This is a genomic window from Pseudomonas sp. E45-MNA-CIBAN-0222, from assembly GCF_040310405.1.
Classification (GTDB): domain Bacteria; phylum Pseudomonadota; class Gammaproteobacteria; order Pseudomonadales; family Pseudomonadaceae; genus Stutzerimonas; species Stutzerimonas stutzeri_AC.
The window spans coordinates 284,756-342,426 of the sequence record NZ_JBEOPU010000004.1 but is presented as its reverse complement, the minus strand read 5'-3'; the positions used below and the strand labels follow the sequence as shown (position 1 = coordinate 342,426).

The following is a 57,671-nucleotide window of genomic DNA, read 5'->3' as shown; positions in this document are numbered from 1 at the left end:
GTTCTGCTCCACAAGCAAGACCGCAATGCCCAGCTCATCCCGTGCTCGGATAAGGACCTCGCCCATGCGGTCGACCATCGCAGGCTGCAACCCTTCACTGACTTCGTCAATAAGCATCAACTTTGGCTGGGCGATTAGGCCACGCGACATCAACAGCATCTTTTGCTCGCCCCCAGACAACGTTCCGGCCCGCTGTTTTAGGCGCTCGAGCATTCGGGGGAAAAGGGTTTCGAGAGAAGGCAGGCGCTCGTGGAAAAGCCGGTTCGAAGCTACGCCCAGCCGGAGATTCTCTTCGACCGTCAGATCGGGAAAAAGCGTGTGCTCTTGGGGGGTATGAGCCACACCGGAGCGTGCCATCATGTGCGGTCGGATGTTCGTAACATCATCCCCGTCCAGCGAGACAGTACCGCTGAACGGACTTACGAAGCCCATGATTGTTTTCAGCAGGGTGGACTTACCCATACCGTTCTTTCCTAGCACAACGACTATCTCGCCCTTGGAAACGCTCAGTGAAATGTTTCGCAGTACAGCAGCTGTGCCGTAACCACTGGTGAGCCCCTCGACGCTCAGAAGCTCTTGGTTCATGCTACCGCCTCCTTTTGTAGGCCTGTATAGGCAGCTTTAACCAAGTCCGACGCCACTACCTCTTCAACAGTCCCTTCCATCAAGATCGCACCTTGATGCAAAACGACCACTCGATTGCAGATAGCACGCACGAAGTCGAGATCATGCTCTATAAGCATAATGCACAAGCCGAATTCCTGCGTCAGGCGCGTGAGCACCGCGCCGATGGCCATGCGTTCAGGCCGGGTCAAGCCTGCAGTCGGCTCGTCAAGTAGGAGTACTGACGGCTCAGTTGCCAGCACCATCGCCAATTCCAGTCCCCGCTTCATTCCGTGCGATAAGTTGCGCGTCTCCTCCGCTAGCATCTTATCGAGGCCCGTGGTCTTCAGAATGTCTAGCGCTGGCTGGGGAAGCGAAACGGTTTCGCGCCTGTCGAACAACTTTGCACCATCGATTCGATAACGAGCCAACTGGAGGCATTCACCGACGGTTAGAGTGTCGAATAGATTTGTATTCTGGAAACTGCGTCCCACCCCAAGTCCAACGATATCTTGGGGCGATCCCCGCGCTATTTCGACGTTGTTGACTCGAACAGCACCGCCGGTGCGCTCGTTGCCATCACTAATGCAACGCATCAATGTCGTCTTACCAGCCCCGTTGGGTCCAATAATTCCTAGCAGCTCAGTGCCGTGCGCATCCAAGTTCACATCACGCAGGACCTGTAAGCTCCCATAACGACGAGATACTTGGCTCAGGCATAGGGGCGGCGCATCTCCGAAAGATGCTTGCAGCATCCGGCCCGCTGGCGCCGGGTTAAGCCTGATAGCGTGAGTTTTCGGGACATGCTTGGGCCTTAGCTTACGCCATAATGCGCCTATCAACGGCGCCAGCCCTCGGGGCAGGAGCACAATGACCAAAACAAAAGCGACGCCTGTCAAAAGCTTCCAGACAAAAGGCATAGCGCCGGATAGCCATGAGGAGATTGTATCGATCCCGATCGCCGCGAAGACCGGCCCCAGTAACGTGGCCCTCCCGCCAAGTGCGGTCCAAATAAGTAGCTCCGTGCCCAGCTGAAATCCTGCCATTTCGGGAGCAACAACATTGGAGAAAGCCGCATAGCCGAAGCCCGCTACAGACGCCACCATGCCGGCGAATACCATCAACATAGTCTTGATGCGAGAGACGGGGATACCCAGATAGGCGCTACGCTCTTCGTTCTCACGTATGGCTATGAGGACCCTACCAAAATCGCTACGCACCAAAAGCCAGCCGGCCGTAGTCGTGAGCACCAAAAAGCCCCCTGCAATCCAGAACCAAACTTTCAAGTCCCAGTAATATGTTGGGAATCCTGAAAGCCCGCTCGATGATCCCGTAAAGCTGCCTCCTGAATATATTATCTGGGTCAGCACAATGGGCAATGCTAGCGTTATTATGGAAGAATACAGAGGCGATGAACCATGAAAGAAAGCCAGCCATCCAACAGCAGCAGCAACGATTGCAGCCGTGCCAAGCGCAACAGCTAGCGCGGCAAGTGCCCATCCAGGGCCGAATCCGTAATGGGTGAAGATCAGCCCGCAGGCATAAGCTCCAATGCCAAAAAAGGCCGACTGACCGAATGTTAGAACACCCGTATACCCCCAAAGTATGTCGACAGTCATCACCACTGCCGCAACAAACAATGTACGGATCAAAATATTTGTTAGATAGACATCGAGGAAGAGCGGCGCTACAGCGATAATGGCCAAGCCTGAAAGGCACCCAATCAATGCAGCACGATGTGTGTAAGACATAGAAAGGCGATTATCAGGCACGGCTAAACCCCTTCGGCTTTAAACGCAGAATCAGTGCAGCAAGAACAACGATAGTCATGCCGCCGAGAATGGGACTGATGTAAGTGCTGACAAGGACCTGCGACCCTCCAAGTAGCAGCGAAGCGACCAACAAGCTCGGAAACGAAACGCCCGAAATCATCACTAGCATAAAGCTATTCACCAACCAAGGCAGTCCCATGTTTGGATCGACCGAGAGCAATGGGGTGATTAACGCTCCGGCTGCGCACGCTAGTCCTGCACCCAAGCCGAAAGTTATGGATCGAACATTCGCGCTATCTATACCTAAGCCCCTAGCCAGCGGTTCATTGGCAATGACTGCACGTGCATTCAATCCGAAGCGGGTGAAGCTCAACAAAGCACTAAGCGCAACTGCCAACACTATGGCAATAGCTAGCATGGCCAGCCGATATCCAGAGTATTCACTTCCAAAAACATCTATCGTACCTAGAATCGGTGAGGGCGCGAACTGCACGCCCCGCCCGAAAGTCAATGCAAATACTTGCCCGATAACAATGCCTAGTCCCCATGTGGCCAATATCGCATCCAACGGCCGATGATAAAGCGGTCTGATAATAGTTCGTTCAATCACGAGCCCCGCCAAGAGCCCCAAGATGGCCGCCGCCGGGACAGCGAGCCATGGGTTGAGGCCAGCAGCGCCGACAAGATAAGCTATGTATCCGCCAGTGGTCAAAAATGCTCCATGAGCAAAATTGATGAGTTTCATTACACCGAGGATGATCATGAGGCCCGTCGAAACCACGAACAAAATTGCGGCGGTCGTCAAAATGTCAAACGCTAAAGCCTCCACGTTGTGGTCTCCCGTTACTTGTTAGCGAATTGCGGACACTGTTCGCCCGGGTCAACTTTTGGGATCGATTTGACGAGCTGAACTGAACCATCAGCAGCGACGCGGCCCAAATACATATTGAGCGACGCATGACGTTGCTTATTCATGATGACGGAGCCGCGGGGCCCTTCCACTGTCACTTCCCCTAGCGCTTGTATAACAGCAGCAGAATCAGTAGAACCGGCCTTTTCGACAGCCGCCGCGTACGCATATATGGCTTCGTACTGCGGCACCGACAACTCGTTCGGCGTCTCGGTGCTGCTTCCAAACTTCTTCTCGATCGCCTCAAGGAAGGCTTTATTCGCTTCAGTCTCTAGGCTTGAGAGGTAAGATGCGACAATGTATATCCCCTCGGCGTTATCCCCCATGCTTTTGGCTGTGCCTTCATCGAGGGCGTAGTTACCATAGGGGATCGAGATACCTGCAGCGCGCAGCTGCCTGGTGAGCGTCACGTTTGGCGCGCCGCCGGCCGTTGACGTAATCAAGGCGTCCGGATTGGCCGAACGTAGTTGAGAAATGATTGCGGTCCAATCTGATCCATCCATCGGCAAGTACGCCTCGCCCACCACACTGCCTCCCTTACTCTCGACGTACTCTCGAGTGTACTGCAGCATGCCGCGACCAAAGGCATAATCGCTGCCGATCAGGAAAAACTTCTTGGCCTCGTTCTCGCCCATAAAATGGTCGACAACCGGGGCGACCTGCTGCTCTGGCACCCAGGCATTGATGTACATCCAAGGAGAGCATGAACGCCCTTCGTAAAATGATGTATAGATGAGGGGGACCCTGCCGCGATTGACGATTGGTAAGCCAGCATTTCTGGCAGCCGTAGTTTCCATTGCTACGATGCCGTCAACTTTCCGTTGAAAAACGAGACTGTCATAGGCGCGCTGAGCGCCTTGGGCTCCTGATCCATCATCAGCAATTTCAAGCCGCAGCTGACGCCCCAAGATTCCCCCTTGAGTATTTATCTCCTCGACAGCTAACTCCGAGGCTTGGACGACCGAAGGTGCAACGACGCTATTAGCGCCGCTTAGACCTACTGGTATACCTATTTTTATAGGGTCGGCTGCATATGCTGAAGCTCCCACCGATAGACCGATACCAATTAAAAGTGCACGTATCTTCATTGCTCTGCCTCTAACTTTGTCAGGTTAATCTGGATATCTGCGCCTAAATTCTCGCCGTATACATCTGTTCGTCTATCTGTTAGCGGGTGATTGACACTGCTCCAGCTGCGTTCGCGCCTAGGGTCCATATCCACCTCCCCGATGAGGATCTTTTCTTCACTTTCAGAGCACGGCCCGGCTACAGGCCAGCCTGAACGATTGATGATTACACTATTCCCTAAGAATCGTTGCCCACGCTCGATGCCCACCCTGTCAGCGCATGCAATGACTATCGAATTACTGTGAGCCGCGGCCATATGAAGAATGTTTGCCATTATTGGGTGGCCTGCCGGTTGCTCTGGCATGGGCACCCAGTTGGTTGGCACACATACTATCTCTGCACCTTGGCAAGCCGACAGACGAAACATCTCGGGGAACCAACCGTCATAACAAATAACGACACTGATCCGGCCCACTAGAGTATCGAACACGGGTAGACCACGGTCGCCCGGCTCGAAATAGAGCTTTTCATCTGCCCATAAGTGAAGCTTGCGGTAAACCCCTAGCACTCCTGAAGGGTCGATGATAACTGCGCTGTTATAGAGACAATTTCCGTCGCGCTCTACTAGCCCGGCGACGATTGTCACTTCTAGCCGGCGAGCTGCTTCGACCCACGCATTAGTAGTAGGCCCTTCAGGCACGCGCTCGGATAATGTAAGAGTTTCTTTCCGCGACTGAAATATATAGCCGGTGCTGCATAACTCTGGCAAAACTATCAAGCGAGCGCCGTAGCCGGCAGCCTGCTCAATCAGGTCGATGCTGCGTGTGACGTTGTGCTCGACCTCGCCAAACTTTGGCTCAAACTGGATGCAGGCAATTTTCAGCTTTTGTGGGCTCTGGTCGAGACCAGAGTGACCAAGGGGACTAAGCACCAGATCAGCTCCTCCGACCGGTCGCGCGCCGAGATAGGGCACTACAAAACCAAAACACAACCGCTACCGCTACCGCTACCGCCTCATAAGGGATAATTGAATTTCCCAGATGATCACTGAATATTTCGCTACCGATATATCAAACGAATCAAAACGATAGCTGCGCGATCCTGACATAAGCAACGGGCGTGCCACCCAGGTAAGCGAATGAAACATCCCTGATTTCGGGGCCTTAACGACCGAAAGTACGCGAAACGAAAGGCTTTTTCGATTGCGTCTTCCTCGGTGGCCGCTCCGATTTAGGTCAAGCGACGCACCGGAGTGGTACATTGATCGGCAAGGTTGCGCTCAAAAGTTGCATGGCCTGTGTGGTGGTCAACCAATCCCGGAAAGTGGGTTAAGTTTGTCTTCGGCCACCGCAGGCGGCAGCCCGTTGTCGAATTGATGTAGTGGTCTACTGATTCCGGACACCGATTTAGGCGAAAATCCTCGCCATTAAGAGGTGTCCGATGAGCAAGCAACGCCGTACTTTTTCCGCCGAGTTCAAACGCGAGGCAGCTGCCTTAGTGCTGGATCAAGGCTATAGCCATATCGAGGCCTGCCGTTCGTTAGGCATCATGGACTCGGCATTACGCCGCTGGGTTAAGCAACTCCAAGACGAGCGCCAGGGGGTTACCCCAAAGAGCAAAGCGCTGACACCCGAGCAGCAAAAGATTCAGGAGCTGGAAGCCAGTATCAACCGGCTGGAGCGGGAGAAAGCGATATTAAAAAAGGCTACCGCTCTCTTGATGTCGGACGAATTCGATCGTACGCGCTGATAGACCAGTTAAGTGAGCAGGAGCCGGTAGAAGTGGTCAGTTCAGCTTTCGATGTAGCGCGGTCGTGCTATTACACCCATCGCCTTCGCCGCCGCCGCCGCCGCCGTATCGATGTTCGTCGTATTGCGCTGCGTAGTCGGGTCAACGAATTGTTTAGCCAAAGTCGAGGCTCAGCTGGTAGCCGAAGCATCCTGGGCATGCTGCGCGAGGAAGGCATGACGATCGGCCGTTTCCGTGTGCGCCGGTTGATGCGTGAGCTGGGCCTCGTCAGCAAGCAACCGGGCTCGCACGCATATAAGCAGGCAACAGTTGAGCGCCCGGATATCCCGAATTGACTGAACCGCGATTTCGCTGTCCAGCGCCCGAACCAAGTGTGGTGCGGCGACATCACCTACGTTTGGGCGCAAGGTCGTTGGCATTATCTGGCCGCGGCGCTGGATCTGCACACGCGTCGGGTGGTTGGCTGGGCGTTCTCCGCCAAACCGGATGCCGAGCTGGTAATCAAGACCCTCGACATGGCCTACGAACAACGCGGCCAGCCACAACAGGTGCTGTTTCATTCGGATCAGGGCAGCCAGGGCGGATTCAACCGGTCGTCGCAACACCTTTGATCGAGGTGTCTATGGGGCGACCCGCAGGGTGGATGCAAGCTTTGACGGGACAACTCGCCGATGGAGCGCCTGTTCCGCAGCCTGAAGTCAGAATGGATCCCGGCAACAGGTTATCTGACAGCCCTAGAGGCCCAGCGAGACATCAGCCACTACCTAATGCACCGCTACAACTGGATCAGACCGCATCAATTTAACGACGGGCTACCACCTGCGGTGGCCGAGGAAAACTTAACCCACTATCCGGGATGGATTGACCACTACAGACCTAGTAAGGCTCTCGCAAATCGAGACCATTCTTTCCCGCCGAAGCCAGCTCAAGCCAATGCGCTACTCGTCCCCCTTCTAGCCGCGTTGGACGTACCGGGAATTAGGTTCGTTTACAGCAGATGAACCAAAGTCGGCTTTCAACAAAGCAGGCACCACACAAATAAGCTAGATTCAGGCCGTCTCCGCAGGCTGGCTCACTAGAGCCAATGCCAAGGCCTTTGCTCCACCCAAGTCCAAATGCATCGTGGCGTAAGACTGCATGAGTAATGCTGGCGGAAGCACCCAATCCCATTTTTCTTGAGCCATGTTCTGTACGTCCGCCAGAACAGCGGATTCATCAATACCGTCCCACTCGGCGATCTCACGCAGCTTGCTTTCAAGCGACGTCCGATCTCCCTCAACCTCGATGACAAACCCGCTGTTCTCACTGGCTAGTCCGGTGTGCGTCAACAAGATGGCTAGGGCATCGTTTGTCCAATCGCCTCGCCAGCTGAAAAGGTAAGTCTTACCTCCGCTTTCGGTCATGCTCGAATGTGCCAGTCCAAGGTCCGAAAAAGCGCTACGTGCCTGAGCTAGTAGCTCTTGTGCCGTAGTATCAAGATAGGGGTAGACGTCCGCCTCCAACAAGACGCTCCTCATCTCTTGCCGAACCCGATCATGTACACGGGCTCCAAGCCCGTCAAAGGACGGGGGAGCACCACCGGGATCGGATCTCACGACAACGACCTTGGCCTCAGTGTCCACGCTCGTCACCCGCCAGCGGCGCCCAGCAAAGATGATTCGCTGATCGACGGTCAATGGCCTGGAGACGGGCAATGCGCCAAGTGGTTTCCCATCGCATACCAGGCGGAACTCTTCATTACTGACAAATGCACTGTAGAAGTCGTAGTGGTTGATCAGGCGTTCCCCCACTACGCCGGGCAGCAGGAGCCCCGATGTTTCCTGGGTTATCAAATCGCGCTCACCGAGGGCACGAAGCAAACTGAGGAAGCTGCCCTGCTCCACCCCAGTGAACGGACCACTGCGTATCAAGGTGCTCCACAGCTCTGCAGCTGTAGCTCCACCCCGCTGGGCTATCACCGAGAGGCACTGCTGTACCAGCGTCGATAAATGAAGACCATGAACACGAGGAGGCTCGAACCAGCCCTGCATCAACAACCGGATCATCGCGATGCTTTGCAGCAAACCCTGGCGAAGTCGATCCGACAGGGGCGAGCCATCGTCTAGCTGACGCTCCTTACAGTAACTTCGGAGAATGGCTGCCTCTCCCGGACGGCGTCCGGATCGCCCCAAGCGTTGACGCAAGCTAGCTACCGATGGCGGAGCCCCGATCTGCACTACCGTCTTGATGCTGCCGATATCGACCCCAAGCTCCAGCGTGGTAGTGCAGACTGCGGTGGCAGGCCGGTCACCGGCTTTCAGCGCTTTCTCGGTTTCCTCTCGAATGTCCTTCGCCAAACTGCCGTGATGCGGCCAGAACTCGTTCGGTACACCATTCTGCTCGCAACGGCGCCGCAGATTGTCAGCGAACCACTCAACCTGAGTTCGACTGTTGGGGAAGATCAGGTTATTGCTGCCGCGTAGGACCTGAAAGAGATGCTCTGCGATGGCATGGTCCGGAGAAAAAACATCGTCACCTTCAGGCTGTACCGGGAGCGCTTTCTTGGACTCCACATACCCTCTGATCTGAGCCTTAAGTATCTGGCCGCTACCCTTGGATTCGATCACCGACACATGATGAGGGGCATTGGGACGCAAGAAGGCAGCAGCCAGCGTCATGTCGCCCAACGTGGCGGAAAGACCAACCCTGGGCAGGGGGCGATCAATGATTGTTTCAACACGATGCATGAGTGACTGCAGCTGCTTGCCTCGCTCACTGCCGATAAAGGCATGGAGCTCATCCACCACCAGGTACCGCAGGTTGGCAAACAATCCCGCTAGGCTGGTTCCCTTGTTCACGAACAGAGCTTCGAGCGACTCCGGCGTGATCAACAGAATGCCTTCCGGGGACTTGAGGAAGCGATGTTTGCGGCTCGCTGAGATATCCCCATGCCAAGCAATGACAGGAAGCTCAAGCTCATCGCAAAGCCTCGCCAAACGATCCCACTGGTCATTGATGAGAGCCTTCAGCGGGCTGATGTAAAGCACCGCCCCAGGCTTTTCCGTGTCCTGCAGGAGATTGGTAAGGATGGGCAGAAACGCGGCTTCGGTTTTGCCTGCAGCTGTAGCCGCCGCGATGATGACATCCTGGTCGGCCCCCAAGAGCGCAGGGATAGCACGCTCCTGGGCATCGCGTAGGGAGGTCCAGCCCTCGGTCCATATCCAGCGCTGGATTCGCGGTTCAAGGAGTTCGAAGCCAACCGATTCAGAGCTGGAAGGTGGCAAGCTCATCGTCCGCATCCACTTGGATATCGACCTCACCGCCTCGATCCGGTGCAATCTCCACGGCACCCAACAGGGTCCGCCAATCAGCGTCAGGATTCTGCTCCAACACCGCTAGCAGGCTGATGAATGCGGTAATGGTCGTCCGCGGGGTACGGAAGTAGGCCTCACCCATCCGCTGGTTGCAGTGGGCCATAAACAGCGGCAATGCTTCGTCGGGTAGCAAATAGCGCTCGTTCACGCCTGCCGCGTATACATGACGCAGTTTCTGCAGCAGCACGTAGAAATCCTCAGGTGTCAGACTAGTGAGGCGTATGACAGGGCCGGACAGATCTACCAGCCCGGACTTGGCGAAGTTATTTTCAGCCAGACGCGACTGCAGCGCCGGATAGCTGTAGAGGCCGCGGCGAGTATCCATGAGAAATTCGGGTGTACCGCCCAACACAAAACCAAGCCCCTCAGCAGAGCCCTGCAGGGAGTCATTGAGGATACGAAGAATCTGCTCGTAGTTAGCGTTACGAGCTTGGGTGTTGGAAAGTTTGTACAGGTTCACCAGCTCATCGAGACATACCATCAACCCGCTAAAGCCGGCCAACCGAACAAATCGAGCAAGCAGCTTGAGCTGATCGTAGACCGACGCATCGTCGACGATGGTTCGCACCCCCAGTGCGGTGCGGGCATCTGTCTTGGTAGTGAACTCGCCACGCAACCAGCGGATAGCATCGGCCTTGAGCTGCTCGTTACCCTCTTCGAAGCCTTTGCAATAGGCCGCGATTACATCAGCAAAGTCATAGCCGTTGACCATCTCTGTCAGTTGGTCTAGATGCTCGCGAATCACAGCCTCACTGTCTTTGCCGGACGCTTTGGCTTCCGTCTTGGCCTGTGCCACGAATTTCTCGACTATTCCTTGCAGAGCGCCGCCATCAGGCTTAGTTCGGGTGGACATATTCTTGGCCAATTCGGCATACAGCGAGCGAGCCTGGCCACCAGTAGCATGGAGACGACGATCTGGGTTCAGATCGGCATGCATGGTGACGAGCTTGCGCTCCATCGCGATAGAACGAACCAGGTTGAGGAAGAATGTCTTGCCTGCACCATACTCACCGATCACTACGCGGAACGCGGAACCGCTTTCCGCGAGGCGCTCCACATCACGGATGAGTGCTTCCAGCTCCCCGACACGCCCCACTTGAATCAGGTGCTGGCCTGCACGGGGAACGACGCCGGCGCGCAGGGACTGGATGACCGCATCGCGGTCCTTGGCTCTGATGCTGCTCATAGCGGTAATTTGTCCATAATGTCAGGGTTGACTTCGAAGGGGTCTTCCCCCTCGGTGACTGGCATATCGAAATGCTCAAATGCCATGTCGTTGATCTGCTCCAATGCTCCGTCGAGCATGAGCTCCATATCGCTTGCAACGGCCTCCAACTCGTCATGAGACCACTCGGTACGGGATACGAGTACACGCAGGAAGGCTGAGTGATCGGCGTCTAAGCCACAAATGGAGGAAGTATCCTCAACAGTCTCTTCCACAACTACGTCATCTGGCTCAGCAGGCTTGTCGTCAACGAAAACCTGAGCCAGCAGCGCAGATACCTGTTCCGTTTCACGCTGCAGCTGAGCGATGCGCTCCTGGTCCAGAGCAAATCCGCCAACGGGCTTGGACGGACTTGCTCCGGGTATGGAAGGCGTTGTCTGCGATGAGCCAACGGAGCTGCCACTGGAGGCCACATGAAGGTCGCTGTACAGCGATTGCGGATCCAGCTGCAGGGTCTTGTAGACGCGCTCCAGCAACTTCACCTCTGCGGGACTAACCTCGCCGTCGACCTGCGCCAAGTGAGCGAGAAAAGCCGCCACAACCCTCTTCGCCGGCTCGGCCAGGGGCTCCAGTTTCTTCTTCAGGCTCTGCAGGGTTGGTGGCTGGTTAAGCTGCAGGCGCAGGTGGGCCTTCAGGCGCTTCCGATGAGCACCGCTCAGGTGACTCCAAGAGTCTATATGCTGGGATAGCAGCATAATTTCCTGCGGCGACGTGTCACCATCGGCCGCAGCCACAGCACAAGCAAGGTCCAACGTAACAGAGGCGGCGCTATAAGCCGGCGAAGACCGCAGATCACCATCGTCAGCCTGGGTCGCAAAGAGCGCCACATTGTCCTCAGACTTGGGTGTTCGGCTGCCTGTCAGCACATCCGGCTCGATACCGATGTGTAAAGACTCCAGCGCGCGGGCGAGCGTCAGAACCTTTTCTCGCGACAGGCTACCTGCACACTGCAGTCGTCCTGCCAGCTCACCGAAGCTCATGACCACCATGCCGTCGCCGATGCGTTGCTTTAGCTCGGCGAGCGCTGTTCGAGCTGTTGGCGGCCACAGGTTTACAGGCAACTGTAACAGCCCTTCTAGTGCATCAGGAGTGTCGGGGTTGCGGCCGAGATAACGACTGTAGGGCTCCAACTGCACCGTGCATTCGTCAACCAACTGCTGCAGCTTCTTCCGAGCTGCGCTAGTCGCCGTGACGTCAGGAATACCGGATAGGCCATCCAGTTCTTGGGGTGGTAGACCCGCAGAAGCGGTGTTGTATTGGAGTCTCAGACGGGTCTTGTTCTGAGGGAGCACCATACCGGCGCCATAACGTTCCTCGTAGCGCATGCAGAACAACTGGGCGAACGCTTCTTTACAACGGGTTACGGGTGTTCGCTTCCCGACGTTGTGATCAGACAGCACCCAGGCCAACGCCCAGTCAGCCGGCATTGGTTGCTTGTCAGCCGCCAACTGACCCAGGCCAATACGCAGCTCTACAGGCATTTCGTAGCCGTAAGGTAATGGTGCCGGCGGCGCCTTTTGATAGCGCCTGGCGAGTATTTGGCCTTGGCGGAGGAAGTCTACGAAGCGACTGGCGTAGTTATTGAAGGAGTTATTCTTGCCATAGATCGAGAGCAGCCGCTCTACCTCGGCAATTATGATAGGTATGTCGCCCGCCGCAGCCTGATCCGTCTTGGCGTCGACAAAAACCCTACGCTCAAGACCGTAGAAGAATAGGAACACGTAGCCGATGTTGGCATGCGGAGCCTTACGACCACTGGATAGCCATTGCAAATATGCGCGGCGGGCCTCAGGAGAGATGCTGTCGTAACTGGGCCAGTAAGAGGTGAGACGCTCAGATATATCGACGATGCCCCGTGCGACCTTCAGTTTCGGGTTGATCAGTGACGGTTCCGAAGGTCCATTGCGCCTGTTTTTATCTTCGCCGACGTAGATCAGACCAATTGGGATATTTTCGCCCGCCACTTCGATGCTTTCGCCAGCAGAAAGCCACCGCACGTTGGCACTATTCAGGTTCGCCGGCGCGCTCGGAATTCGGTGGGAAGACCGCTCAGTGGCCTCCAAAGTTACGGTAAAAAAGCCAGAGTCGTCTCGCTTTGCCGAAACCTGCCGGGGCGACGCCGAGACTTGCGCAGGAGCAGAGGGCTCATTTAGTGGCGAGACCTCATCCAATGAAAACGTCAGGCCGGTGCTTATGCCGAGGTCCGAGGAACTTGAACGAGTTCCCCCTTGAGGTGGCCGCATAGTTGTTGCCGAAGACATGACTGACGGTTTGCTGAAGGCCTTTATTACTAGCCACCCGCCTATGCCGACAATGAGTGCTCCGCCCAAGAAAACCCAAACACCCTTGGGAACGGAAGCTAGCCCCCCAATCACTAGGGCACACAGAACCATCGCTCCAGATACGCCAGACTTGCTGCTGCGCTTACGCTTCCCTGCCATCGCTTCGACTCCCTATACAAGCATGCTGGCCATTTAGCAGTATCGGCAATTCGGGTGCATCAGCCAATACCTCACGCCAAGCTACATGTTGAATCTCTTTATGATGTTATCCAGATGTGTTCCGTATGCACTGGTGAGATGGCGGCTCGATGCGAGCCGGGCGGCCACGGGGTAGAATTGATGAGCAGGCACAGCGCCGTCCGCCCTACTACGTCGGTTGCCTCGCGCTGAGCAGTAACTGCGCTAACCGTGCCAGATTACGCGCATCGTCGATGGCCCTGTGATGCTCACCCTCCCAGGAAAGGCCTATGTTTTCCACTGCACACTTCAGCCCTAGCGCACGGCAAGCGAAAATCTTCCAAAAGCACTTCTTTAGATTGATATGACGCGCCGGATCCAGCAATACATCTACCCCTGCTCTGAAAGCGTCCTCCTTCAGCTGGTTTCGGTCGTAATCGCCCCAAGAGCACCAGCGCCAGCCTTCTGTATTTCGCGGCCTCAGCCAGTCACCAAGCTGATCTTGTACCTCCGCGAAACGCTTTGCAGTATCGACGTCAGATTGAGATATGCCGGTCAGCCCCGTGCAAAACTCAGTTAGCGTGGGGCGAAGTAGCGGTCGGACAAACTGTCCGAAATGATCGACAATCCTGTACTCCAACTGAACATCCAACAGCGCGATGCCAATTTCGATCGTCTCCATCTCGTCGCGCTGGACCTTCAATACGTGAGCGTTCCGGGCCGCCTCGTTTAGGCCGGCAGGGTATTCATCGCAAGTCGCTTCCAGATCCACGCAAAGTAACCAGCGACTTTCTCCAATTTGTTGACGAAGCGCATCAAGCTGCCCCCAACGCTTTACCTGCATGACACCCCGCCCTTCTTTTCCTCAGAGGATATAAACTTACGAGCATCAGCACGGACCGTGGGCTCAGTTTTATAGTAGTGACACGAGAAACGGATCACTGAATCGTTACCGGGGTTGCGTGTATGCCTTTTGCCCTCTGTGCCAACAGCCAATCCAGTGACAGGCGCCCGTCTTCTTTGAAAGTCACAATAACGTACAAGCTGCCCGTGGCGGTAAACAGCGCCCAAAAACCGCCTTGCTCATGAGCTTTCAGTACATCTGAGGTCCGAACCCGGTGACCGTCCTGGAACCTTCCATACACATCCGCCCGCACGTGACGATGAACCACGCCGATACAACAGCCTGCGATTAAATAAGCGTCCGTGAGATACGCCGTAACTTCCCTACCAAAACACATATCCATTGCTCGCGACAACGCGTCAGATACATCACGTGTTTGGTCGATACTTCGTTTAGTTGAACTCATCACGTCAGCACCCAAATTCGGATCAAAACTCGTTGCCTCCCCCCGACTAACGGCTAGCTGTCCAACCAATAATCGTCTCGAGCAATACGCCCAAACTTGTAGTCTTCATGCTGCGGGGCGTCGCCAAACAAATGATGTATGCGTCGCTCCTGTCGCAGGTACGCCAAGGTCATGAAGAAGCAGGTTTCACACATCCGCACGCGATAACGCTCACCGTCATGTCGCGCGCCGTATCCCCAGTGCGCTTGCAGCACACCGAACTGTTCGCCGTACCCAGGCACTCGCATGGAGGTACCACAGACGTCGCAAGGCACATCGGGGTGTCGGTTGTCTGGTACGTCCATGCCCGCCAATATCTGACTACGCATCAAAAAATCTTCAACACAGTAGTGAGCTCGGCGCTTTTGCGAGCCCCTGGGCCAGCAAGCACATATCGCGTATTGCGCGTTCTGAAAATGCACCCATCGGCAAACTCAATCAGTTGTGTTGTACGCACCCAGTCACCCTCTTGGAAACGGTTCGCACTGTCGTACAACACGCGGCCGGCATACACCATCGCGGGCTGTTGCCCGGACGCCTGTAACGTTTCTCGTATCGCGTCAGGCACGATGAGATCGATCCAGATCCAGTCACGCACAACACAGAAAGGCACCTCGTCATGCAACGCAGCCGCTGAACCACGCGCGCGCGCCTCTGCTAACGACATCTCGATACCAGGCATTACCTCACCCGGGGCGTATAACAAATGAGATACTTTCTTTAAATCGTCCATACCATCTCTCAATCTGAGCCATAGATGTCTAGAGGCAGAATCTGGGCAAAACGTCCCTACCTTGACAAACCTACCAAGCATGAAAAGCTTGTTTCCCAATGAGCGTCAGTTCTGACTATTAATATATGGCCTGAGTCTAAAAGGCGAGCAGCGCAACCCCATCAACCTTCATTATTAAACTAAGTACTTTATTCATCGATGCAAGCCTATGGCACGCCCCACTACGCTCAGTATTGGACAAAAAACAGCAACCTGAAACCAATGCAATAAAATAATCCAGCTCCAACCACTGCTCGTCAAGCACTTTTAGAAAAGAAAAAGCCAACCACTGACCATCGGTATTTGTAATACGTATATATTGACAAGGATTGCCAAAATTCACGCACCAGTAGAGCAAGAAGATAATCCTTATCGGACTTACCCTGGTCGCGGTCAATGACTATTTGAGATCAAGACATATCTCCACGGACGATGCGAGGCTGATCCAACCGGCTCGGAGTCGTCTTTTCGAATTTTGAAATTTCGCACCGTTGGTAATCACCACAAGCGAGGCGCATCTGTGACGCGGAAGGGTACCGCGACTCCTCGCGACTGCTTAAATTGCAAACGAAAGCGGATGATCTGAGTAATTTTTAGCGAGGGGCAGGTTCGAGAAAGTCTGCGTACGCTGAGATCTGCTTACTAACACCTAGCTACCTATCTAGTGCACGCACGAAGCGCGTCACGCGTCGAGCGGTACGGCGGGGCCACAAAATGATGGAAATTATGGCTCAGCAATAATTATGGCTGAGCCATAATTCCATATAACCGCAGCGTCACGGAAAAACCGCAATTATTTACAGCCTGCAATTGACCATGACAGCTGCCCCTCCAACGAGGGGAAAGACTAAGTAGGTTAGCTAACTCGGGGCTGTGGAGATGATCGAGGATCGCGCCAATGAGCTGTTCATCAGCGCCGCTAGCATCTGGGAAATCGGCCAAAACGCGATGGGCAAAGCCAGCTTTCAGTTCGATACAGGAGTACTAAGAAGGTCTCTTCTGGACGGCGACTACAAGGAGCTGTCCATGACCAGCCGACACGCCATTACGGCTGCGGCCTCGCCTCTCCTTCACAGCGCCCATTTGATCGGATGCTCATAGGACAAGCCGCTTCGGAAGGCTTCATCCTAGTAACCAATAATCATGCTATAGCGAAGTATTCGGGGCCAATCAAGCACGTCGGTTGAATGCGCCAGCCTTCGATACCCTGTCGTAACGGGATGTCTAATGACCATACAAGCCGTCTGCCTGCCTGAAAAGTGTCCGGATGGCCGTGGAATCGGTGTCCGGATGCTCGTGGAATGAGTGTCCGGGTCAGCGTGGAATCACTGTCCGGATGTGCGTGGAATGGGTGTCCGAGTCAGCGTGGAATCCGCAATCAAACGCTCCGGCTACGGGCGCGAGCTAATCGGCTTGGGCATCAAGGAATTCGTCAATCACAAGCTGATTAGCGTCATCGATATTGACGCGCCGTTCTAACTTCATCTGCACATCAACGCAAACATCAATACCTGATGCAGCCAGCCTCCATGATGAAAAGCTCAAGGGAGCTGGCTGCATAGGCAACCCTGGCGCGAAGCACGGCGCGTTCCCAGCTGATCCAGAAGTGAGCTGCAAGGGCGTGGAAATATGCACACGTGCCGGAACCAATAGCGTTATATTGACATATATGAATATTGCGAATAGCCTGGACTCGTAACCCGCGCTAGAAACCTCAGGAGGCACCCCCCATGAAAGATTCCAGCGATACCCATCCGAATCACCTTCCCGACAGCAGCTACGGCCTGTTTATTGACAACCAGTGGGTTTCGGACGAATACGGTGAAACCCTCGACATTATCAACCCCGCCAACGGAAAAATTCTCACCAACATCCCAAACGCCACAGCTGCCGACGTCGACCGCGCGGTGCAGGCCGCACAGCGCGCCTTCATGACCTGGCGTACCACCTCACCTGCGGAACGCGCCAATGCGTTGTTGAAGATCGCCGACCTGCTGGAAGCCGATGCCGATCGGTTCGCCGTTCTGGAAACCCTTGATGTAGGTAAACCCATTCGTGAAAGTCGCTCCGTCGACATCCCGCTGGCAATTGATCACTTCCGCTACTTCGCCGGCGTAATCCGCAGCCAATCGGATGAGGCGGTCATGCTGGATGAGCAAACACTCAGCATCGCTCTCAGTGAACCCCTCGGAGTTGTGGGCCAAGTGATTCCGTGGAACTTCCCGCTGCTTATGGCCGCCTGGAAGATCGCTCCGGCCATCGCAGCGGGTAACACCGTAGTCATCAAACCTTCCGAGCTGACCCCGGTAACCATCCTCGAACTGGCGAAGATCTTCGCTAAGGTACTTCCAGCCGGCGTGGTCAACATCGTCACAGGCTTAGGCACCACAGTTGGGCAGGCGTTACTGGATCATCCGGACCTGCGCAAGCTTGCCTTTACCGGCTCGACGCGTGTCGGCGAACTCGTCGCCAATGCGGCAGCGAAGAAAATCATTCCCGCCACCCTTGAACTGGGCGGCAAGTCGGCCAACATCGTTTTCCCCGATGCGAACTGGGACAAGGCCGTGGAAGGCGCAGTCCTCGCCATCCTGTGGAACCAAGGCCAAGTCTGCGAATCCGGCGCACGGCTGTTCGTTCACGAATCCATCTACGAACGATTCCTAGCTGAGCTCAAGTATAAGTTCGAAGCTGTGCGTGTGGGTGACCCACTGAACCCGGACACCATGATGGGTGCACAGGTCAGCAAGTCCCAGATGGAACGGATCCTCGGCTACGTCGATATCGCCAAACAGGAAGGCGCTGAGGTACTGATCGGCGGCGGTCGTCTCACAGGTGCCAATTACGATGCCGGCTTCTTCATCCAGCCAACGATTCTGGTCGGTGTTCGCAACGATATGCGCGTCGCCTACGAGGAAATTTTCGGCCCTGTTCTGTGCGTCATTCCTTTCAAGGATGAAGCGGAGGTCATCGCCATGGCCAACGACTCCGAGTACGGCCTAGCCGGTGCAGTCTGGACCCAAGACATCAACCGGGCGTTACGTGTGGCACGCGCGGTGGAAACCGGACGTATGTGGGTAAATACCTACCATGAGATCCCTGCCCATGCCCCCTTTGGTGGCTATAAGAAATCTGGCCTAGGACGGGAAACTCACAAGTCAATGCTGGAAGCCTACAGCCAGAAGAAGAACATCTACGTCAGCCTCAACGAAGCACCGCTCGGGCTCTTCTGACCTCCTTGAACCATGTTTTTTTGACTTATAACATCGAATATTTTAGATATCCAGGTAAGCGAAATGACACAATCAGAACTTTTCAAAACGACTCAGCTGGGCCCATACACCCTCAAGAACCGTATCGTTCTGCCGCCACTGACGCGTTCGCGCAGCTCCCAACCCGGCAATATTGCGAACGACCTAATGGCCACATATTACCGTCAGCGCAGCGGTGCTGGCTTCATGGTGACCGAGGGCACACAGATCGAACCCCGAGGACAGGGTTATGCCTGGACACCTGGCATTCATAGCCCGGAACAGATACAAGGCTGGCGTAAGGTCACCGACGCTGTTCACGCCGAAGGGGGGGTGATCTTTGCTCAACTTTGGCATGTGGGCCGCGTGTCGCACACATCGCTGCAACCCGGTGGTGAAGCGCCCGTCGCGCCATCAGCCATCCGCGCGGACAACGTCAAGGTGTTCATCGAAACTGGCCCCGGCACGGGTACACTGGCCGACCCTTCGACCCCACGAGCCCTGTCCACCAAGGAGGTAAAGGAACTGGTTGAGCTCTACGCCCAAGCAGCCCGAAATGCTTTGGACGCAGGTTTTGACGGGGTGGAGCTTCACTGCGCGAATGGGTACCTGGTAAACCAGTTCATTTCGGCGCATACCAACCAGCGTGATGATGAATATGGCGGTTCGCTGCAGAACCGTCTTCGCTTCCTGCGCGAAATCACCCTCGCCGTTGCTGGTGTCGTCGGCAAGGAGCGCGTTGGCGTTCGCTTCGCCCCGCTGTTCGCGACCACAGACGAAGACCGCGTCTACCTTGGCCTGGTCGAAGAAGATCCTCACCAAACCTACATCGAGGCAGTGAAGATCCTCGAGGAAGTAGGCATTGCCTACCTGTCGCTCGCCGAAGCCGATTGGGAAAACGCACCCGAGCTGCCTGAGACGTTCCGGGAAGCTGTTCGTAAGACCTTCAGCGGCAAGATTATCTATGCCGGCAAGTACACCGCTGAACGAGGAAATCGCGTGATAAAAGCTGGCTGGGGCGACCTGATCGCTTTTGGCCGCCCCTTCATTGCGAACCCCGACCTGCCCGCTCGTATCGCCAACAACTGGCCGCTTAACCCAGTTGATCCAAGCAGCATGTACGGCGGTACCGATAAGGGCTACACCGACTACCCGACTTACAAATCCTAAACGCTCAGAGCCACGCCCCATAACTCAGGGGCGTGGCTCAGCGATTGTTGACCGAGGAAGTTAAGCATGTACCAACCGAGCACGATCCCCTACCAAGAGCATAGGGGATTCAAACGAACCTTCAGGCAGGGTCATCTAAGCCTTGGGCTGTTCTTTCCCCTGGAGGCTTTCGAAGGTGATACACCGAGCATGCTAGATCAGGTCGCGCTGGCCAAACGTGCAGAGGCACTTGGTTTTTCGGCGCTCTGGTTTCGCGACGTCCCACTCAGGGACCCAAGCTTCGGCGATGTCGGCCAGGTTTTCGACCCTTGGGTGTATCTGGGCTACATGGCAGCCCATACAACAAAAATCGCACTAGGCACCGCCTCCATCGCCCTTACTCTGCGTAATCCCTTGCACACGGCAAAGGCCGCAGCGAGCATTGATCAGTTGAGCGGAGGTCGCTTGCTCCTGGGAGTAGCCTCTGGCGATCGTCCCGTGGAGTTTCCCGCATTCAGCATTGATCCAGAACAGCGTGGCGAGACCTTTCAAGAAAACCTCAATGTGATACGCCAAGCCCATCGAACACACTTCGAGCCCATTCGCTGGAGTCACGGCGAGTTACTGGGGGCCGATCTCGTTCCCAAACCTACGACTCGGGAAATACCGCTATTCGTAACCGGACACAGCCGCCAGCCGCTCGATTGGATCGCGCGTGAAAGCCATGGATGGATCAACTATCCACGTCCGCCAAAAATGCAGCGACTCATCGTGGAAGATTGGCGACAGGAAACGGCTAAACAATGTGGCACTATCTACAAGCCGTTCTTGCAATCGCTGTATATCGACCTGGACGAACACCCATCCACGCCACCCTCGCCTATCCATCTAGGATTCCGACTGGGACGTAACCACCTGCGGGCCTTGCTGGATACACTTCAGGAAATCGGTGTAGATCACGTCATCCTGAACCTCAAGTATGGTAAACGCCCGGCAGCAGAGGTTATCGAGGAACTTGGCAAACATATCGTCCCGCAATTCGGCGCACAGGTGCCCGATAGTCCTACCTGACAGGGCAATAGGATTCCAGTCCAAACCAGCCCGTCATTGCGACGGGCAGGCGCGCAGAGATCATGGCGAAGCCTTCCAATTTGATGCGCGAATCAGGAAGATATCTAGATATCGAAAAAAACAGGTCTCAAAAAATTCATGACTATTGACGTCAACGAAGCCCTGAAAGCATTGGCGAACCCGACGCGCCTTGCCATCCTCAATTGGCTCAAGGATCCCAGGACAGTCTTTCCCGAGCAGGAAGTCGACCCAGAAACGGTAGGCGTGTGCGTCAGTATCATCCAAGAGCGCACGGGCCTCTCGCAGTCAACGACATCGCTTTATCTCGCAGCTCTACAGCGCGCGCAATTGGTGACATCGCAGCGGATCGGCCCCTGGACCTACTACAAACGCCACGATGAGAATATCGATGCCTTCTTCAAGGCGCTGCAAGAAAGAATCTAGGGCTGCACACCCTTGTATTTCTGACTGATTTCAGTCTTTGCCGATGTCAAAAACAGCAATCTGACCAAATAACGATCAGATCATCCGAAGCTTCGAGTGATCGAACAGCATTACCAGTGATGCGGTGCGCGGAAAAAACGCTCCTATAGCAAAACTGCCACTTGACAACGCTGAAACCAGGGGCTGTACACGCAAAAGACAGCACACTCCAGAGAGGGACGCGAAGCCCTTCAAGTGCTCTTCTACGGCCAACCTTCTTTAGGGGGCAGCCGCCACGGCGTCGACATCCCACGCCAGCCCCTGGCGCGTTGGGTGATCCAAAGTGGCGAGCAACTGCAACCGTTGCTCAACCTGATGCGCGACAAGCTGCTGGACTACCCCGTGTTGCACTGCGACGAAACGCGCTTGCAGGTGCTGCATGAACCGGGACGAGACCCCTCGGCACAATCCTGGATGTGGGTGCAAAGCGGTGGGCCGCCGGACAAGCCGGTGATCCTTTTCGACTACACAGCCAGCCGCGCGCAGGAGGTGCCGCTACGCCTGCTCGATGGCTACCGCGGCTACCTGATGACCGACGACTACGCCGGTTACAACGCCGTGGCTGCACGCGACGGCATCGAACGCCTGGGCTGCTGGGCGCATGCGCGACGCAAGTTCGTCGAAGCCCAAAAGGTGCAGCCCAAGGGCAAGACTGGGCGTGCCGACGTGGCGCTGAGCCTGATCAACAAGCTCTACGGCATCGAGCGTGACCTGAAGGACGCTGACCATTCCATTCCAGCGGGTTCCCCATTGACGCTGGAGCCGCATCCCATTTCCCGCTATACCGAAGCGGTTAAAGGCCAAAGGGCCGAAACGGCAAGGGAATGGGGGTGCAAGGGGAAAGGCCCTACCTCGAAAAGGCGAAAAGGCATCCCGGCCGGCCCCCCCCAGAGGACACCCACATGCTCTCCCTGTTCCAGCGAAAACGGCCTCCGGTCACTGCCCCATCACCAGCGCCCGCCACCGACCTCCCCAAAGGGCTGCTACGGCCCGAATCGGCCGCATCGCTGCTGGCGACACCGCGCCGACAGAAGCTGCTGGAACACATCTGGCAGCGCACGCCGCTGGAGCGCTACGCCGAGCTGGTCCAGCAATTCCCCGCTTCCGAGAGCCATCATCACGCTTACCCCGGCGGCATGCTGGATCACGGGTTGGAGATCGTCGCCTATGCGCTCAAGCTGCGGCAGTCCCATCTGTTGCCCATCGGCGCCAGCCCCTAAGACCAGGCGGCGCAGTCGGAAGCCTGGACCGCCGCCGTTGCTTACGCCGCGCTGCTGCACGACATCGGCAAGGTGGCCGTCGATCTGCTGGTCGAGCTGGCAGACGGCTCGCTGTGGCATCCCTGGCACGGCCCGCTGCACCAGTCGTACCGCTTCCGCTACCGCGAAGACCGCGAGTACCGGTTGCACAGCGCCGCAACAGGGCTGCTCTACCGCCAATTGCTCGATGGTCCGCTCCTAGACTGGCTCAGCGGCTATCCGTCTCTGTGGGCACCATTGCTCTACGTCTTGGCCGGGCAGTACGAGCACGCCGGCGTGCTGAGTGAACTGGTCGTGCAGGCTGATCGCGCTTCTGTGGCACAGGAACTGGGCGGCGATCCCGCGCGCGCCATGGCCGCGCCCAGGCACGCGCTGCAACGCAAGCTGCTGGACGGGCTGCGCTTCCTGCTCAAGGAACAGTTGAAGCTGAATCAGCCGGAAGCCTCCGATGGCTGGCTCACTGAGGATGGGCTGTGGCTGGTGAGCAAGACTGTCTCGGACAAGCTGCGCGCGCACCTGCTGTCTCAGGGGATCGACGGCATTCCTGCGAACAACACCGCCGTCTTCAACGTGCTGCAGAACCACGGCATGCTCCAGCCCACCTCAGACGGCAAGGCGGTCTGGCGCGCGACCGTGACCAGTGCGACCGGCTGGTCCTATTCGTTCACCCTGTTGCGCCTCGCGCCCGCGCTGATCTGGGAATCCGGCGAGCGGCCAGCGCTTTTCGCAGGCACGGTGGCGATCGACACGACGCCAGCGGAAACCAACGGCAGTGCACCAGGCACACCGCCCGCGGTCGTGGGGCAGCCAGCACCCGAAGGTCAGGAGACTCCCCCTTGGGAATGCCCTCGCAGCGATACCGCCTTGCCGACTGCGGCCCCGCCCGTGCCCGACGTCATGGAGGACATGCTGCCGATGGTTGGATTGGATGGCACGGCCGACATGGGGAAGGGTGAAGAGCCAGTGGAGAAAGTCCCTGCCCAGCCTGACGTTCCTGCCCCAACCACAGCCGCAGCGTCTCCCTTGCCACTTACCCCTGCGCCTGGACCTGCATCAACTCCAACAGTCGCGATACCATCCGGGGAGCATTTCATGACGTGGCTGCAACAGGGAGTCGCCGCGCGGCGACTCATCATCAACGACGCCAAGGCGCTCGTGCATACGGTGAGCGACACCGCCTACCTGGTCAGTCCCAGCGTGTTCCAGCGCTATGCGTAGGAACATCCCCAGGTGGATGCGCTGGTCAGGCAGGACAAGCAACCGGATTGGCCGTGGGTGCAAAAGCGCTTTTAGAAACTGCAGCTACACCGCAAGCACCCAAATGGCCTGAACATTTGGACCTGTGAAGTCACGGCCCCGAGGAAGTCCCGCCGACTGCATGGCTACCTCCTCGAAAATGGGTCCTTGGTATTCGCCGAAATACCGCCCAACAATCCCTATCTTGCTCTGACTCAGGAAGGATGACGCGACTCGGGCAGCGACCGTCACCACCGTGTGGCGACGATCAATGCCCCGCGAAGCTGGCAACATTTGGCGAACTAAGCTACTCGGCCCGCGCCAACTCCCGTGCAAGGAACGGAGCGGTTCGGCTGCCAGACTTTCGGGCCACCTGCTGAGGGGAACCCGCCACCACGATGCTGCCGCCGGCAGCGCCCGCGCCTGGCCCTACGTCAATCACCCAGTCGGCTTGGGCCACCGCACGCATGTCGTGCTCGATCATCACTACGGTATTGCCGGCATCGACCAGGCGCTGCAACTGCACCAGCAGCCGGTCGGCATCCGACGCGTGCAGCCCGGTGGTCGGCTCGTCGAGCACGTACAGGCTTCGGCCGCGCTGGCTGCGCTGAAGCTCGGTCGCCAGCTTGATGCGCTGCGCCTCGCCACCGGAAAGCTCAGTGGCCGGTTGCCCCAGGCGCAGATAGCCCAGTCCGATGTCGCGCAGCAGTTGCAGGGGCCTTGCCACCGCGTCTTCACCCGCGAAGAATTCGCTGGCATCGTCCACGGTCATCTGCAGCACCTCGGCGATGTTGCGCCCGTTCCACTGCACCTTCAGCGTGGCCTCGTTGTAGCGCGCGCCATGGCAGGTCGGGCACGGCGCGTACACGCTGGGCATGAACAGCAGTTCCACGCTAACGAAACCCTCGCCCTCGCAAGTCTCGCAGCGCCCCTTGGCGACGTTGAACGAGAACCGTCCGGCATCATAGCGGCGGCGTCGAGCATCGGGCGTGGCGGCGAACAGCTTGCGCACATGGTCGAACAGACCCGTGTAGGTAGCCAGGTTCGACCGCGGCGTGCGCCCGATCGGCTTCTGGTCCACCTGCACCAGGCGCTGTATGGCGTCCACGTCGCCCGCCAGATGGCCGCCGGTCGCTTCGACCACTGCCGGCCCTTCGCTGGTGGCGCTTTCGGCGGCATCGTCTTCAGGCTCGTGGCCCAGGTGCAGCAGCACCAATTCCGGCAGGGCCTGCGCGACGAGGCTGGATTTGCCGGAGCCAGAGATGCCGGTAACGGCTGTCAGCACGCCCAGCGGAATGCGCGCATCCACGCCATGCAGGTTATGGCGGTGGATGCCCTGCAGCTCCAACCAGCCGGTCGCTTCGCGTGCTCGGCTTCCGGGTGCGGGAATTTCGTCGAACAGGTAACGTGCAGTACGCGATTCGGCAATCTTGCGCAGGCCATCCGGCTCGCCGCTGTAGAGCACGCGGCCGCCACGCTCCCCGGCATCCGGCCCGACATCCACGAGCCATTGCGCGCGGCGCATCAGGTCCAGGTCGTGCTCCACCACAAACACCGAGTTGCCCGCGTCGCGCAGCCGGTCGAGTGCATCGTACAGGGCCTGGCTGTCGGAGGGATGCAGGCCCGCCGAGGGTTCGTCAAGTACGTACACGACGCCGAACAGCAGGGAACTTAATTGCGTGGCCAACCGCAAGCGTTGCAACTCGCCGGCCGAAAGCGTCGGCGTGGCCCGGTCCAGCGTCAGGTAGCCCAGGCCTAGCTCGCGCAGTTGGCGCAGGCGCGCCATCACGCCTCCAGCCAGGCGCTGTGCGGCGAGGCGCTTTTCTTCCGACAGCGCGGAGGTACGGCGCACGTCGGGCGATACCGCATGGACCGCATGGCCGGTGGCAGCGCGTTCGGCACGCTCGCGCCGGGTCGCTTCCTTGTCCGTAGCCGCACCCGCTGCATGGGCGCGGAAATCGCCCTGTGCGATGGGTTCGAGCAATGCCGCCAAGTGGTCCAGCGGCATCTGCATAAACGCGCCGATGTCCACCCCAGCGAAGGTGACCGACAGCGCTTCGGGCTTGAGCCTCTTGCCGTGGCAGGTGGGGCACGGCTTGCCCTCCATGAACCGGGATACGCGCTTTCTCATCAGCGCGCTCTGGGTATTGGCGAAGGTGTGCAACACATACCGCCGGGCGCCGGTGAAGGTGCCCATGTAGCTCGGCTCCATCTTGCGTTTGAGCGCGGTACGGGTTTCGGCAGGCGTGAAACCGGCGTACACCGGCACCGTTGGTGTTTCCTCGGTGAACAGAATCCAGTCGCGATCCTTTTTCGGCAGGTCCTTCCACGGCCGGTCAACGTCGTAGCCCATGCTGACCAGGATGTCGCGCAGGTTCTGGCCCTGCCAGGCGGGTGGCCAGGAAGCAATCGCCCGCTCACGGATGCTCAGGGAGGGGTCGGGCACCATGATCGCCTCGGACACCTCGTACACATGACCCAAGCCGTGGCAGGTCGGGCACGCCCCCTGCGGCGTGTTCGGCGAAAAATCCTCGGCGTACAGCATCGGCTGATTGGCGGGATAGGCGCCGGCGCGCGAATACATCATCCGCACCAGGCTGGACAGGGTGGTCACACTGCCCACGGAGGAACGCGCATTGCTGGACCCCCGCTGCTGCTGCAGCGCCACCGCTGGTGGCAGGCCGTCGATCGCATCTACGTCCGGCACGCCCGCCTGGTCGATCAGGCGCCGTGCATAGGGGGCCACCGACTCAAAGTAGCGTCGCTGCGCCTCGGCATAGATGGTGCCGAAGGCCAGCGAGGACTTCCCGGAGCCGGAGACACCCGAGAACACCACCAGCGCATTCCGCGGGATAGAGACGTCCACCTCTTTGAGGTTGTTCTCACGCGCGCCACGCACCTGCACGAGGCCGCTGGCCGCAGCGGTACAAGAGGATTCACCGAAAGTATTGTTTGGCATGTTCTTATCCTGTAGTTCGCCCCGCTCAGGACGGGACTTCCTGAGTGGTAGGGAAAACTGATGCTCTGCAGATGCTCGTCACGCTTGATGCGGTGCTTCTTCCTGTTCAGCCCCGCTCAGAAACAATTGGCACTGCTGATTGAAGAAGTCTTCCAGTTCAGCGGCTGTGAAGTGGTCGCTGAAGGCATGCTCGGCGTGACTCATCACGTCGAAATACACCACAGCCAATTCCAACTCTTCCAGCTCAAGCTGCTGGCAGAGCAGCCAGCCGTAGATCTTGACCTGCGCCCAATGCAGCAGCCGGTGGTTGGCCGGAATGCGGCTGATATCGCCACGGTGGGTTTTGATCTCTTCTAGGCGCCGCTCTTGCGGATCGTACCCGTCGGCCCTGCCGCCGACCAGCAGGCCGGGGTAGCTGCCACTTAGAGGTAACTCGGCGATATAGCCGTCTCCCCGCCGATCAACCACTGTCTGGTGCCCAGCCATGCCTTCCTGAGCGGTGGGGGAAGGGGTGAAGCGCAGATCCAGGTCACCTTCCTTGGCGGTGAACTCGCACAGTGCCCGCACCGCTACCCGATAGCTCATGCCTCAGCCCAGCGCACGTAGCAAACTACAACGGCGATACCGTGCTCAGCCGCGAAACTGAGCCAGCGTTTCTGGTTGTCCTGCAGGCGGTCGCCGGGGCCTTTGACCTCAATCATCCGGTAGCGATGTTCCTGCGGATAAAACTGGATCAGATCGGGCATGCCGGCGCGGTTGGCTTTCAGATCTCGCAGCAGGCGGGTAAAACAGGCGTGCAGGTGTGCAGCGGGAATGCACTGCAGGGCTAGTTCCAGGCGCGCCTCATCGAGCATGCCCCAAAAGACGAAGGGTGATTGCAGGCCGAACTTTTCCTGATACCGAGCCTTGATCAATTGCCTGTAGTCGGGTTGTTCAAGTTGCAGTAGACAGCGTTTGAACAGGTGTTGGCGGCGCGCATAAAAGTCCGGGCTGTGCAGGTCCACCGGGCCACTGTGGAACGGGTGAAAAAATGACCCCGGCAGCGGTGCGAAGATCGCCTCCCAGCACAGCAAGCCGAACAGGCTGCAGAGCAGGGTATTTTCCACATAGTGCACCGGAGCATCATCCTGCTGCAGGTGATCACGCACAGCTATCTCCACACTGCCATGTGTCGGCGCCGGCAATACCAAGTCGATGCGGGTTTCGCTCGCAGCCTTGGGCTTTTTCACCATCTGCAGGCCGAGCTTGCGCTGCAGGCGGGTGAGGGCTCGTTCCAGGCGCTGGCTTTCTTCATCGCTGCCTGGGGTTTGGCTAAAGGCCAGGGCCTGATCATAGGCCTCGGCATCGCGCCCCAGTTGTTCCAGTACGCGAATCTGTCGCCAGCGGGCTTCGCCATGCGCGCTTTGCTGATAAAGCAGCAGGGCCTGCTCCAGCTCACCGCTCCTCTCCAGTTGCTGGGCGATCTGAAACAGCAGGCACGATTGGCGGCTGCAAAGGTATGGGTTGCTTGAACTGAACGCCAGCAACGGCGGTACAATGTCCGCCAGGTCTGCGCCTTGCTCAACGCTGACGCGTAACTGGCGCAGGTGCAGGTAATCCTCAAGATCCTGGCGGCACTGAAAACCACGTGACTCCGGGCCTATATCCACCGATTCGTAACGGTAGATGCCCAGATCCGTCAGCACGAACTCGGACCAGTCCTGAGCCAGATTGCCAAAGAACATCAGGCGCAAACGATCACACAACTCGCCCACCATCAGGCTGAGTAACTGATCATCCAACATAGGGCACCAGTCCGTGAAGGTCTGGGCAGGTAGCTCCATTGCGCGCAGTTGTTCGAGCAGCTCGGCCTCTTTCTGCGCCGCGCGGCGGTCTGTGAGCGGCATATGAGTCAGCACCTCATCCTTGCGCAGCAGCTCGGCAATCTCATCGGCTGTGAGCAGCGCCTGCTCGGTGATCCATCCCTGTTCAAGCAGTGGATCGGCAGCAGCCAGGCAGTCGCCGATTTCCGGGTAAACGAGCTTGCTCAGACGAAAATGACAGCCCTTGCGCTAATCATGCGCACCAGCAAGGCCTGCGATGGCCAGGGCAGGGTATTGAAGGTGTCGAGAAAGGCACGTTCTTCATCCGCCAGTAGATCTGCATAGCGCTCAGCCACCCAGGCGAGTGCCGTACGGAAATTGCTGAGGTAGTAAAGCTCAGGGGCTAACGAGACGGACATGGTAGTGATCACTGTATTCTTGTACAGGATTGTCCGTGTTGCGGTGCCGAGGATCAACTGGCGCAGAAGCTGACGGTATCAGCAGGTGAAAGTGGCCAACTCCAGCCCGATGCTACTGGCGACTCCCGGCCGGTATCTGCCTGTCGCGTTAGGCAGGTACCGGCCGAGACTGTGTAAAAACGTTTTCAAGTGCGGCAGGTACTCAAACACAAGCTAGAAATCGTGCATCTGGGAGAAATCCACATTTGCTGACGTGCCGATAAACTCCAGATTTCACGTAGACGCGAGTACTTCAATTTTGAAGAAGCGTTTTTACACACTCTGGGCCAATAGCGGTCAGTCGCGATACCATAGAGATGATTCACCATAAGGCAGCGACTGGAGCTCACGCAGCAATAATCCTTAGATCCATTGCTAACTGACTAATACAAGATGCTGCTGGTTGGCAGATTCGATTCGTTCTCTCATCAGGATCACAAGCCGTCGGTACTCAAGCTTAGGAACAGCATGGCGATTGGCAGATTTCCAAAGTCGCCATGAGTCGCTCAGAACGATGTTTCATGACCGGCGAAACTTGGATCCTGCCTGAGCATCATTGATGCTCGCATGGATTCGAACGATACAGCATCCGAGTAGCCGCCCCGAGCAGGAGACGGCTACTCAAAACACTAAGCCGCAGGCTTCATCACAACCTTCGTCCACCCCTTGTCTCGTGCATCGAAGTGCTTATAAGCACTTGGGCCATCATCCAGCTTCAATCGATGGGAAACGATCTGCGAGGGTGCGGCACGCCCGTGATGAATTAGCTCAGCCAACTGGCGGTTGTACGCCTTGACGTTGGCTTGCCCGGTGCCGATTTTCTGCCCTTTGAACCAGAAGGAACCGAAGTCGAAAGCCATCTTCCCTTCTTTGGCTAACTCGTTCTTGGCACCCGGATCTTGGGGAACGAATAGCCCGACTACTCCGATACCACCGGTTGCCTTGGTCGAGGCGACGAGGTTGTTCATGGTCAGGTGATTCACCTCGTGGCCATGTTTGTCGCAGCACTGGTAGCCCACGCATTCGCACCCACGATCCGTGCCTTTACCATCGGTGTAATTCAGGATTTCATCGACAGCCTTCTGCTCGACGGAATTGATTGGCGTGGCCCCCATCTGGGCAGCCAGTTTCAAGCGGTCTGGTTGATCGTCTATTACGAAGACCTGCGAAGCGCCTTGGATAAGCGCGGAGTGCGCCGCCATCAAGCCGACCGGGCCTGCGCCGTAGATGGCAATGGACTCGCCTGGTTGCAGCCCCGCCAGCCTTGTTGCGTGCCATCCCGTGGGGAAAATGTCGGAGAGCATGACGTAGTCGTCCTCGCGCTCCTTCGCATCCTCAGGCAGCACGAGACAGTTGAAGTCCGCGAAGGGAACTCGCAGCAGCTCGGCCTGGCCACCGTCATAAGTGCCCATCTCTGCAAAGCCGTAGGCGGCACCAGCGCTGCCTGGATTGGCGGTCAAGCAATAGCCGGTAAGTCCTTTCTCGCAGTTTTCACAAAAACCACAGCCGATGTTGAAGGGCAAGCAGACCATGTCTCCAACCTTAACGCGCTCAACTCCTGCACCTACCTCGACCACCTCACCGAGGTTCTCGTGACCGAAGACTCGACCCGTCTCGAAGGTGGTTCTGCCTTCGTACATGTGCAGATCGGAACCACAAATATTCGTGGATGTGACTCGAACGAGAGCATCCGTTGGTCTCTCGATCTTCGCATCTGGGACGTTCTGGACGCTGACGTCACGCGGGCCGTTGTAGACGATTGCTTTCATCTGGGTTCTCCAAGTCAGTTCAAAGGAGCGCCGATTGCGCTTTCGCTCCTACCTTGGTTCGTCTCCCATACAACGCGCGTTGTTCAGGAAAACTGGTCAAAGCCTGACGGGCGGTACCGCGTTCGAGGCTGATGCAACAGCTCTAAAACGACCATTTTCCTCTATTGAAGCGCACGTCGCCGTTGCTCGGCACTGGACTAAACTTTCCGTTTTTGCAGACAAATCGAGATGCCCAATGGAGACCGCTAAGATTCAAGCATTCGCAAACTGCGAGATCCGGATGGCAACAAGATGGCTGAACGAGCCCCCTGAAAGACAGGACACCGTTTCCCCCTTACGATAAGGGATAGGCAAACGGTTATGTTTATGACTAATAGCAACGATAAGAGTGGGGAGCTTTTGGGTCGGGAGCGGCGGCGCCGCTGGAGCCCTGAGCAAAAGCTGACCATGGTTCGAGAGAGCCTTGAGCCCGGGCAGAGCGTTTCGTTGGTGGCTCGGCGTAACGGCATCAATGCCAACCAACTATTCCTGTGGCGCAAGCTTTACCAAGACGGCAGTTTGTCGGCGGTCAGTGCTGGCGAAGCCGTGGTACCTGCCTCCGAGCTGAGCGATGCGCTCAAGCAGATCCGTGAACTGCAACGGATGCTGGGCAAGAAAACGATGGAAGCAGAAATCCTCAAAGAGGCCGTGGAGATCGCCCGGTCGCGAAAATGGATTGCGCACTCACCCTTGTTGCCGGGGGACGACCAGTGAAGCTGGTCAGCGAATGTCTCGGTGTGGCGCGCTCGCAATTAACGGTTCGAATCAAGCAATCGGCATGAGGTCCACTTTTTTTTCGTTGTTTAGAATGGTCGAGTATTAGAACGCGAAGCTTAGAACAGGGCTCAAACCCTCATGGTTGCTGGGTTCTACCCGTTCTAAGCTTCAGAAAAGCAGGCCAAATTCTAAGCTTTGGGGCTGCCCGTTCTAAACAACCCGTTCTAACACTCGCTGGGAAGCTTAGAACGGGCTTAAAACCCGCATGGTTGCTGGGTTCTGCCGTTCTAAGCTTCGCGAAAAACAGGTCTGCGTTCTAAGCTTCGCGCCGCCCGTTCTAAACAACCCGTTCTAACACTCGCCGGGAAGCTTAGAACGGGGCTCAAACCCGCATGGTTGCTAGCTTCTGCCGTTCTAAGCTTCGCGAAAAACAGGTCTGCGTTCTAAGCTTCGCGCCGCCCGCTCTAAACAACCCGTTCTAACACTTGCCGCGATGCATGGAACCGTCTCAAACCCGCATCGCCAATCATCGCGCTCACACGAAGCCGACGATGTCGCCCCAGCGAAAACTCACACCCCCGCCTATCAACCCAGCGTCGGTAACCTCAAAAATCTCCTGGACCGCGCTCGCTCTACGCGCCTGCGCAAAGAACCTGCCATTCGGAAGAATCGTAGCCAGAACTCGCCGGGCCGCATCTCTTTGACTCCCAAGTATCCCCCACCTGGCGAGCGCCCAGACCGCCATTATCGCCGCGTACCGACACCCACGAGCACGCTCGGGAGACAGAGCCGCGATCCCAAACTGCCCAATTCGTCCCTGGCATCGCCAACAACCGCTACGCGACACAGATACCCACACACCTCTCACTCCATCCACTCGTAATAGATTTATACGGCATGAGCCCCTGATTTTCATCGTAGGTGGAAAGTGAAAATGACACGTTTCACGAGGGTGGAAAGTCGCTGGAGGCCCCGCCGTTTCTGGCTTTAACAGTTTCCACACTCGCCGAAACAGGCGCTCACTTTCCACCCTCAGCAATGAATGTGGAAAGTGCGGCTTTCCACTGTGGAAAGTCAGAGTGGAAAGTCGCTGTAAGCCTCGTCGTTGCTGGCTTTCATAGTTTCCAGTCACGTAGAAACTGGTGCTCTCTTTCCACCCTCGGCGATGAATGTGGAAAGTGAGGCTTTCCACCGTGGAGTTGAGAGTGGAAAGTCGCTGTAAGCCGCGTCATTGCTGGCTTTCGTAGTTTCCAGCCACGTAGAAACTAGTGCTTTCTTTCCACCCTCGGAGATGAATGTGAAAGTGAGGCTTTCCATTGTGGAAATTGAGAGTGGAAAGTCGCTGTGAGCCGCGTCGTTGCTGGCTTTCATAGTTTCCAACTCCGTAGAAACTGGTGCTCACTATCCACCCTCGCCCCCGAGCGGTGAAAGTCAGTCCTTTCCACAGTGGAAAGAGAAGTGGAAAGTAGCGTTTTCTACGGTGGAAATTGAAGGTAGCAGTGGCTGCCGTTGCGGGGCTGTTGCCGGTTCGCGTCCACTGCGGCAACAACACCTGTTCTGTTTTTTAGTGGATGGCTTCTGTTGTCGTTAGACATCCGCTATGGCAACGCGGCTATTTTCCACCGCATGGGGTGTTTTGTCGTCGGAATGGCCGCTTCGCTGACCTCAGAGTGGACATGAGGTGGTAGCTAGGGTTTTCCGTATCCGGGGCTATCGTGCAGACATCGAACAACCGAAAAGGATCGAAGCATGGAAACGACTTCAACCTTGCTAAAGGCAATTGCCGTTGTGCTTTTTTGCGTAACGGCCGCGGCTCTAGTTGGCTTGCGGTTGGCGCGATATTTAGACAACAAGCGCCTGTCGTCCCGCCCTAGAAAGAGGAGGGAGTAACTGGCAGCGGAGCCCCACTCCGACCATGCAAAAAAAAAGGGCGCCAAACGTCCTTGGCTGGGTATCAGTTTACGAACCAGCGGCCAAATTTATAGGTCGCCACGACCGACCCGATCACGCCAATCCACTGCACGATCGCTGACCCACCCATATAGCTAGCCAACTCATTGGAAGCACCGAAGAGCAAGGTAAACATGATCAGGGTCAGCGGAATACTCAGCACCTTCATCAGAACGCTGCCACGCAGTGGGCTTGGCTCTACTACTACATCCCAATGTTCTGATAAGCAGAAGGGACAGCAGCTGGAGATTGGCTTTCCCCCGCCAATTCGCCATCCCCAGCCACCGGCAATGCTTCGGCTAAATATTACTCTTGGAACCATCATCCGCTTGCAGCGGTTACACAGAACGCGGGACATAGGCGGGTCTCCTTTTACTTGATGGAGAAATGCTATCAAGCACTGAACCGAACCCAAGTCCCTATGCGGGGTTATCCAACATTGCGTCTAGATAGGCTGCCCATTTGCCTAGGTCCTCGCGCTTTTCTTTCAGATAGCTGTAACGGTCATAGTGCTTTGCTTGAACTCCGCTCCGGCCATGAGAAAGCAGCCATGCCCTTCGCTGCTCATCAACACCAAGCATCGCCAAATGAGTCTCGATGGTCGCTCGCATCGTGCGCCAAGTGAAGGTGCGAGTCAGGCCCTGTGCCGACAACACAGAGCCAAGCTCGGAAAAAATCTTCTGCACTGTATGCACGGATACTTTCCGCACACCGTCAAGCGAAAACGGACCCGCGCCAGTCCGAGGCGTCAGTAACGGCGCTAGTACCTCTTCGACCCTTCCAGATATGGGCAAAAGATGATCCCTAGGAGGCGTTCCTTTGCCTCCCTTGTAATCGACCAAGCGGAGAACCGTGCCGTGCTCAGGATCTTCTGACAAGTCAGCCCAAGTTGCGCGCAATAACATCTGCACACGTTGCCCTGCCAGATAAATCATCGCGTTAGCTATTGGCTGACGGCGCCCTGGCAGCGCAGCGACAGCACGAAGCACTTGTCTCAGTTCGTCGCCGTTCAACGACTCCGTGTTTGCACGCTCCGCACCCTCAATCGTAGGGAGATCGGCAACTGGGTTGTATCTGAGCCCGAATAGGACCGCATCGCCTGCTCTCAAGGGATTCAGATCGTGCTTCAAGCCAAACGAAAACGCAGCACGCAAATAAGCCCGAAGACGATTAGCGGCGGTTAGCTTGCCATTCGTTGCGCTCGCCTGTGTTTTTCGTCGCCCACGCCCTTTGGATGCGGGCTTCCGATTAATGCAATGGCGCAGGATCTGCGAAATATCTTCTGGCTGAATCTCTTTCGCCTTGGTGCCGGCTAGATCCGGGAATGCATTGATTACATCAAGCTCTAGGGCACCCATTACTCCTCGGGCGCTTGTCTTCCCACGTCGCTCCATATCCGCTACGTAAGCCAGCAAAAGCTGCTCAAAAGACCCTTGGCGAGCGGCTTGGCTTTCGATCCGTTGCTGCTCGGCCTTCAACCGCTGAACATGATTCTCGTAGGCATCAAGCGTGGGGAAATCACGAGCTGCGGCAGCAACTCGTTCTGCCTCCTGGCGCCAGTAGGCTAGGCGCTGAATTTGACCGTCAGCAGACAGCTTTCCAAACTGACCGAGTTTCTTGCGCTCCTGCCTGCCACCCCGGCGTACCGCCAGATAAACCTCAATTTCCCCGCTGGGGCGCCGCTCCAGAAGCATCGAACCGGACCCGCGCGCACCGAGCTGTTCGGAGACGGTACGTGTAGGAGTGGCCACCCCATCTTTTAAGATCACACCCGTAGTTGCCCATCTTTTTGTCTGAGCATCGGTTAGTTTGTGCCCCACGAAAGCGCGCTCCTGTTCTATTCAGGTCAACACTTTGCTCAACACTTCGATGCAAATCAATGAAATAATCGGAACGTACCTGAAAGGCAAAAGCGTCCTAACTTATTGATTTATATAGACTGTGAAACTTCATGAAAGCCCCTGAAATTTCAAAATCAAGGACTTGTAATCAGTAGGTCCCGGGTTCGACTCCTGGTGCCGGCACCACGATTTAAAGGCTCGCAGAAATGCGGGCCTTTTTCGTTTGTGTGTCCCATCTGAATAAGATCTTGGAGTGATACGGCGCTGGGCAAGGCGCTTGAGGCCGTGCCATCGCTAATCGCATTGGAGAGGTTCGATGGCCGCTGCCGATGCTCCAGCGGCTAACGGAAGGCTGCTTGCGCCGCTTCTACAAGTACGAAGACTCAGGCGGGCCGCGCATTCTCGGCGCAGAGTTCAGCCCGCCAGAGCCGCTAACGGGTCAGGCCGCGAAGCTGCACGCAGGCAGGCTCCCGTAGCACTAAAGCTCTGCAGCCTCGCCGTGACCACCTCGGTGAACTGCCGGCTAATCCAGAATGCGCAGCAGCGCTTGATCACACGGCATCGCTCACGCACAAATTGAAGCAGCGCCGCGACCACTGCCAGACCAGGCGAGACAGGCGGACGGCTATTTCATCGATCTCTGCTTCGGAGCAGATCAAAGCCGGCAGCAGGCGGATCGTCCTTTCCCGCGAAACGCTGATCAGCAGGGCTTCATCCTTCAATGCGCAGGTCAACAGCTCGGTACATGGACGATCGAGCTCGATGCCTACCATCAGCCCCAGTGCGCGAATCGCTACAACGCCTTCACACCCCGCGAGCCCCTGGCGAAGAGCGCCTTCCAGGCGCTGCCCCATGACTCTCGCACGTTGCGGTATGCGATCTCGCTCCATCACATCGACGACGGTGCAGCCAATTCGACAGGCCATCGGGTTGCCGCCAAAAGTAGAGCCGTGGTGGCCGGGCGAGAAGAGGTCCGCCGCGGTGCCTCTGGCTAGACACGCACCGATTGGATAGCCGTTACCAAGACCCTTGGCCAAGGTGATCACGTCCGGCAACACTCCCGCATGCTGATACCCGAACCATGCCCCGGTGCGACCGAAGCCGGTCTGTACCTCATCGACCATGAACAGCCAGTCGTTCGCCGTGCAAAGGTCGCGCAGCGCCTGCATGTACTCAATCGGCGCAATGCGTACGCCGCTCTCGCCTTGGACTGGCTCGACCAGCACCGCGACGATATTTGAGAACTGCGACGCGAGCGTCCTTACCGCGTCGATGTCGGCGTATGGCACCCGCATGAATCCCGGCATAAGTGGCTCGAAGCCACGCTGCACGCCGGGGTTACCGGTTGCGGCCAGCGTTGCGAGTGTGCGGCCGTGAAAGCTGTTCTCCATTACCACTACAAGCGGATGGGCCACGCCTCGCCGGCTTGCGTGCAAGCGCGCCAGTTTCAGCGCCGTCTCGTTTGCCTCCGCTCCCGAGTTGCAGAAAAACGCTCGACGCATTTCGGATATCGCGCAAAGCCTCGAACCGAGCGAGTCCTGCCACTCGATGCCGAACATATTCGAGGTGTGCATCAAACGGCCCGCCTGATCGGCAATGGCTGCGGTTATTTCAGGGTGAGAGTGGCCGAGATTGGTTACGGCAACTCCCGCAATCGCATCGAGATACTCGCGCCCGTGTGTGTCCCAAAGGCGGGCGCCCTGCCCGCGGGTGAAGTAAACCGGCTGCCTGGCATAGGCATGCATCAGGTGTGAATTCTGATCGTCCATGAACCCTTACTCCACCGGTGCTAGAAGCGCAGAACGCTGTGTGACTGGCCGGAAGCTGTGCTCGGTACCCAGCACTCGGATTCCACTGGGCCCGACCTCCAGGTAGCGGCGCTCGCCATCAGATACCTGCATCTCGATGCAATAGCCCTCGGCTGCAGGCAGACGTTGAGCGATGTCTTGCACCGCTTCCAACGCCCATGGCGTATCGGATTCGAAATGGCCAAGGTGCTTTTGGTCACGGCGAATGTTCAGACGATAGATAGGCATGACGGTCATTCCTTGGCGCAGAGAGAGGATCCGATCGCTGGTAAGCGCAGCTCGGTCGAGTTGCTTTGAAGTGTGAGGGCAAGAGAATCAATAACCTGACGGCAGGCCGCCTCAACGGCATTTGTCAGTTCCGCACCCTTTAACAGGGAGGCGGCCAGAGCTGCACTGAAGAAATCTCCGGTGCCCTTGGGCGATACGTTGACGCGCTCATGCTCGATTACCTGCGCGTATTCCTTCGTCACCACCACCACGTACATGCGCTCGCCTGGCCATTCATGTTGAGCTGCGCTGGTGACGACGACCCATTGAGTCCGCCCGGTGATCAGGCTGCGTGCGGCGTCGATAACCTGCTCGACAGTTTCAACACAGCGGCCGGACAGACGAGCCAGCTCGAATGCGTTTGGCGTGAGCCCGTGGGCGAACCGGAGCAAATGAGCCTGAAAGGCATTCACCATAGCCGGCTCTACATACATACCGCAGTCGTCATCACCCAAGACTGGGTCCAACTGAACGCGTATATTGGGAAATTTCTCCAATACCGTGCCCAACCAACGGGCCAGGACCGCCGCCTGCGTGGTGCTGCCCAGATAACCCACGAGGACAGTTCTCACCGAACGCAAGGCACCGCGCGCCTCCAGATCTTTCAGGTAACCGGCGAACCAGCTGGTCGGAAGCGCACCGCCATGGTGGGTTAGGTAGTGGGGGGTATTGCTGAGTACGACGGTGGGCACGGCGCCGACGCAGAGACCGCTTGCCTGCAGGACAGGCACCGCGATGCTGTTACCAACGCACCCATAGACCACCTGCGATTGAATCGAGATCACGTCCAGTGGAAGCGGCTCAGTACCCGAAACGCCGGCGAAATCGATGCTCACAGCCATCACACATACTCCAATTGCAGCCTGCTGGTGATCCACGGCTGAAGCGGTTCGCAGCTCTAGCTGCGTCGATCCGATTGCCCCTGAGGTAGCAACCGCTTTGGCAAAGTGTAAGATTGTCCTGTGCCCAAGTAAACATTGTCATAGGACAATATGAAAATTATAAGCAAGACCGCAAACGACATCTTCGAAACGATACGAAGCCAGGTACAGGCGCAACAGCTGAGTCCCGGCCAGACATTGCCGCCCGTTCGCCAACTGGCATCGGAGCTGGGGGTCAATCGCAATACCGTCGCCGCTGCATATAAGCGCCTGGTCGCGGCAGGCGTTGCCGAGACCCGAGGTCGCCTGGGCACGGTTATTTGCGAAACAGTCGGGCCCGGTGAGCAGGAAGGCGGTATCGGTCATTCTCGACTGACCGACTTGTCGAGCGGTAACCCGAATCCGATGTGGCTACCCGACCCGGCGCTCGCACTGGCACAGCGGCAACCGCGCCTGCGACTCTATGGCGACGCACCGGTTGATCCGGGCTTTCAGGACGTGGCCTATCAATGGTTGGCCGACGACTGCCCCTCGCCTCCAGAGATCGACCTGGCCCACGGGGCTGTGGACGCTGTCGAGCGTCTGCTGGCCGCCTACCTGGTGCCTGGCGACAAGGTTGTGGTCGAGAGCCCGTGCTTCATCAGTAGCATCAACACGCTGCGCATCGCTGGCTTGCAGGCAGTCGGCGTACCTGTCGACGAGCAAGGGATGCAGGCTGATGTGCTGGAGGCTGCCCTGGCGAAGGGTGCACAGGCCGTACTGATCACACCTCGCGCTCACAACCCAACCGGCGCGAGCGTGAGCGCCGAGCGGGCAACAGAAATACGCGCCGTGCTTGAACGACACCCGCAGGTGCTGGTGCTCGTGGATGATCACTTCGCATTGCTATCCAACGCGGAGTTTCACCAGGTCATCCCCCCCTCCTGCCGACGCTGGGCGCTGATCCGCTCCGTATCCAAAGCGCTGGGTCCGGATCTGCGGCTCGCGGCTATCGGCAGCGATCGGGAAACATCGCTGCGGCTTCGGTTACGGTTGGCTTCAGGTACTTGTTGGGTGAGCCATCTTCTGCAGGACATCGCGCATACCTGCCTGACTTCGTCCCTGGTCACAGAGCAGATCGAACGTGCTCGAACGGATTACACGCATCGCCGAAATCTTCTGATCAACGCGCTGAGCAGTCAGGGAATTCAGCCTCACCAGCCATGTGACGGGCTCAACGTCTGGGTCCCGATTAATGAGGACGTCGAGCCGATCATCCTGCATCTGGCCCAGCGGGGCTGGGTCGTGCGCAGCGGCACGGGCTTCACCGTTCAAGAGCCGGTGCGCGGCATCCGTGTAACCGTTTCGATGATGGACGCGGACCAGGCCGTCCGCTTCGCCGAAGATCTAAGTCTCTGTATCAATTGATTCGGCGCACCGAGCGGTTTCCTGCCCCGCTCAATTCACCGCGCGGCGACGCTGCTTCAAGGCGTGCGCGACATCGCGCGCCAATGCCGGCACGCTAATAGGGTTCAGGTTACCGATGCTGATCCTTACGGCCGCCGGGCTTTCCAGCCTGAACGGCGATCCGGCCTGGATGGCCCAGCCCAGCGATGCCAGCGTCTGGACAACGGAGGTTTCGTCCGAGACAGGCAACCACACGTGCAAGCCCTCCCCCTGAGCAGGCACAGCTATGCCCAAATCGTTGAGCCCCTGAATCAGCGCCGAACGCCGCCCCAAGTACTCGGCTCCCACCGCCGCTAGGCGACTGCTATCGAGCATCCTCTGCCACAGATGCCCTGCAAGCCTTTGCAGCAACAGGCTGACCCAGCGGGGGCCGAGCGTCTGCTGATGGTGCATGCTCTTGAGCACGCTGGGGCTGCCGGTTACCACCGAAACGCGCAGGTCAGGCCCCAGGAACTTGCTGACCGACACGACGTAGAGCCAACTGAGAGGTTCGCGAGTGAAACTCAAGGGGTTGGCAGCACTGAGCGGCCCCCAATGGTCATCGAGGATGAGCAGCGTATCGGGCGCGCCTGCAAGGTTGTCGAGCCATTCTTTCCATCGGCGCTCGCTTATGCAAAACCCGGTGGGGTTGTGAGCACGCGGGGTAAGAATGACTGCAGCGGCCGAGCGGAGGACTTCGGCAGATGGAGCCAACGCGCCTTCCGCATCTACCGGGACAGGAACGGCCTTGAGTCGCAAGCTTGCCAGTAACGCAAGCGCCGGCGGCCAGCAGGGATCTTCCACAATCACTTTGTTGCCTGGTCGGCACCGAAGGCGGAGCGCGCGCTCTACCGCATCGAGCGCTCCCGAGTAAATGCCCAGCTGCTGACACGGAACGCCCTGCTCAGCCAACCACTGGCCTGCAACATCCAGCAGCTGCGGATCATTGCTTTGCACGTCATAACCGGACTGGCTCTCGGTGAGCCAGCCCGCCTCGATGGCGGGCAGCGTAGCCCCATCGATATTTCCCGAGGCCATGTCTCGCAAACCCTCAGGAATAGTGGTTTGCGTTTCGGCCGTGGGCATCTCGCTTGCTACACGCGTTCCGCGCCGTCCGTCGGTAACTATCAGGGCGGCATCACGCAGCAGCTTATAGGCCGCCGCCACAGTGTTTGGGCTGACTTGAAGCTGCTGCGCGAGAGCTCTGACGGCAGGCAGCATGGCGCCATCCGGGTAAAAACCCGAACGAATTTGCTGTTCGATCGACTCAGCGATCTCGACAGCGGTCGATCCGCTAGCTATTGTATTCATACATTCATTATATTGTATTGGTACATAAATGCAAACCGCCCTTGTCGTTCGCTTTCTCGCTTTCGAAGATCTCGGCTCGCTGCAGCAGATTCTTGATGGCCGCGGATACCAGATTGAAACACTGGACGCGAACCTCGACTCGTTTGCCGGCCTCGATCCGTCAGCCCACGATCTGGTCATCGTTCTCGGCGGCCCGATCGGGGCTTTCGACGAAGCGAAGTACCCATTCCTGAAGCCCGTCCTCTCATTCGTCGAACAACGCCTCCAGTGCGGTAAGAAAATACTGGGAGTTTGCCTTGGCGCTCAGCTGATAGCACGGGCACTGGGCAGCAACGTTGGTCCAATGGAAAAGAAAGAGATCGGCTTTGCGCCGATATCGCTCACGGACGAGGGCCTGCAGTCCTGCCTTGAGCCCTTGAGTAGCGGCGTGCCGGTACTGCACTGGCATGGCGATCAGTTCGAAATTCCAGCGGGAGCGACGCGTCTGGCAGCAACCGACACCTGCCCGAACCAGGCGTTTTCGGTAGGCAACTCGGTTCTCGCCCTGCAATTCCACCTTGAGGCCAATCCGCAGCGTATCGAGCACTGGCTGGTCGGCCATGCAGGTGAGCTCGACAGCATCAAGCTCGATCCGCGCGTCATCAGAGATCAAGCCCAGGCATGCGCGGACGAACTGCTCGCGGCCGCGCAGACGGTGTTTGCGTCCTGGCTGGATAGGAACTGACGGAGCCGCATAGATGCTACTCGGGAAGATTCAAACCATCATGACCGGAACAGCTGTGCCATTCACGCGGCCCGAGACCTTCAGTGGAATCGATAAAAGACCGCGCATAGGGTCGGTCAGGGTCGGGTTTGAGGGGCTCGAAGGTGACGAGCAAGGTGATAGGCGTGTGCATGGCGGGCCGGACAAGGCCATCCACCACTACCCGTACGAGCATTATCACCACTGGAGGCAAACGTTCGGCGATCGGCCGCTACTAAGCGCTCCCGGCGCCTTTGGCGAAAACCTATCGACCGTAGGGCTAACCGAAGAAAACATCTGCATGGGCGACATCCTCTCGTGCGGAACCACAGTGCTGGAGGTTTCCCAGACTCGTCAGCCCTGCTGGAAGCTCGATGATCGGCTTGGCACCAAGGGCGCAGCGCTCGAAATGCAGCGTAGCGGCAAAGTTGGCTGGTACTACCGAGTGCTTGAGCCGGGCGTCATCGAAGCCGGCGCGACGCTGAACCTGCTCGAACGCCCACACCCCGAGTGGCAGCTGCGTAGCGTGCTGCAACTCCTCTACATCAACACGATGGACCTGGACGCACTGGTGCGTTTGCAGTCGCTTCGATTGCCACCCTCCTGGCAGAAGATTGTGGCGAATCGCATCAAGACCAGCACTGTTGAATCCTGGGCCAAGCGACTGGGCGGGCCGGAACTCAATGCCGGCGAATCGCATGATGATGCGTTATCGCCCAGAGCGCGCCGGTTCCACCGTTTCACCGGCGAGGACGAGAAGTGAAAAACATTAATGACACGTTCAATTATGAAGTGGTTCGCCAGTTTACGTTGGCAGCGCTTGTCTGGGGCGTTCTGGGCATGGGGATGGGCGCACTCATTGCGGCGCAGCTCGTTTGGCCAGAACTGAACTTTGATTTGCCATGGACAAGTTTCGGCCGGGTCCGCCCAATCCATACAAACCTTGTCATCTTTGCTTTTGGCGGCAGCGTATTGTTCGCCACCTCCTTATTCGTAGTGCAGCGAACATGTAAGACTCCACTTGTATCGCCTTACGCCGCGAGCTTTGTATTCTGGGGATGGCAGTTAGCAATCGTAGCAATGATTGCCAGCTACGCTCTGGGTTATACAACCTCGAAAGAATACGCAGAGATGGAGTGGCCAATCGCCGTTTGGGTCACCGCTGTTTGGGCAGTCTACTGTTACGTCTTCTTCGGAACGATTGCGAAGCGGACCACGCAGCACATCTATGTGGCAAATTGGTTCTTCGGGGCATTCATCATTGTGACCGCAATGGTGCACGTCATTAACCATGTGGCGGTGCCGGTCAGCTTACTTAAGTCGTACTCCATGTACTCGGGAGCGACCGATGCAATGATCCAATGGTGGTATGGGCACAGCGTGGTTGGCTTCATTCTGTCGATCGGCTTTCTTGGCATGATGTACTACTTCGTACCCAAACAAGCTGACCGACCAGTCTACTCATACCGTCTTTCGATAGTGCATTTCTGGGCAATTATCAGCTTATACATCTGGGCTGGGCCTCACCATCTGCATTACACCGCCCTGCCAGACTGGGCTCAAAGCTTGGGCATGGCCATGTCAATTATTCTGCTTGCGCCAAGCTGGGGCGGAATGATCAATGGCATGATGACGCTGTCAGGCGCGTGGCATAAGTTGCGCACTGATCCAATCCTTCGATTCCTGGTGGTCTCTCTCGCGTTCTACGGCATGTCGACTTTTGAAGGCCCGATGATGGCGATAAAGACCGTCAATGCACTCTCCCACTATACCGACTGGACCATCGGCCACGTCCATGCGGGTGCCCTGGGGTGGGTAGCCATGATATCCATCGGCACGCTGTACAACATGATCCCCGAGCTATGGGGAAAGAAACAAATGTACAGCGTCACGCTAATCAACGTGCACTTCTGGCTCGCAACAGCAGGAACCGTTCTTTACATCGCCTCAATGTGGGTTAACGGCATCACACAGGGTTTGATGTGGCGAGCAGTAAATGATGACGGCACCCTGACCTATTCATTCGTTGAAACGCTGGAAGCGAGTCATCCGGGTTATTTAGTTCGCCTTGTGGGCGGGTCCCTTTTCGTGATTGGGATGATATTGATGGCCTACAACGCGTGGCGCACGTTGGCTACCCCCGTGCAGCAGCTGAGCCCTGCTCGATACCCCTCCACAGCAGAGGCAAGTTAATGGGTTTATTAATGCTGCTAACCGGGACTTTAGTCAGCTCCGGGCTCCTTGCCTATTCGATACTGAGGCTGACAGATCAAGATGCTCTGGATGCTTCTCTACTTCCGTTTGTCGACGAGCCCTCCTATAAGCCACAGATACTATTTGAAGCATAGTCGACGCTAACTTAGAAACCACGCAAATGGCGAAGCCTTTAATGCGCCAGTGGCCTCGGCCGCCTCAAAAAAATCATTTAAACGAACACCGACAAACGGCATCAACCCGTAATAGAGCCGAAACAAATAAAGACAACTATTCGACTACATGATCATCAAACGGGAGAAACATCATGCACGCAGCGCAACCAGCAAAACAGCACAACTCCGTGGCAGATATGCTCAACAAACTCTCTGAACTTTGGGAAACAAGGGCAGCCGTAAATAAACCACAGGCCAAATACAACGAACTCGCCTTTGACCCCAGTCGAAATGACTACAGCGAGTCTCTTCTGCCTTTCCGTAACCACGAAGCATGGACAAGCGCGCCAGAGGAAATCAAGTCACGATGCTTGTCGTACGCATGGATCATCTACAACTTAATAACGATCTATATCGAATGCGACATTGTCACTCCAGCATGCGAGGACATAATCAAGACGCCACCTAGCAACACAAACAACCGCGCAGTTCTGCAAAACGTCATGGCAGAGGCGCTTCTCGATGAAGCACTGCACACGAAAATGTCCTTAGGCGCCTGCAACTACATTTACGATCGCCGAAATCTAGAATATTTCAGCTTCACCGATTTCAACTTGATCAAATGGCGCAACGAGGTAATTGGGGATTGCACCGCAGAATGGGAGCGACGCCTTACCCGATTCGGCATTGCATGTGCCAGCGAAACACTGATTACGGATTATCTCAAGACAATGGCCGAAGATGATTCGATCCAGAAAATTTGCCATCAGGTAACAAAGACACACGCAATGGACGAGTGGAGCCACTCTAGCGTGTTCAGCTTCGTGGCAGCCGATATTGTAAATGGTCTGAGCCTGTCGGAGAAAAATCACCTGCAGAACATCATCCGAAAAACCGTATCCATGTTCGCCAACAACGAACTGAACGCATGGGAGCATGCTTTCGTACTTGCTGGCCTCCCCCATTACAAAGAAATTATTCATGATAGCTCGGAGCTCGGCGAGATAAACGTCTACACCGATTCCGTGGAAAATCTTATTGAACGCATAGGCCTTTAGACCTGTCGCTTCATCAGGCGCTATAGACACATAAAAATAATGCAGAATTAACAGCCAATAGAGGCCCCCATGGAAGATCTCATCTTTCTTCGATGCGAACAGGCTTGCGAAGTAGCAAGGAACGTGAAGACATTTAAGCTACGTATTCTAAATATCGATCATAGCGCCAGCTTCAAGGCAGGACAGTACATAACAATCGTGTTCCCCGACGGCAACGGCGTACAACAGCGACGCAACTACACAATTACCGAAAAGCCCGAAGCTAATTTGATAGTCATTGCCGTTCAACGAACGGGGCGCGATGGGGTTTCGGACAGGCTCCACGCCGACCTAACAGAAGGCGCTTTGGTTGGCTCGACGGGAGCCGCGGGTGAAATCACACCTGAAGCCTTGATCGGTGTTCGTGAGCTGGTATTGCTGGCCGGCGGCATCGGAATCACGCTTCCTTACGGGCTTATCCAAGCTCTCTCGGCGCTTCACGAAGTGGGGCTTCCTGTGCCCAAGACCACTCTCTTTCTAAGCGCGCCAGACGTAACTGATATCCCCTTTCTGAGCGAACTGCTCAGGCTGGACATGAGCACCGATTGGTTCAGCGTTCGCTTCTTCATTACTCGCAACCCGCTCCGGCACAGCACGGTTCAATTCCAAAGTGGCCGTATACAGGCCTCATTGCTCGCAGAGTATGGGCAACCGGATATGGTGGTCATTTGTGGGAGCCACAGTTTCGCGCTGTCGCTTCAAGAGCAGTGCAACCAAATCTACCAGCGCGCGCGTTATCTCATTGAGTCGTTCTCTGCTCCAGAAACGAACGGACTCACGAAGGCTAGTCCCGACCCTATCACGCTACATATCGAGGGGATCGACCAGGAGTTCGTTATGAATTCGGGCCAGTCATTGCTCGATGGGCTCGAAGCGCACGCCATTCCGATAAAGAGCCAATGCCGAACTGGAGTCTGTGGTAGCTGCAAGATTCGTGTCACCAGTGGCGACATACATCGCAGCGCAGACTTTGCGTTAAGAGCAACCGAGCGGTTGGCCGGTTATGCGTTGGCATGCTGTTCTTTTCCTCAAGGCAAAGCCGTTTCAATTTCGCTCTGATGATCTATTTCGGGGCTAGCGTTTAGTAGCCGCTAGCCATCGATTTGGCAACACGAGTTCCCGCTCAGATATTCGTTTTTCTCGAGATCCAAATGTCCAATAACAACCAGTCCGCCACCCCACCATCCAAAATGGCGTTCAGCCGAATTGATCGTCTACCTGCATATGTTTTCAACGTAACCGCAGAGCTGAAGCTCGAAGCGAGGCGCAGAGGGGAGGACATCGTCGATCTCAGCATGGGCAATCCAGACGGCGCGACGCCGCCACATATCGTGGCAAAGCTCTGCGAGGTCGCACAGCGGGACGACACCCACGGGTATTCAAGCTCCAAAGGCATTCCCCGGCTGCGCCGAACGATCACCCAGTGGTACCAGAGCAGGTATGACGTCGAGATCGACCCGGAAACCGAGGCGATCGTGACGATTGGCTCGAAGGAAGGGCTGGCGCACTTGATGCTCGCAACGCTGGATGCCGGGGACACGGTGCTCGTGCCCAACCCGAGCTATCCCATTCATATCTACGGCGCGGTGATTGCGGGCGCTCAAGTTCGCTCTGTCCCACTGGTGTCAGGGGTGGATTTTTTCATCGAGCTGGAACGGGCCATTCGTGAGTCCATTCCGACACCCAAGATGATGATCTTTGGCTTTCCATCGAACCCAACCGCGCAGTGCGTCGAGCTCGATTTCTTCGAACGGGTGATCGCGCTCGCCAAGCAATACGGCATATTGGTCGTGCATGATCTTGCTTACGCAGACATCGTGTTCGATGGCTGGAAAGCCCCTTCGATCATGCAGGTGCCTGGCGCCAAGGATGTTGCGGTCGAATTCTTCACGCTGTCGAAAAGCTACAACATGGCCGGATGGCGCGTTGGTTTCATGGTGGGCAATGCCGAACTCGTCAACGCGCTTGCGCGAATCAAGAGCTACCACGACTACGGCATGTTCACCCCGCTTCAGGTTGCCGCAATAGCCGCACTGGAGGGTGACCAGGGCTGCGTGAAAGAGATCGCTGAAACCTACCAAGTCCGCCGAGATGTACTGGTTTCAGGATTGCGAGCCATCGGCTGGATGGTCGAGCAACCCAAGGCAACCATGTACGTCTGGGCAAAAATTCCCGAGCAATACCAGCATCTGGGCTCGCTGGAGTTCGCCAAGAAATTGATGACAGAAGCCAAAGTCGCGGTTTCTCCCGGGATCGGTTTTGGCGAGTATGGCGATGATCACGTCCGCTTCGCGCTGATCGAAAACCAGAGCCGCATCCGCCAGGCGCTGCGCGGAATTCGCTCGATGCTAAGGGCTGATGGCGTTGTGTAATTGGGCCTCAACGTATCATCAGGCGTTTAACGCGGAGGTTGGCAGTCGGGCGGCGCCGTTGGTGTTGCGACCGCCCTCTGGAATATGCTGATGCAGCACCTCACGACGAAACCTTCATCGTGTGCACGCCAAAAAATAACTGGCTGCCGAGCGGCCTCCGGCCTGCTACAGCTTGGTGATCGACACTTCGGTGGATTTGACGAAGGCGATCACCTCGCTGCCGACTTGCAGCTCAAGCTCGCGGACCGAGCGGGTGGTGATCACCGAGGTGACGATGCCGGCGGCGGTCTGCACGTCGATTTCCGAGAGCACATCGCCCTGGACGATCTCCTTGATGGTGCCCTTGAACTGGTTGCGCACGTTGATGGCTTTGATGGTCATGTCGTTGCTCCGTCTGTATGAGATTGTGATTCGGTCATAGCGCCCAGCGCAGCTGGGTAGGCAGGGGGGATAGCGCCTGTGCCTGGGGCGGCGACGCCGGTAAGGCCAGGACACGGTCGAGCACCTGCGCCTCCAGCGCCGCCAGATGCGCATCGCCGCGGTGACGCGGGCGTGGCAGGTCGATGGGCAGGTCCAGGCCGATGCGGCCGTCTTCGATCAGGATCACCCGGTCGGCCACCGCCACCGCTTCGCTGACATCGTGAGTGACCAGCAGCACGGTGAAGCCATGCCGCTGCCACAACCGTTCGATCAGCTGCTGCATCTCGATGCGGGTCAGCGCATCCAGCGCACCGAGTGGCTCGTCGAGCAACAGCAGGTGTGGACGATGGATCAGCGCCCGGGCCAGCGCGACGCGCTGCTTCTGCCCGCCGGACAGCGCCGCCGGCCAGTCATGGGCCCGCTCGCCCAGGCCCACCGCGGCAAGCGCTTCCTCGGCCTGTTGGCGCCAGTTGCCGGACAGGCCCAGGCCGACGTTGTCGATCACGCGCTTCCAGGGCAGCAGGCGGGCGTCCTGGAACATCAGGCGGATGTCGTCACGCACGGCCTCCAGTGGCCCGTGGCCGGCATTCAAGCGGCCGCGACTCGGCTGATCGAGGCCAGCCAGCAGACGCAGCAGCGTGCTCTTGCCGCAGCCGCTGCGGCCGACCACGGCGACGAACTGGCCGGCCGGGATATGCAGATCGATGCCCTTGAGTACCTGACGCTCGCCGAAGGATCTCTCGAGCCTCTCGATTGCCAGCGGAACGCCGCCCGGAGGGATGCCCTGACGGATGTTGTGCAGCGCGGTCATTGCGCACCCGCCTTGGCCTGATAGGCCGGATGCCAGCGCAGCCAGACGCGCTCGAGGCCGCGGGCTGCGAGGTCGGCCAGCTTGCCGAGCAGCGCGTAGAGCAGGATCGCCAGTACCACCACATCGGTCTGCAGAAACTCGCGGGCGTTCATCGCCAGATAGCCGATGCCGGCACTGGCCGAGATCGTCTCGGCGACGATCAGGGTCAGCCACATGAAACCCAGGGCGAAGCGCACACCAACCAAAATCGACGGCAGCGCGCCAGGCAGGATCACCTGGCGGAACAGGGCAAATCCGGAGACTCCATAGCTGCGCGCCATTTCCACCAGCGCCGGGTCGACGTTGCGGATGCCGTGGTAGGTGTTCAGATAGATGGGGAACAGGGTGCCGAGCGCAACGAGAAAGACCTTTGCGCTCTCGTCGATGCCGAACCAGAGGATCACCAGCGGGATCAGCGCCAGGTGCGGCACGTTGCGGATCATCTGCACCGAGCTGTCGAGCAGACGCTCGCCCCAGGTCGACAACCCGGTGATAAAACCGAGCAGCAGGCCAATGCCGCCGCCGATGGCGAAGCCGACGCCGGCGCGCCAGCCGCTGATGGCCAGATGGGTCCAGAGCTCGCCACTGCCGAGCAGGTCCCAGCCGGCCGCAAGCACGGCGCTGGGCGCCGGCAGGATACGGGTGGACAGCAGCCCGAGGACCACCGCGCCCTGCCAGGCCGCCAGCAGCGCGACCGGCAAGGCCCACGGCGCCAGACGCTGACCAAGAGAATTGAAGGTCATGGTTTTGCTCCGTATGTTCGATTTCGCTGACGTATGGTTTGCGGTCGGTCGCTTTCACCAACGGCTCAATGTGCACAGGCCGACCGCAGGGGCGGGGACTTACCCCGTAGGACGGGGTTCAGCCCACCCCGCCCACTCAACTCGCTGCTGCCGCCTTCGGCAGGATGTCGCTGGAGATCATTTCGCCGAACGGGCTGACATAGCCACGACTCGCCGGGCGCTCGGGCTGGGCGATGTCCAGGTGCGGGAACAGCAGTTCGGCGACCCGATAGCTCTCTTCCAGATGCGGGTAGCCGGAAAAGATGAAGGTGTCGATGCCGAGATCGGCGTACTCCCTGACCCGTGCCGCCACGGTCGGGCCGTCGCCCACCAGCGCGGTGCCGGCGCCGCCGCGGACCAGGCCGACACCGGCCCAGAGGTTCGGCGCCACCACCAGGCGGTCGCGCCGCCCGCCATGCAGCGCGGCCATGCGCTGCTGGCCGACCGAATCGAAGCGCGCCAGGGAGGCCTGGGCGCGGGCGATGGTGTCGTCGTCCAGGTGGCTGATCAGCCGGTCGGCGGCGGCCCAGGCTTCTGCATCCGTTTCCCGCACGATCACATGCAGGCGGATGCCGAAGCGCACCGTGCGACCATGCCGGGCCGCCTTCTCGCGGACCTGGGCGATCTTCTCGGCCACGGCTTCCAGCGGCTCGCCCCAGGTCAGGTACAGGTCCACCTGCTCCCCGGCCAGCTCGTGCGCGGCGTCGGATGAACCGCCGAAATACAACGGCGGGCGTGGCTGCTGGATCGGCGGGTAGAGCAGCTTGGCGCCCTTGACCTGCAGGTGCTTGCCGTCATAGTCGACGGTGTCGCCCTCCAGCACACGCCGCCAGATGCGGGTGAATTCCACCGAAGCCTCGTAGCGCTCGGCATGGCTCAGGTGCAGGCCGTCACCGGCCAGCTCATCCGGGTCACCGCCGGTAACCAGGTTGAACAGCGCGCGACCGCCCGAGAGCCGATCCAGCGTTGCCGCCTGGCGCGCCGCCACGGTGGGCGAAATGATCCCCGGGCGCAGTGCGACGAGGAATTTCAGGCGCTGGGTGAGCGGGATCAGCGAGGCAGCCACCAGCCAGGAATCCTCGCAGGAGCGGCCGGTGGGAATCAGCACGCCACCAAAACCGAGGCGGTCGGCGGCCTGGGCGATCTGGCCGAGGTAGCCGTGGTCGACGGCGCGGGCGCCTTCGCTGGTACCGAGGTACTTGCCGTCGCCATGGGTGGGCAGGAACCAGAAGATGTTGAGACTCATGGGTAGAACTCCGTTTTGTTCGTCGGGCGTACCGTGGGCAATGAGGGTTATTCCGGGTACTGGGCGATGCTCTTCGGCGCCGCCCAGACCGCGTCCTGAATGACCAGCTTTCGGGGGATCAGCTTGAGTTCGGCGAAGGTGTCGGCGATGCGCTGCTGGGCACGGACCACCTCTGGCGTGATCAGCCGGGCGCCGTACCCCTGGCGGATCACCGCCTTGCGGGTGATTTCGCGGGACAGGCCGAGCAGCGGCGCCACCTGCTCGGTGGCCTGGTCCGGATTGGCCTCGACCCAGCGGCCGATATCGCGGATTTCGCCGATCAGGGTGCTGATGACCGCGGGATTGCGCTCGGCGAACGGGCGCGCCGCGAGGTAGAACTGATGGTTGCTGACCAGCCCCTGGCCGTCGCGCAGGGTGCGCGCCTGCAGCTGCGCCTCGGCGGCGGCCTGGAACGGATCCCAGATCACCCAGGCATCGACGCTGCCGCGCTCGAAGGCGGCGCGGGCATCGGCTGGCGGCAGGTACACCGGCTGGATGTCGCGGTACTGCAGCCCCGCCGATTCCAGCGCGCGGACCAGCAGGTAGTGCACATTGGAGCCCTTGTTCAGCGCGATCTTCTTGCCCTTGAGCTCGGCCACCGAGCGGATCGGCGAGTCCTTCGGCACCAGGATCGCCTCGCCACTGGGCGCTGGCGGCTCATGGGCGACGTAGAGCAGATCAGCACCGGCGGCCTGGGCGAACACCGGAGGGGTTTCACCGGTCACGCCGAAGTCGATGGAGCCTACGTTGAGCCCTTCCAGCAGCTGCGGGCCACCAGGGAACTCCGTCCACTGAACGTCGAAGCCCTGCCCGGCGAGCCGCTGTTCCAGCGTGCCACGGGCCTTGAGCAGCACCAGCGTGCCGTATTTCTGGTAGCCGATCCGTAGGGTTTCGGCCTGGGCATGGAAAGCGCCGATGAACAGGGTCGCGGCAAGCAGGGCGACCAGTCCTCGACGCAGGTTGCGAGTGCTCATGGGCACGCTCCTCTGCGATCGGATTGGGAAGCAACCTGCTCACCCGTTGGCGGGGGAGTAAGGCGAGGTGTAGCGTCAGGGGGCCGGAGCCCGGGTTTTCAGATACTCCAGCGGGCGTTGGCCAGCCGGTCGTTCAACAGGTGCGGATCGAGTGGCCGCGGACATCGCGCCAGCGCCACGAGCAGCTGCGACGCGGCGGCTTCGAGGCGCTCACGCAGCTCGTCATCCAGTCGCGCCGGCTGGTTGCCCTCGGCATAGGCGATCTGCCGGTCCACGGCATACACGCCCTGCAGGATCTCCTGCGCCTTGAGCGCCGCCAGCACGGGCTTGAGCGCGTAGTCCAGCGCCAGCATGTGCGCTGCGCTGCCACCGCTGGCCAGCGGCAGCACCGCCTTGTTCGCCAGCGCCCGCTCTGGCAGCAGGTCCAGCAGCGTCTTGAGCGCACCGGCGAACGACGCCTTGTACACCGGCGTAGCCACCAGCAGACCATCGGCCTGCTCGACGTGCTCGGCGAAACGCTGCACCACCGGGCTGTCGAAGCGGGCGTGGATCAGGTCGGCCGGCTCGAAATCGCGTACGGCGTAGCGCACCACCTCCACGCCGTGGCGCTGCAGCCAGTCACCCGCCGCATCCAGCAGCACGCCGGAGCGCGAGCGCTGGCTGGGGCTGCCGGCCAGGGAAACGACCATCATCGGTGATCGTCCTCGCTCAGCGGTTAGGTTGCGGCGTCAGGCGCAGGTACGGCTTGACCGCGCGATAGCCCTTGGGAAAGCGCTGCTTGATCTCCTCTTCGTCTTTGAGCGAGGGCACGATCACCACCTCGTCGCCGTCCTGCCAGTTGGCCGGGGTGGCGACCTTGTGGTTGTCAGTGAGCTGCAACGAATCGATCACCCGCAGTATCTCGTGGAAGTTGCGCCCGGTGCTCGCCGGGTAGGTGATGGTCAGACGCACCTTCTTGTTCGGATCGATAACGAACAATGAGCGCACCGTCAGGGTGTCGTTGGCATTGGGATGAATCAGGTCGTACAGCTCGGAGACCTTGCGGTCGGCATCAGCCAGGATCGGGAAGTTGACGCGGGTGTTCTGCGTCTCGTTGATATCGTCGATCCACTTGATGTGCGAATCCACCGGGTCCACGGACAGGGCGATTGCCTTGACGTTGCGCTTGGCGAACTCGTCCTTCAGCTTGGCGGTGAAGCCCAGTTCGGTGGTGCACACCGGGGTGAAGTCGGCCGGGTGCGAGAACAGCACACCCCAGCTGTTACCCAGCCACTCGTGGAAGCGGATGCGGCCTTCGCTGGAATCCTGTTCGAAATCGGGGGCGATGTCGCCGAGGCGGATGCTCATCTTCGTTCTCCTATCTTGCGTGGGTTGCTGCGTTAGTTGATAGCGATTCAGGCGCGCCGTTGCGCCTGTCGCTCGATCCGGCTCTGCAAGCGGTACAGGCTGGCGAAGCCCTGCTCCCAGCGCCGATGCCCGGAGGCCACGTTGATATGCCCGGCGCCGGCCAGGATCGTGGTCTCGCTGCCCCAGGCGTGGCCCATCTCGACGGCACGCGCGGCACTGGCGGCAGTGTCGTTGTCCGAGCCGATCAGCAGGCTGGCGAATGGCAAAGGCTGGCGGGGGATCGGGGCGAAGTTGCGCAAGGGTTGCGGGCAGCCGCTGCGTTCGACATCCGCGGGTGCCACCAGCAGGGCGCCGCGCACCCGTTGCAGCAGCGGCGCAGGCGCCTGCGCCGCCCAGTGCGCAACCGTGATGCAGCCCAGGCTGTGCGCCACCAGAATGATCGGTTCGTCATGAGCGGCAATGCTGCGCTGCAGCTCGGCGACCCAGTCTTCGCGACGCGGAAGGAGCCAGTCCTGCTGCTCCACTCGGGCGCTGCCCGGCAGGGTGCGTTGCCAATGGCTCTGCCAATGCTCATCGGGCGAGCCGTGCCAGCCCGGCACGATCAGATAACGGATGCTGCGCATATCGGCGCCTCCTGTGATTCATGGCGGCCAGTCTAGACAGCAGATCGATTCGCTTAAAAAGAATAAAGAATTCTTTATTTATTCTTTTTAAGAATATGAGGCCGACTGATAAAGAATCTTTTTGTTATTCCATAAAGATCTATAAATGTTCTTAAACAATATTTTTAAGAATATTTCGCCCGCACCTATGATCCGCTCCACGCCTTGCTGGCTACGGCCGTTCCGGTCGTCACGAAAGGCTTTCACGGAGAACAGCAATGACCGCGACCATTCGCAACCTCGAGGGGCAGGACGAAGCCAGCATCCTGCGCGAGATCAACAGTGCCCTGAGCGGCCTCAAGTTCGGCTCGGTTGAAATCACCGTGCACAACGGCCAGGTCGTGCAGATCGAGCGCAAGGAGAAGTTCCGCCTGCAGCCGACCGGCAAGAACGCCTGATCTCCCGACTACCCCATCCATCAGCCCGACTGGACCACCGGAGGGCGTGACCATGAAACGAGCCGAGACCATGAACACGCACCGGTACTGCAGCTGTCGTCCGCGAATGCGGAGCTAATCGAGTCACTGAAGACCGCCTGACACAGCTAGACCAGGTGCAACCCGCCAGGCTGCTTCTGCCTCGCCCTGCCTGTCTTCCAGCGTGATTTCAGCGACCGCCCCTGATGCGCCAACACATACAAATTAGTTTTTTCAGGAGCTGCACCATGTCCATTCGTCGCTTCGCCCTCGCCGCCCTGGCGAGCGCGCTGTTCGCCGGCCCCGCACTGGCCGCCGATACCCTGCTCAACGTGTCCTACGATCCGACGCGCGAGCTCTATGTGGAATTCAACAACGCCTTCAACAAGCACTGGCAGGCCCAGGGCCATGAGCCGATCAAGGTCCAGCAGTCCCATGGCGGCTCCGGTAAGCAGGCCCGTGCCGTCATCGATGGTCTGCGCGCCGATGTGGTGACCCTGGCACTGGCGGGCGATATCGATGAGTTGCATCGCCTCGGCAAGCTGATCCCCGAGGATTGGCAGACCCGCCTGCCGGAAGCCAGCACCCCCTACACCTCGACCATCGTGTTCCTGGTGCGCAAGGGCAACCCGAAAGGCATCAAGGACTGGGACGACCTGGTCAAGCCGGGCGTCGAGGTGATTACGCCAAACCCGAAAACCTCCGGCGGCGCACGCTGGAACTTCCTTGCCGCCTGGGCCTACGCGCAGCAGAAGTTCGGCACTGAGGAACAAGCACAGGAATTCGTCGGGACGCTGTACAAGAACGTGCCCGTACTGGACACCGGCGCCCGCGGCTCTACCGTCACCTTCGTCAACAACGGCATCGGTGACGTGCTGCTGGCCTGGGAGAACGAAGCCTTCCTGGCCCTGAAGGAACAGGGCGGCGAAAACTTCGAGATCATCGCGCCGTCGCTGTCGATCCTCGCCGAGCCGCCGGTGGCCGTGGTGGACAAGAACGTCGAGCGCAAGGGCACGCGGGCGGTAGCCGAGGCCTACCTGAACTACCTGTACAGCGAGGAAGGCCAGCGCATTGCGGCGAAGAACTTCTACCGGCCGCGCAACGAGGCCGTGGCCGCCGAGTTCAAGGACCAGTTCCCGGCGCTGAAGCTGGTCATCATCGACGGGGATTTCGGCGGCTGGAAGACCGCGCAGCCGAAGTTCTTCAATGATGGCGGCCTCTTCGACCAGATCTATCTGACCGAATGAAGCTACTGCGCTTGCTCATACTTCGTTGAAGACCGGCTCGGGCCTGCTCATTTACAGCCCGTAAACTCCGCGGCCCTCGCCGGCCTTCGCCTTGTCTGAGCTGCGCTCGTGACGCTTCAGCCGAAACCTCCTCAATCGGATCGCGATGACCACGGCGGATTCTTGTCCGCCCTGTCGAAGGAATAGTCATGTCCCGCCGAACCTCCCCCGTCATACCCGGCTTCGGGCTGACGCTGGGCTACACCCTGGTGTACCTCAGCCTGTTGGTGCTGATTCCCCTGGGTGCGCTGTTTCTCAAGACCACCGAACTCTCCTGGGCGCAGTTCATCGCCATCGTCAGCGCGCCGCGCGTGCTGGCGGCGCTGAAGCTGAGCTTTGGCACCGCCTTCGCTGCCGCCGTGCTCAATGGCGTGATCGGCACGCTGCTGGCCTGGGTGCTGGTGCGCTATCGCTTCCCCGGCCGCAAGATCATCGAGGCGATGATCGACCTGCCTTTCGCCCTTCCGACCGCGGTGGCAGGCATTGCCCTCACTGCGCTGTACGCGCCGAACGGACCGATCGGCCAGTTCGCCACGCAGATGGGCTTCAAGATCGCCTACAGCCCGCTGGGCATCACCCTGGCACTGACCTTCGTGACCCTGCCCTTCGTGGTGCGCACCCTCCAGCCGGTGCTCGCCGATATCCCTCGGGAAGTCGAAGAAGCCGCGGCCTGCCTTGGCGCGCGTCCACTGCAGGTTGTTCGCCATGTGCTCCTGCCAGCGCTGCTGCCCGCCTGGCTGACCGGCTTCGCCCTGGCCTTTGCCCGCGGCGTCGGCGAGTACGGCTCGGTGATCTTCATTGCCGGCAACATGCCGATGAAGACCGAGATCCTGCCGCTGCTGATCATGGTCAAGCTGGATCAGTACGACTACGCCGGCGCCACGGCCATCGGCGTGCTGATGCTGGTGGTGTCGTTTGTTCTGCTGCTGTTCATCAACCTGCTGCAGCGCCGCATCGCGCATTCCTGAAGAGGCCACCGACATGACTTCCGCCTCCCTATCGGTGACCGCAAACGCCACCGCCAATGCCACGCGCCGCGGCAACGCCCTCGGCCGCCGGCTGCTGATCGTCGCCGCCTGGCTTGTCTTCGCGCTGTTTCTGTTGCTGCCCCTGCTGATCGTCGTCAGCGAAGCACTGAAGCAGGGCTTCGGCACATTTTTCACCGCCATCTTCGAGCCCGACGCCCTGGCGGCGCTCAAGCTCACCCTGCTTGCCGTGGGCATCTCGGTGCCGCTCAATATGGTGTTCGGCGTCGCCGCCGCCTGGTGCGTGAGCAAGTACGAGTTCCGCGGCAAGAGCCTGCTGGTGACCCTGATCGACCTGCCATTTTCGGTATCGCCGGTGATTGCCGGCCTGATCTACGTGCTCTTGTTCGGTGCCCAGGGCTATCTCGGCGAGTGGCTGAGTGATCGTGATATCCAGATCGTCTTCGCCGTGCCGGGCATCGTCCTGGCGACGCTGTTCGTCACTGTGCCCTTTGTCGCCCGCGAGCTGATCCCGCTGATGCAGGAACAGGGCAGCACCGAAGAGGAAGCCGCGCGGCTGCTCGGCGCCAGCGGCTGGCAGATGTTCTGGCACATCACCCTGCCGAACATCAAATGGGGCCTGATCTACGGCGTGGTGCTCTGCACCGCGCGGGCGATGGGTGAGTTCGGCGCGGTGTCGGTGGTCTCCGGGCATATCCGCGGGCTGACCAACACCCTGCCGCTGCACGTCGAGATTCTCTACAACGAATACAACCACGTCGCCGCGTTCAGCGTGGCCAGCCTGCTGCTGGGCCTGGCGGTGGTGATCCTGCTGCTCAAGCAGTGGAGCGAATCGCGTATCGCCCGCCTGCACGCCAACGCCGAGGAATGACCATGTCGATCGAAATCAGCAACATCAACAAGCGCTTCGGCCAGTTCCAGGCGTTGAAGGCAATCAACCTGCACATTCAGAGCGGCGAATTGGTCGCCCTGCTCGGCCCGTCCGGCTGCGGGAAGACCAGCCTGCTGCGCATCATCGCCGGGCTGGAAACGCCGGACAGCGGCAACATCGTATTCCATGGCGAGGACGTTTCCAGCCGCGATGTGCGCGACCGCAACGTCGGTTTCGTCTTCCAGCATTACGCCCTGTTCCGCCATATGACCGTGTTTG

At 58.4% G+C, this 57,671-nt stretch carries 46 protein-coding genes and 6 pseudogenes (2 of these 52 running past the window's edge); 22 read left to right on the top strand and 30 right to left on the bottom strand.

The window, feature by feature from the left end; translation table 11 throughout:
* The 5 genes in view from AAEZ08_RS08700 to AAEZ08_RS08680 are tightly spaced (at most 14 nt apart) and all read right to left on the bottom strand, a layout consistent with a single transcriptional unit that may run on beyond the window.
* On the bottom strand, positions 1-585 hold the 5' portion of the coding sequence (locus AAEZ08_RS08700; RefSeq protein ID WP_023092986.1) for an ABC transporter ATP-binding protein. 123 nt of this gene lie to the left of the window's left edge; 585 of the gene's 708 nt are visible here — the first part of the coding sequence; the start codon lies at positions 583-585; its stop codon lies beyond the left edge, outside the window.
* On the bottom strand, positions 582-2,375 hold the full coding sequence (locus tag AAEZ08_RS08695) for a branched-chain amino acid ABC transporter ATP-binding protein/permease (protein WP_023092987.1): 1,794 nt from the start codon (positions 2,373-2,375) through the stop codon (positions 582-584). The genes AAEZ08_RS08700 and AAEZ08_RS08695 overlap by 4 nt, the downstream gene beginning before the upstream one ends.
* Positions 2,368-3,204 (bottom strand): branched-chain amino acid ABC transporter permease, encoded by an 837-nt coding sequence (locus AAEZ08_RS08690; protein WP_057380859.1) that lies wholly within the window; start codon positions 3,202-3,204, stop codon positions 2,368-2,370. The genes AAEZ08_RS08695 and AAEZ08_RS08690 overlap by 8 nt, the downstream gene beginning before the upstream one ends.
* 14 nt (positions 3,205-3,218) lie before the next feature.
* Entirely contained in the window at positions 3,219-4,373 is a 1,155-nt protein-coding gene (locus tag AAEZ08_RS08685; RefSeq protein ID WP_057380858.1) for a substrate-binding protein, read from the bottom strand.
* Entirely contained in the window at positions 4,370-5,284 is a 915-nt protein-coding gene (locus tag AAEZ08_RS08680) for a nitrilase family protein (protein ID WP_079742370.1), read from the bottom strand. Before AAEZ08_RS08680 ends, AAEZ08_RS08685 begins: the two co-directional genes overlap by 4 nt.
* Before the next feature lie 509 nt (positions 5,285-5,793).
* Here AAEZ08_RS08680 and AAEZ08_RS08675 point away from each other — a divergent pair.
* Positions 5,794-6,962, top strand: a pseudogene (locus tag AAEZ08_RS08675) (IS3 family transposase); the annotation flags it as partial.
* A gap of 189 nt (positions 6,963-7,151) precedes the next feature.
* Here the strand turns inward: AAEZ08_RS08675 and AAEZ08_RS08670 are convergent.
* From AAEZ08_RS08670 to AAEZ08_RS08640, 7 genes are all read right to left on the bottom strand, one after another.
* Positions 7,152-9,371 (bottom strand): DEAD/DEAH box helicase, encoded by a 2,220-nt coding sequence (locus AAEZ08_RS08670; RefSeq protein ID WP_015275831.1) that lies wholly within the window; start codon positions 9,369-9,371, stop codon positions 7,152-7,154.
* Positions 9,346-10,641 carry an ATP-binding protein gene (locus AAEZ08_RS08665; protein WP_057380856.1) on the bottom strand — a complete coding sequence of 432 codons (1,296 nt, stop codon included), beginning with the start codon at positions 10,639-10,641 and terminating at the stop codon, positions 9,346-9,348. Before AAEZ08_RS08665 ends, AAEZ08_RS08670 begins: the two co-directional genes overlap by 26 nt.
* Complete coding sequence (locus AAEZ08_RS08660; RefSeq protein ID WP_015275830.1) at positions 10,638-13,121, bottom strand: tellurite resistance TerB family protein; 2,484 nt, start codon at positions 13,119-13,121, stop codon at positions 10,638-10,640. The genes AAEZ08_RS08665 and AAEZ08_RS08660 overlap by 4 nt, the downstream gene beginning before the upstream one ends.
* 208 nt (positions 13,122-13,329) lie before the next feature.
* A complete protein-coding gene (locus AAEZ08_RS08655; protein WP_015275829.1) occupies positions 13,330-13,983 on the bottom strand; it encodes a 3'-5' exonuclease in 654 nt (217 codons plus the stop codon).
* A 94-nt stretch (positions 13,984-14,077) separates the two neighbouring features.
* Entirely contained in the window at positions 14,078-14,449 is a 372-nt protein-coding gene (locus AAEZ08_RS08650; protein ID WP_015275828.1) for a hypothetical protein, read from the bottom strand.
* A 53-nt stretch (positions 14,450-14,502) separates the two neighbouring features.
* Positions 14,503-14,817, bottom strand: coding sequence for a hypothetical protein (locus AAEZ08_RS08645; RefSeq protein ID WP_057380855.1), 315 nt, complete (start codon positions 14,815-14,817; stop codon positions 14,503-14,505).
* Entirely contained in the window at positions 14,817-15,221 is a 405-nt protein-coding gene (locus tag AAEZ08_RS08640; RefSeq protein WP_057380854.1) for a DUF6957 family protein, read from the bottom strand. Before AAEZ08_RS08640 ends, AAEZ08_RS08645 begins: the two co-directional genes overlap by 1 nt.
* Before the next feature lie 918 nt (positions 15,222-16,139).
* Here AAEZ08_RS08640 and AAEZ08_RS08635 point away from each other — a divergent pair.
* The 8 genes and pseudogenes from AAEZ08_RS08635 to mobH all read left to right on the top strand — a co-directional run bounded on the left by AAEZ08_RS08635 (position 16,140) and on the right by mobH (position 23,934).
* Complete coding sequence (locus AAEZ08_RS08635; protein WP_057380913.1) at positions 16,140-16,361, top strand: PIN domain-containing protein; 222 nt, start codon at positions 16,140-16,142, stop codon at positions 16,359-16,361.
* A 246-nt stretch (positions 16,362-16,607) separates the two neighbouring features.
* The gene (locus AAEZ08_RS08630) at positions 16,608-16,739 is read left to right on the top strand and encodes a hypothetical protein (RefSeq protein ID WP_003291465.1); all 132 of its coding nucleotides are present in this window, start codon (positions 16,608-16,610) and stop codon (positions 16,737-16,739) included.
* 251 nt (positions 16,740-16,990) lie between these two features.
* Positions 16,991-18,490, top strand: a complete 1,500-nt coding sequence (locus AAEZ08_RS08625) for an aldehyde dehydrogenase family protein (protein ID WP_057380853.1) — start codon at positions 16,991-16,993, stop codon at positions 18,488-18,490.
* A 63-nt stretch (positions 18,491-18,553) separates the two neighbouring features.
* On the top strand, positions 18,554-19,678 hold the full coding sequence (locus AAEZ08_RS08620) for an alkene reductase (protein WP_057380852.1): 1,125 nt from the start codon (positions 18,554-18,556) through the stop codon (positions 19,676-19,678).
* A gap of 66 nt (positions 19,679-19,744) precedes the next feature.
* Positions 19,745-20,728, top strand: coding sequence for an LLM class oxidoreductase (locus AAEZ08_RS08615; RefSeq protein WP_003291626.1), 984 nt, complete (start codon positions 19,745-19,747; stop codon positions 20,726-20,728).
* A 138-nt stretch (positions 20,729-20,866) separates the two neighbouring features.
* Positions 20,867-21,172, top strand: a complete 306-nt coding sequence (locus AAEZ08_RS08610) for an ArsR/SmtB family transcription factor (RefSeq protein WP_012464920.1) — start codon at positions 20,867-20,869, stop codon at positions 21,170-21,172.
* A 267-nt stretch (positions 21,173-21,439) separates the two neighbouring features.
* Positions 21,440-21,934 (top strand): annotated as a pseudogene (locus AAEZ08_RS08605) (IS66 family transposase); the annotation flags it as partial.
* A 179-nt stretch (positions 21,935-22,113) separates the two neighbouring features.
* A pseudogene (gene mobH, locus AAEZ08_RS08600) lies at positions 22,114-23,934 on the top strand (MobH family relaxase).
* Positions 23,935-24,013: 79 nt separating this feature from the next.
* Here mobH and AAEZ08_RS08595 read toward each other — a convergent pair.
* The 4 genes and pseudogenes from AAEZ08_RS08595 to AAEZ08_RS08580 form a co-directional block, all read right to left on the bottom strand.
* Positions 24,014-26,665, bottom strand: a complete 2,652-nt coding sequence (locus AAEZ08_RS08595) for an excinuclease ABC subunit UvrA (protein WP_057380850.1) — start codon at positions 26,663-26,665, stop codon at positions 24,014-24,016.
* Positions 26,666-26,673: 8 nt separating this feature from the next.
* A pseudogene (locus tag AAEZ08_RS08590) lies at positions 26,674-27,250 on the bottom strand (ATP-dependent DNA helicase); the annotation flags it as partial.
* Positions 27,247-28,886, bottom strand: a pseudogene (locus AAEZ08_RS08585) (VRR-NUC domain-containing protein). The pseudogenes AAEZ08_RS08585 and AAEZ08_RS08590, both read right to left, overlap by 4 nt.
* Positions 28,887-29,554: 668 nt before the next feature.
* Positions 29,555-30,694, bottom strand: coding sequence for a glutathione-independent formaldehyde dehydrogenase (locus tag AAEZ08_RS08580; RefSeq protein WP_015275821.1), 1,140 nt, complete (start codon positions 30,692-30,694; stop codon positions 29,555-29,557).
* Positions 30,695-31,060: 366 nt separating this feature from the next.
* Here AAEZ08_RS08580 and AAEZ08_RS08575 point away from each other — a divergent pair.
* Positions 31,061-31,512, top strand: a pseudogene (locus AAEZ08_RS08575) (transposase); the annotation flags it as partial.
* A 1,892-nt stretch (positions 31,513-33,404) separates the two neighbouring features.
* On the opposite strand, the gene AAEZ08_RS08570 reads toward AAEZ08_RS08575, so the two are convergent.
* From AAEZ08_RS08570 to pdxK, 5 genes are all read right to left on the bottom strand, one after another.
* Positions 33,405-33,758, bottom strand: a complete 354-nt coding sequence (locus AAEZ08_RS08570) for a hypothetical protein (RefSeq protein ID WP_128709940.1) — start codon at positions 33,756-33,758, stop codon at positions 33,405-33,407.
* 61 nt (positions 33,759-33,819) lie between these two features.
* Positions 33,820-35,220 carry a tyrosine-type recombinase/integrase gene (locus AAEZ08_RS08565; protein ID WP_153899611.1) on the bottom strand — a complete coding sequence of 467 codons (1,401 nt, stop codon included), beginning with the start codon at positions 35,218-35,220 and terminating at the stop codon, positions 33,820-33,822.
* Between the two features lie 572 nt (positions 35,221-35,792).
* Positions 35,793-37,010, bottom strand: coding sequence for an aspartate aminotransferase family protein (locus AAEZ08_RS08560; RefSeq protein WP_500124095.1), 1,218 nt, complete (start codon positions 37,008-37,010; stop codon positions 35,793-35,795).
* Positions 37,011-37,016: 6 nt separating this feature from the next.
* The gene (locus tag AAEZ08_RS08555; protein ID WP_058063472.1) at positions 37,017-37,277 is read right to left on the bottom strand and encodes a hypothetical protein; all 261 of its coding nucleotides are present in this window, start codon (positions 37,275-37,277) and stop codon (positions 37,017-37,019) included.
* A gap of 5 nt (positions 37,278-37,282) precedes the next feature.
* Positions 37,283-38,158 (bottom strand): pyridoxine/pyridoxal/pyridoxamine kinase, encoded by an 876-nt coding sequence (gene pdxK, locus AAEZ08_RS08550; protein WP_181067707.1) that lies wholly within the window; start codon positions 38,156-38,158, stop codon positions 37,283-37,285.
* A 150-nt stretch (positions 38,159-38,308) separates the two neighbouring features.
* On the opposite strand from pdxK, the gene ptsJ reads away from it, so the two are divergent.
* Entirely contained in the window at positions 38,309-39,604 is a 1,296-nt protein-coding gene (gene ptsJ, locus AAEZ08_RS08545; protein WP_500124094.1) for a MocR-like B6 salvage transcription factor PtsJ, read from the top strand.
* 30 nt (positions 39,605-39,634) lie between these two features.
* Here the strand turns inward: ptsJ and AAEZ08_RS08540 are convergent, their stop codons facing one another.
* Positions 39,635-40,933, bottom strand: a complete 1,299-nt coding sequence (locus AAEZ08_RS08540) for an aminotransferase class I/II-fold pyridoxal phosphate-dependent enzyme (RefSeq protein WP_500124093.1) — start codon at positions 40,931-40,933, stop codon at positions 39,635-39,637.
* A gap of 28 nt (positions 40,934-40,961) precedes the next feature.
* Between AAEZ08_RS08540 and AAEZ08_RS08535 the strand changes: the two genes are divergently transcribed.
* The 6 genes from AAEZ08_RS08535 to alaC all read left to right on the top strand — a co-directional run bounded on the left by AAEZ08_RS08535 (position 40,962) and on the right by alaC (position 47,513).
* Positions 40,962-41,657 carry a glutamine amidotransferase gene (locus tag AAEZ08_RS08535; protein WP_500124092.1) on the top strand — a complete coding sequence of 232 codons (696 nt, stop codon included), beginning with the start codon at positions 40,962-40,964 and terminating at the stop codon, positions 41,655-41,657.
* Positions 41,658-41,670: 13 nt separating this feature from the next.
* Positions 41,671-42,438, top strand: coding sequence for an MOSC domain-containing protein (locus tag AAEZ08_RS08530; RefSeq protein ID WP_241491457.1), 768 nt, complete (start codon positions 41,671-41,673; stop codon positions 42,436-42,438).
* Complete coding sequence (gene ccoN / locus AAEZ08_RS08525; RefSeq protein ID WP_102820298.1) at positions 42,435-43,868, top strand: cytochrome-c oxidase, cbb3-type subunit I; 1,434 nt, start codon at positions 42,435-42,437, stop codon at positions 43,866-43,868. The genes AAEZ08_RS08530 and ccoN overlap by 4 nt, the downstream gene beginning before the upstream one ends.
* 328 nt (positions 43,869-44,196) lie before the next feature.
* A complete protein-coding gene (locus AAEZ08_RS08520) occupies positions 44,197-45,102 on the top strand; it encodes a diiron oxygenase (protein ID WP_500124090.1) in 906 nt (301 codons plus the stop codon).
* Between the two features lie 69 nt (positions 45,103-45,171).
* Positions 45,172-46,200 carry a 2Fe-2S iron-sulfur cluster-binding protein gene (locus tag AAEZ08_RS08515; RefSeq protein ID WP_427703117.1) on the top strand — a complete coding sequence of 343 codons (1,029 nt, stop codon included), beginning with the start codon at positions 45,172-45,174 and terminating at the stop codon, positions 46,198-46,200.
* A 131-nt stretch (positions 46,201-46,331) separates the two neighbouring features.
* Positions 46,332-47,513 carry an alanine transaminase gene (alaC, locus tag AAEZ08_RS08510; protein WP_102820437.1) on the top strand — a complete coding sequence of 394 codons (1,182 nt, stop codon included), beginning with the start codon at positions 46,332-46,334 and terminating at the stop codon, positions 47,511-47,513.
* 165 nt (positions 47,514-47,678) lie between these two features.
* Here the strand turns inward: alaC and AAEZ08_RS08505 are convergent, their stop codons facing one another.
* The 8 genes from AAEZ08_RS08505 to AAEZ08_RS08470 all read right to left on the bottom strand — a co-directional run bounded on the left by AAEZ08_RS08505 (position 47,679) and on the right by AAEZ08_RS08470 (position 53,794).
* A complete protein-coding gene (locus tag AAEZ08_RS08505; RefSeq protein ID WP_500124089.1) occupies positions 47,679-47,894 on the bottom strand; it encodes a TOBE domain-containing protein in 216 nt (71 codons plus the stop codon).
* A gap of 34 nt (positions 47,895-47,928) precedes the next feature.
* Positions 47,929-48,744 (bottom strand): aliphatic sulfonates ABC transporter ATP-binding protein, encoded by an 816-nt coding sequence (gene ssuB, locus AAEZ08_RS08500; RefSeq protein WP_500124088.1) that lies wholly within the window; start codon positions 48,742-48,744, stop codon positions 47,929-47,931.
* Entirely contained in the window at positions 48,741-49,526 is a 786-nt protein-coding gene (gene ssuC / locus AAEZ08_RS08495; RefSeq protein ID WP_181067428.1) for an aliphatic sulfonate ABC transporter permease SsuC, read from the bottom strand. The genes ssuB and ssuC overlap by 4 nt, the downstream gene beginning before the upstream one ends.
* 136 nt (positions 49,527-49,662) lie before the next feature.
* Positions 49,663-50,811: an FMNH2-dependent alkanesulfonate monooxygenase gene (ssuD, locus tag AAEZ08_RS08490; protein WP_500124087.1), complete on the bottom strand. Its 1,149-nt coding sequence runs from the start codon at positions 50,809-50,811 to the stop codon at positions 49,663-49,665.
* A 47-nt stretch (positions 50,812-50,858) separates the two neighbouring features.
* Entirely contained in the window at positions 50,859-51,824 is a 966-nt protein-coding gene (locus AAEZ08_RS08485; protein WP_500124086.1) for a sulfonate ABC transporter substrate-binding protein, read from the bottom strand.
* 98 nt (positions 51,825-51,922) lie between these two features.
* Positions 51,923-52,516 carry an NADPH-dependent FMN reductase gene (ssuE, locus tag AAEZ08_RS08480; protein ID WP_102820305.1) on the bottom strand — a complete coding sequence of 198 codons (594 nt, stop codon included), beginning with the start codon at positions 52,514-52,516 and terminating at the stop codon, positions 51,923-51,925.
* A gap of 16 nt (positions 52,517-52,532) precedes the next feature.
* A complete protein-coding gene (locus AAEZ08_RS08475) occupies positions 52,533-53,171 on the bottom strand; it encodes a peroxiredoxin (RefSeq protein WP_102820306.1) in 639 nt (212 codons plus the stop codon).
* Positions 53,172-53,218: 47 nt separating this feature from the next.
* Entirely contained in the window at positions 53,219-53,794 is a 576-nt protein-coding gene (locus AAEZ08_RS08470) for an RBBP9/YdeN family alpha/beta hydrolase (protein WP_394389437.1), read from the bottom strand.
* Positions 53,795-54,051: 257 nt separating this feature from the next.
* On the opposite strand from AAEZ08_RS08470, the gene oscA reads away from it, so the two are divergent.
* From oscA to AAEZ08_RS08445, 5 genes are all read left to right on the top strand, one after another.
* Entirely contained in the window at positions 54,052-54,231 is a 180-nt protein-coding gene (gene oscA / locus AAEZ08_RS08465; protein WP_003284024.1) for a sulfur starvation response protein OscA, read from the top strand.
* 266 nt (positions 54,232-54,497) lie between these two features.
* Positions 54,498-55,496: a sulfate ABC transporter substrate-binding protein gene (locus AAEZ08_RS08460; protein WP_500124085.1), complete on the top strand. Its 999-nt coding sequence runs from the start codon at positions 54,498-54,500 to the stop codon at positions 55,494-55,496.
* Between the two features lie 188 nt (positions 55,497-55,684).
* Positions 55,685-56,503, top strand: a complete 819-nt coding sequence (gene cysT / locus AAEZ08_RS08455; protein WP_394389431.1) for a sulfate ABC transporter permease subunit CysT — start codon at positions 55,685-55,687, stop codon at positions 56,501-56,503.
* Between the two features lie 13 nt (positions 56,504-56,516).
* Positions 56,517-57,392 carry a sulfate ABC transporter permease subunit CysW gene (cysW, locus tag AAEZ08_RS08450; RefSeq protein ID WP_003284027.1) on the top strand — a complete coding sequence of 292 codons (876 nt, stop codon included), beginning with the start codon at positions 56,517-56,519 and terminating at the stop codon, positions 57,390-57,392.
* A gap of 2 nt (positions 57,393-57,394) precedes the next feature.
* A protein-coding gene (locus tag AAEZ08_RS08445) for a sulfate/molybdate ABC transporter ATP-binding protein (protein WP_003284028.1) crosses the window boundary here: on the top strand, positions 57,395-57,671 show its start. It continues 728 nt past the right edge of the window; 277 of the gene's 1,005 nt are visible here — the first part of the coding sequence; its start codon is at positions 57,395-57,397; its stop codon lies beyond the right edge, outside the window.

What these genes read in the sequence shown, in the direction of transcription:
- oscA (WP_003284024.1), top strand. Translation starts at nt 54,052, where the DNA reads ATGACCGCGACCATTCGCAACCTCGAGGGGCAGGACGAAGCCAGCATC.
- AAEZ08_RS08535 (WP_500124092.1), top strand. Translation starts at nt 40,962, where the DNA reads ATGCAAACCGCCCTTGTCGTTCGCTTTCTCGCTTTCGAAGATCTCGGC.
- alaC (WP_102820437.1), top strand. Translation starts at nt 46,332, where the DNA reads ATGGCGTTCAGCCGAATTGATCGTCTACCTGCATATGTTTTCAACGTA.
- AAEZ08_RS08670 (WP_015275831.1), bottom strand. Translation starts at nt 9,371, where the DNA reads ATGAGCTTGCCACCTTCCAGCTCTGAATCGGTTGGCTTCGAACTCCTT.
- AAEZ08_RS08460 (WP_500124085.1), top strand. Translation starts at nt 54,498, where the DNA reads ATGTCCATTCGTCGCTTCGCCCTCGCCGCCCTGGCGAGCGCGCTGTTC.
- AAEZ08_RS08645 (WP_057380855.1), bottom strand. Translation starts at nt 14,817, where the DNA reads ATGCGTAGTCAGATATTGGCGGGCATGGACGTACCAGACAACCGACAC.
- AAEZ08_RS08515 (WP_427703117.1), top strand. Translation starts at nt 45,172, where the DNA reads ATGGAAGATCTCATCTTTCTTCGATGCGAACAGGCTTGCGAAGTAGCA.
- AAEZ08_RS08580 (WP_015275821.1), bottom strand. Translation starts at nt 30,694, where the DNA reads ATGAAAGCAATCGTCTACAACGGCCCGCGTGACGTCAGCGTCCAGAAC.
- AAEZ08_RS08570 (WP_128709940.1), bottom strand. Translation starts at nt 33,758, where the DNA reads ATGTCCCGCGTTCTGTGTAACCGCTGCAAGCGGATGATGGTTCCAAGA.
- ssuB (WP_500124088.1), bottom strand. Translation starts at nt 48,744, where the DNA reads ATGACCGCGCTGCACAACATCCGTCAGGGCATCCCTCCGGGCGGCGTT.
- ssuD (WP_500124087.1), bottom strand. Translation starts at nt 50,811, where the DNA reads ATGAGTCTCAACATCTTCTGGTTCCTGCCCACCCATGGCGACGGCAAG.
- pdxK (WP_181067707.1), bottom strand. Translation starts at nt 38,158, where the DNA reads ATGGCTGTGAGCATCGATTTCGCCGGCGTTTCGGGTACTGAGCCGCTT.
- AAEZ08_RS08485 (WP_500124086.1), bottom strand. Translation starts at nt 51,824, where the DNA reads ATGAGCACTCGCAACCTGCGTCGAGGACTGGTCGCCCTGCTTGCCGCG.
- AAEZ08_RS08560 (WP_500124095.1), bottom strand. Translation starts at nt 37,010, where the DNA reads ATGGACGATCAGAATTCACACCTGATGCATGCCTATGCCAGGCAGCCG.
- ssuC (WP_181067428.1), bottom strand. Translation starts at nt 49,526, where the DNA reads ATGACCTTCAATTCTCTTGGTCAGCGTCTGGCGCCGTGGGCCTTGCCG.
- AAEZ08_RS08505 (WP_500124089.1), bottom strand. Translation starts at nt 47,894, where the DNA reads ATGACCATCAAAGCCATCAACGTGCGCAACCAGTTCAAGGGCACCATC.
- AAEZ08_RS08595 (WP_057380850.1), bottom strand. Translation starts at nt 26,665, where the DNA reads ATGCCAAACAATACTTTCGGTGAATCCTCTTGTACCGCTGCGGCCAGC.
- AAEZ08_RS08660 (WP_015275830.1), bottom strand. Translation starts at nt 13,121, where the DNA reads ATGGCAGGGAAGCGTAAGCGCAGCAGCAAGTCTGGCGTATCTGGAGCG.
- AAEZ08_RS08470 (WP_394389437.1), bottom strand. Translation starts at nt 53,794, where the DNA reads ATGCGCAGCATCCGTTATCTGATCGTGCCGGGCTGGCACGGCTCGCCC.
- AAEZ08_RS08630 (WP_003291465.1), top strand. Translation starts at nt 16,608, where the DNA reads ATGGGTGTCCGAGTCAGCGTGGAATCCGCAATCAAACGCTCCGGCTAC.
- AAEZ08_RS08520 (WP_500124090.1), top strand. Translation starts at nt 44,197, where the DNA reads ATGCACGCAGCGCAACCAGCAAAACAGCACAACTCCGTGGCAGATATG.
- AAEZ08_RS08540 (WP_500124093.1), bottom strand. Translation starts at nt 40,933, where the DNA reads ATGAATACAATAGCTAGCGGATCGACCGCTGTCGAGATCGCTGAGTCG.
- AAEZ08_RS08555 (WP_058063472.1), bottom strand. Translation starts at nt 37,277, where the DNA reads ATGCCTATCTATCGTCTGAACATTCGCCGTGACCAAAAGCACCTTGGC.
- AAEZ08_RS08615 (WP_003291626.1), top strand. Translation starts at nt 19,745, where the DNA reads ATGTACCAACCGAGCACGATCCCCTACCAAGAGCATAGGGGATTCAAA.
- cysT (WP_394389431.1), top strand. Translation starts at nt 55,685, where the DNA reads ATGTCCCGCCGAACCTCCCCCGTCATACCCGGCTTCGGGCTGACGCTG.
- cysW (WP_003284027.1), top strand. Translation starts at nt 56,517, where the DNA reads ATGACTTCCGCCTCCCTATCGGTGACCGCAAACGCCACCGCCAATGCC.
- AAEZ08_RS08650 (WP_015275828.1), bottom strand. Translation starts at nt 14,449, where the DNA reads ATGAGTTCAACTAAACGAAGTATCGACCAAACACGTGATGTATCTGAC.
- ssuE (WP_102820305.1), bottom strand. Translation starts at nt 52,516, where the DNA reads ATGATGGTCGTTTCCCTGGCCGGCAGCCCCAGCCAGCGCTCGCGCTCC.
- AAEZ08_RS08640 (WP_057380854.1), bottom strand. Translation starts at nt 15,221, where the DNA reads ATGGACGATTTAAAGAAAGTATCTCATTTGTTATACGCCCCGGGTGAG.
- AAEZ08_RS08655 (WP_015275829.1), bottom strand. Translation starts at nt 13,983, where the DNA reads ATGCAGGTAAAGCGTTGGGGGCAGCTTGATGCGCTTCGTCAACAAATT.
- AAEZ08_RS08625 (WP_057380853.1), top strand. Translation starts at nt 16,991, where the DNA reads ATGAAAGATTCCAGCGATACCCATCCGAATCACCTTCCCGACAGCAGC.
- ptsJ (WP_500124094.1), top strand. Translation starts at nt 38,309, where the DNA reads ATGAAAATTATAAGCAAGACCGCAAACGACATCTTCGAAACGATACGA.
- AAEZ08_RS08475 (WP_102820306.1), bottom strand. Translation starts at nt 53,171, where the DNA reads ATGAGCATCCGCCTCGGCGACATCGCCCCCGATTTCGAACAGGATTCC.
- AAEZ08_RS08635 (WP_057380913.1), top strand. Translation starts at nt 16,140, where the DNA reads ATGATCGAGGATCGCGCCAATGAGCTGTTCATCAGCGCCGCTAGCATC.
- AAEZ08_RS08610 (WP_012464920.1), top strand. Translation starts at nt 20,867, where the DNA reads ATGACTATTGACGTCAACGAAGCCCTGAAAGCATTGGCGAACCCGACG.
- AAEZ08_RS08620 (WP_057380852.1), top strand. Translation starts at nt 18,554, where the DNA reads ATGACACAATCAGAACTTTTCAAAACGACTCAGCTGGGCCCATACACC.
- AAEZ08_RS08685 (WP_057380858.1), bottom strand. Translation starts at nt 4,373, where the DNA reads ATGAAGATACGTGCACTTTTAATTGGTATCGGTCTATCGGTGGGAGCT.
- AAEZ08_RS08530 (WP_241491457.1), top strand. Translation starts at nt 41,671, where the DNA reads ATGCTACTCGGGAAGATTCAAACCATCATGACCGGAACAGCTGTGCCA.
- AAEZ08_RS08665 (WP_057380856.1), bottom strand. Translation starts at nt 10,641, where the DNA reads ATGAGCAGCATCAGAGCCAAGGACCGCGATGCGGTCATCCAGTCCCTG.